General features: G+C 44.2%; 50 protein-coding genes and 1 pseudogene. 10 read left to right on the forward strand and 41 right to left on the reverse strand.

The window, feature by feature from the left end; genetic code table 11:
• Positions 1–718: 718 nt before the first annotated feature.
• Positions 719–1,903: an N-acetylmuramoyl-L-alanine amidase gene (locus DSOL_RS16240; RefSeq protein WP_075365879.1), complete on the forward strand. Its 1,185-nt coding sequence runs from the start codon at positions 719–721 to the stop codon at positions 1,901–1,903.
• A gap of 473 nt (positions 1,904–2,376) precedes the next feature.
• On the opposite strand, the gene DSOL_RS16245 is transcribed toward DSOL_RS16240, so the two are convergent.
• The 8 genes from DSOL_RS16245 to DSOL_RS16280 all read right to left on the reverse strand — a co-directional run bounded on the left by DSOL_RS16245 (position 2,377) and on the right by DSOL_RS16280 (position 12,685).
• The gene (locus DSOL_RS16245) at positions 2,377–3,969 is read right to left on the reverse strand and encodes a peptide chain release factor 3 (RefSeq protein WP_075365880.1); all 1,593 of its coding nucleotides are present in this window, start codon (positions 3,967–3,969) and stop codon (positions 2,377–2,379) included.
• Positions 3,970–4,329: 360 nt separating this feature from the next.
• Positions 4,330–5,082, reverse strand: a complete 753-nt coding sequence (locus tag DSOL_RS26780) for a glucosaminidase domain-containing protein (RefSeq protein WP_083642656.1) — start codon at positions 5,080–5,082, stop codon at positions 4,330–4,332.
• 317 nt (positions 5,083–5,399) lie between these two features.
• Positions 5,400–5,624 carry a hypothetical protein gene (locus DSOL_RS16255; RefSeq protein WP_075365881.1) on the reverse strand — a complete coding sequence of 75 codons (225 nt, stop codon included), beginning with the start codon at positions 5,622–5,624 and terminating at the stop codon, positions 5,400–5,402.
• A 176-nt stretch (positions 5,625–5,800) separates the two neighbouring features.
• Positions 5,801–6,580: a formate dehydrogenase accessory protein FdhE domain-containing protein gene (locus DSOL_RS16260; RefSeq protein ID WP_075365882.1), complete on the reverse strand. Its 780-nt coding sequence runs from the start codon at positions 6,578–6,580 to the stop codon at positions 5,801–5,803.
• 59 nt (positions 6,581–6,639) lie between these two features.
• Positions 6,640–7,341: a formate dehydrogenase subunit gamma gene (locus DSOL_RS16265; protein WP_075365883.1), complete on the reverse strand. Its 702-nt coding sequence runs from the start codon at positions 7,339–7,341 to the stop codon at positions 6,640–6,642.
• Positions 7,341–8,162: a 4Fe-4S dicluster domain-containing protein gene (locus DSOL_RS16270; RefSeq protein ID WP_075365884.1), complete on the reverse strand. Its 822-nt coding sequence runs from the start codon at positions 8,160–8,162 to the stop codon at positions 7,341–7,343. The genes DSOL_RS16265 and DSOL_RS16270 overlap by 1 nt, the downstream gene beginning before the upstream one ends.
• Positions 8,163–8,164: 2 nt before the next feature.
• Positions 8,165–11,212 (reverse strand): formate dehydrogenase-N subunit alpha, encoded by a 3,048-nt coding sequence (gene fdnG / locus DSOL_RS16275; protein WP_083642658.1) that lies wholly within the window; start codon positions 11,210–11,212, stop codon positions 8,165–8,167.
• A 288-nt stretch (positions 11,213–11,500) separates the two neighbouring features.
• Positions 11,501–12,685, reverse strand: a complete 1,185-nt coding sequence (locus DSOL_RS16280) for a cache domain-containing protein (RefSeq protein ID WP_075365885.1) — start codon at positions 12,683–12,685, stop codon at positions 11,501–11,503.
• A gap of 173 nt (positions 12,686–12,858) precedes the next feature.
• Here DSOL_RS16280 and DSOL_RS16285 point away from each other — a divergent pair, with 173 nt between their 5' ends.
• Complete coding sequence (locus DSOL_RS16285; protein ID WP_075365886.1) at positions 12,859–13,317, forward strand: YbjN domain-containing protein; 459 nt, start codon at positions 12,859–12,861, stop codon at positions 13,315–13,317.
• Between the two features lie 62 nt (positions 13,318–13,379).
• Here the strand turns inward: DSOL_RS16285 and trhA are convergent, their stop codons facing one another.
• Complete coding sequence (gene trhA, locus DSOL_RS16290; protein WP_170871539.1) at positions 13,380–14,018, reverse strand: PAQR family membrane homeostasis protein TrhA; 639 nt, start codon at positions 14,016–14,018, stop codon at positions 13,380–13,382.
• Between the two features lie 256 nt (positions 14,019–14,274).
• Between trhA and DSOL_RS16295 the strand changes: the two genes are divergently transcribed.
• Entirely contained in the window at positions 14,275–14,481 is a 207-nt protein-coding gene (locus DSOL_RS16295; RefSeq protein WP_075365888.1) for an alpha/beta-type small acid-soluble spore protein, read from the forward strand.
• An 86-nt stretch (positions 14,482–14,567) separates the two neighbouring features.
• Here DSOL_RS16295 and DSOL_RS16300 read toward each other — a convergent pair whose 3' ends face one another.
• The 16 genes and pseudogenes from DSOL_RS16300 to fadR all read right to left on the reverse strand — a co-directional run bounded on the left by DSOL_RS16300 (position 14,568) and on the right by fadR (position 30,598).
• Positions 14,568–15,074, reverse strand: a complete 507-nt coding sequence (locus DSOL_RS16300; protein ID WP_075365889.1) for an FUSC family protein — start codon at positions 15,072–15,074, stop codon at positions 14,568–14,570.
• 139 nt (positions 15,075–15,213) lie between these two features.
• Positions 15,214–15,411 carry a hypothetical protein gene (locus tag DSOL_RS16305; RefSeq protein WP_075365890.1) on the reverse strand — a complete coding sequence of 66 codons (198 nt, stop codon included), beginning with the start codon at positions 15,409–15,411 and terminating at the stop codon, positions 15,214–15,216.
• A 112-nt stretch (positions 15,412–15,523) separates the two neighbouring features.
• The gene (locus tag DSOL_RS16310; RefSeq protein WP_075365891.1) at positions 15,524–15,724 is read right to left on the reverse strand and encodes a CopZ family metallochaperone; all 201 of its coding nucleotides are present in this window, start codon (positions 15,722–15,724) and stop codon (positions 15,524–15,526) included.
• Between the two features lie 89 nt (positions 15,725–15,813).
• Positions 15,814–18,564, reverse strand: coding sequence for a heavy metal translocating P-type ATPase (locus DSOL_RS16315; protein WP_075365892.1), 2,751 nt, complete (start codon positions 18,562–18,564; stop codon positions 15,814–15,816).
• A 57-nt stretch (positions 18,565–18,621) separates the two neighbouring features.
• Positions 18,622–18,966: a metal-sensitive transcriptional regulator gene (locus DSOL_RS16320; RefSeq protein WP_075365893.1), complete on the reverse strand. Its 345-nt coding sequence runs from the start codon at positions 18,964–18,966 to the stop codon at positions 18,622–18,624.
• Positions 18,967–19,215: 249 nt separating this feature from the next.
• Positions 19,216–19,428 carry a cupin domain-containing protein gene (locus tag DSOL_RS16325; RefSeq protein WP_075365894.1) on the reverse strand — a complete coding sequence of 71 codons (213 nt, stop codon included), beginning with the start codon at positions 19,426–19,428 and terminating at the stop codon, positions 19,216–19,218.
• Between the two features lie 112 nt (positions 19,429–19,540).
• Positions 19,541–21,079, reverse strand: a complete 1,539-nt coding sequence (gene hutH, locus DSOL_RS16330; RefSeq protein ID WP_075365895.1) for a histidine ammonia-lyase — start codon at positions 21,077–21,079, stop codon at positions 19,541–19,543.
• Positions 21,080–21,219: 140 nt separating this feature from the next.
• On the reverse strand, positions 21,220–21,660 hold the full coding sequence (gene hutP / locus DSOL_RS16335) for a histidine utilization transcription antiterminator HutP (protein ID WP_075365896.1): 441 nt from the start codon (positions 21,658–21,660) through the stop codon (positions 21,220–21,222).
• Positions 21,661–21,904: 244 nt separating this feature from the next.
• Positions 21,905–22,180: an SHOCT domain-containing protein gene (locus tag DSOL_RS16340; protein ID WP_083642662.1), complete on the reverse strand. Its 276-nt coding sequence runs from the start codon at positions 22,178–22,180 to the stop codon at positions 21,905–21,907.
• A 12-nt stretch (positions 22,181–22,192) separates the two neighbouring features.
• Positions 22,193–22,375 (reverse strand): SHOCT domain-containing protein, encoded by a 183-nt coding sequence (locus DSOL_RS16345; protein WP_075365897.1) that lies wholly within the window; start codon positions 22,373–22,375, stop codon positions 22,193–22,195.
• A 212-nt stretch (positions 22,376–22,587) separates the two neighbouring features.
• The gene (locus DSOL_RS16350; RefSeq protein WP_075365898.1) at positions 22,588–23,883 is read right to left on the reverse strand and encodes a methyl-accepting chemotaxis protein; all 1,296 of its coding nucleotides are present in this window, start codon (positions 23,881–23,883) and stop codon (positions 22,588–22,590) included.
• A gap of 251 nt (positions 23,884–24,134) precedes the next feature.
• A pseudogene (locus tag DSOL_RS16355) lies at positions 24,135–24,284 on the reverse strand (acetyl-CoA hydrolase/transferase C-terminal domain-containing protein); the annotation flags it as partial.
• 190 nt (positions 24,285–24,474) lie between these two features.
• Positions 24,475–26,244 carry an acyl-CoA dehydrogenase family protein gene (locus DSOL_RS16360; RefSeq protein ID WP_075365899.1) on the reverse strand — a complete coding sequence of 590 codons (1,770 nt, stop codon included), beginning with the start codon at positions 26,242–26,244 and terminating at the stop codon, positions 24,475–24,477.
• 153 nt (positions 26,245–26,397) lie between these two features.
• Positions 26,398–27,555 carry an acetyl-CoA C-acyltransferase gene (locus DSOL_RS16365; protein WP_075365900.1) on the reverse strand — a complete coding sequence of 386 codons (1,158 nt, stop codon included), beginning with the start codon at positions 27,553–27,555 and terminating at the stop codon, positions 26,398–26,400.
• A gap of 12 nt (positions 27,556–27,567) precedes the next feature.
• Positions 27,568–29,955: a 3-hydroxyacyl-CoA dehydrogenase/enoyl-CoA hydratase family protein gene (locus DSOL_RS16370; protein ID WP_075365901.1), complete on the reverse strand. Its 2,388-nt coding sequence runs from the start codon at positions 29,953–29,955 to the stop codon at positions 27,568–27,570.
• A 55-nt stretch (positions 29,956–30,010) separates the two neighbouring features.
• Positions 30,011–30,598 carry a fatty acid metabolism transcriptional regulator FadR gene (gene fadR / locus DSOL_RS16375; RefSeq protein ID WP_075365902.1) on the reverse strand — a complete coding sequence of 196 codons (588 nt, stop codon included), beginning with the start codon at positions 30,596–30,598 and terminating at the stop codon, positions 30,011–30,013.
• A gap of 283 nt (positions 30,599–30,881) precedes the next feature.
• On the opposite strand from fadR, the gene DSOL_RS28050 reads away from it, so the two are divergent.
• The 4 genes from DSOL_RS28050 to DSOL_RS16395 all read left to right on the forward strand — a co-directional run bounded on the left by DSOL_RS28050 (position 30,882) and on the right by DSOL_RS16395 (position 34,090).
• Positions 30,882–31,052 (forward strand): hypothetical protein, encoded by a 171-nt coding sequence (locus DSOL_RS28050; RefSeq protein ID WP_170871538.1) that lies wholly within the window; start codon positions 30,882–30,884, stop codon positions 31,050–31,052.
• A gap of 189 nt (positions 31,053–31,241) precedes the next feature.
• Positions 31,242–31,970 (forward strand): (Fe-S)-binding protein, encoded by a 729-nt coding sequence (locus tag DSOL_RS16385; RefSeq protein WP_075365924.1) that lies wholly within the window; start codon positions 31,242–31,244, stop codon positions 31,968–31,970.
• Positions 31,967–33,382: a LutB/LldF family L-lactate oxidation iron-sulfur protein gene (locus DSOL_RS16390; protein ID WP_075365904.1), complete on the forward strand. Its 1,416-nt coding sequence runs from the start codon at positions 31,967–31,969 to the stop codon at positions 33,380–33,382. The genes DSOL_RS16385 and DSOL_RS16390 overlap by 4 nt, the downstream gene beginning before the upstream one ends.
• A 24-nt stretch (positions 33,383–33,406) precedes the next feature.
• Complete coding sequence (locus DSOL_RS16395) at positions 33,407–34,090, forward strand: LutC/YkgG family protein (protein WP_075365905.1); 684 nt, start codon at positions 33,407–33,409, stop codon at positions 34,088–34,090.
• Here DSOL_RS16395 and splB read toward each other — a convergent pair.
• The 3 genes from splB to DSOL_RS16410 form a co-directional block, all read right to left on the reverse strand.
• Complete coding sequence (gene splB, locus DSOL_RS16400) at positions 34,087–35,130, reverse strand: spore photoproduct lyase (RefSeq protein WP_075365906.1); 1,044 nt, start codon at positions 35,128–35,130, stop codon at positions 34,087–34,089. The genes DSOL_RS16395 and splB overlap by 4 nt on opposite strands.
• 43 nt (positions 35,131–35,173) lie before the next feature.
• Positions 35,174–36,850, reverse strand: coding sequence for an ABC1 kinase family protein (locus tag DSOL_RS16405; protein ID WP_075365907.1), 1,677 nt, complete (start codon positions 36,848–36,850; stop codon positions 35,174–35,176).
• Positions 36,851–36,978: 128 nt separating this feature from the next.
• The gene (locus tag DSOL_RS16410) at positions 36,979–37,269 is read right to left on the reverse strand and encodes a phasin family protein (RefSeq protein WP_075365908.1); all 291 of its coding nucleotides are present in this window, start codon (positions 37,267–37,269) and stop codon (positions 36,979–36,981) included.
• A 256-nt stretch (positions 37,270–37,525) separates the two neighbouring features.
• On the opposite strand from DSOL_RS16410, the gene DSOL_RS16415 reads away from it, so the two are divergent.
• Positions 37,526–38,257, forward strand: coding sequence for a C40 family peptidase (locus DSOL_RS16415; RefSeq protein WP_075365909.1), 732 nt, complete (start codon positions 37,526–37,528; stop codon positions 38,255–38,257).
• A 59-nt stretch (positions 38,258–38,316) separates the two neighbouring features.
• Here the strand turns inward: DSOL_RS16415 and hprK are convergent, their stop codons facing one another.
• The 9 genes from hprK to DSOL_RS16455 form a co-directional block, all read right to left on the reverse strand.
• Positions 38,317–39,216 carry an HPr(Ser) kinase/phosphatase gene (hprK, locus tag DSOL_RS16420; protein WP_075365910.1) on the reverse strand — a complete coding sequence of 300 codons (900 nt, stop codon included), beginning with the start codon at positions 39,214–39,216 and terminating at the stop codon, positions 38,317–38,319.
• A gap of 412 nt (positions 39,217–39,628) precedes the next feature.
• Positions 39,629–41,338, reverse strand: a complete 1,710-nt coding sequence (gene ptsP, locus DSOL_RS16425; RefSeq protein WP_075365911.1) for a phosphoenolpyruvate--protein phosphotransferase — start codon at positions 41,336–41,338, stop codon at positions 39,629–39,631.
• A 1-nt stretch (position 41,339) separates the two neighbouring features.
• Complete coding sequence (locus DSOL_RS16430; protein WP_075365912.1) at positions 41,340–41,609, reverse strand: HPr family phosphocarrier protein; 270 nt, start codon at positions 41,607–41,609, stop codon at positions 41,340–41,342.
• Between the two features lie 23 nt (positions 41,610–41,632).
• A complete protein-coding gene (locus tag DSOL_RS16435; protein ID WP_235838855.1) occupies positions 41,633–43,003 on the reverse strand; it encodes a PTS fructose transporter subunit IIC in 1,371 nt (456 codons plus the stop codon).
• 81 nt (positions 43,004–43,084) lie between these two features.
• The gene (locus DSOL_RS28935; protein WP_235838856.1) at positions 43,085–43,540 is read right to left on the reverse strand and encodes a PTS sugar transporter subunit IIA; all 456 of its coding nucleotides are present in this window, start codon (positions 43,538–43,540) and stop codon (positions 43,085–43,087) included.
• 3 nt (positions 43,541–43,543) lie between these two features.
• On the reverse strand, positions 43,544–44,500 hold the full coding sequence (gene pfkB / locus DSOL_RS16440) for a 1-phosphofructokinase (protein WP_075365913.1): 957 nt from the start codon (positions 44,498–44,500) through the stop codon (positions 43,544–43,546).
• A 59-nt stretch (positions 44,501–44,559) separates the two neighbouring features.
• A complete protein-coding gene (locus DSOL_RS16445) occupies positions 44,560–45,321 on the reverse strand; it encodes a DeoR/GlpR family DNA-binding transcription regulator (RefSeq protein WP_075365914.1) in 762 nt (253 codons plus the stop codon).
• A 285-nt stretch (positions 45,322–45,606) separates the two neighbouring features.
• Positions 45,607–46,512 (reverse strand): Rpn family recombination-promoting nuclease/putative transposase, encoded by a 906-nt coding sequence (locus tag DSOL_RS16450; protein ID WP_075365915.1) that lies wholly within the window; start codon positions 46,510–46,512, stop codon positions 45,607–45,609.
• Positions 46,513–46,781: 269 nt separating this feature from the next.
• A complete protein-coding gene (locus DSOL_RS16455) occupies positions 46,782–48,305 on the reverse strand; it encodes a Na+/H+ antiporter NhaC family protein (protein ID WP_075365916.1) in 1,524 nt (507 codons plus the stop codon).
• Between the two features lie 515 nt (positions 48,306–48,820).
• On the opposite strand from DSOL_RS16455, the gene DSOL_RS16460 reads away from it, so the two are divergent.
• Together DSOL_RS16460 and DSOL_RS16465 are read left to right on the forward strand one after the other, a co-directional pair.
• Positions 48,821–49,537 carry a 4Fe-4S binding protein gene (locus DSOL_RS16460; protein WP_075365917.1) on the forward strand — a complete coding sequence of 239 codons (717 nt, stop codon included), beginning with the start codon at positions 48,821–48,823 and terminating at the stop codon, positions 49,535–49,537.
• A gap of 70 nt (positions 49,538–49,607) precedes the next feature.
• Positions 49,608–50,729 carry a 4Fe-4S binding protein gene (locus DSOL_RS16465; RefSeq protein ID WP_075365918.1) on the forward strand — a complete coding sequence of 374 codons (1,122 nt, stop codon included), beginning with the start codon at positions 49,608–49,610 and terminating at the stop codon, positions 50,727–50,729.
• A 69-nt stretch (positions 50,730–50,798) separates the two neighbouring features.
• Here the strand turns inward: DSOL_RS16465 and DSOL_RS16470 are convergent, their stop codons facing one another.
• The 4 genes from DSOL_RS16470 to DSOL_RS16485 all read right to left on the reverse strand — a co-directional run bounded on the left by DSOL_RS16470 (position 50,799) and on the right by DSOL_RS16485 (position 55,887).
• Entirely contained in the window at positions 50,799–52,121 is a 1,323-nt protein-coding gene (locus DSOL_RS16470) for an efflux RND transporter periplasmic adaptor subunit (RefSeq protein ID WP_075365919.1), read from the reverse strand.
• A 98-nt stretch (positions 52,122–52,219) separates the two neighbouring features.
• Positions 52,220–54,598: an ABC transporter permease gene (locus tag DSOL_RS16475; RefSeq protein ID WP_075365920.1), complete on the reverse strand. Its 2,379-nt coding sequence runs from the start codon at positions 54,596–54,598 to the stop codon at positions 52,220–52,222.
• Positions 54,592–55,296, reverse strand: coding sequence for an ABC transporter ATP-binding protein (locus tag DSOL_RS16480; RefSeq protein ID WP_075365921.1), 705 nt, complete (start codon positions 55,294–55,296; stop codon positions 54,592–54,594). Before DSOL_RS16480 ends, DSOL_RS16475 begins: the two co-directional genes overlap by 7 nt.
• Before the next feature lie 12 nt (positions 55,297–55,308).
• Complete coding sequence (locus DSOL_RS16485) at positions 55,309–55,887, reverse strand: TetR/AcrR family transcriptional regulator (protein WP_235838857.1); 579 nt, start codon at positions 55,885–55,887, stop codon at positions 55,309–55,311.
• Positions 55,888–55,944: the final 57 nt, after the last annotated feature.

The raw sequence follows: 55,944 nt of genomic DNA on the forward strand, positions 1-55,944 counted from the left end.
ATCTACATTTTAGCATTTTCAACTCTCGTTGTCAATGACTAATTTGTTTTGTTTGGATTGACAAGTTCGAAGGTTTTACCCCTTACTCGTTCAATCAGTGTGCGTCTTTGTGGCGCTCAGTTATAGTACCATTTGACGACACGTTCTGTCAACTATTATTTCATAGGTTATATGTTTTATTCAAGTATTTTATAATATCAGTAAAACCGAGGTTTCCTTCGTCAACCATTATTTATTCATCCTCTTTCAAACATAAAGTATGCTCGAAGATAATATCCATTAACGAGAAATTATTATAATCCAGCGGCTCCGAGCTATATCCCAAAGCAGACAGCTGCTCACCCTCATAGACTTCTTCCAAACTTTATACCACTTTCCTCCGACCAATTGCCCACAAAAATAGGATCCCACAAGCATGGGATATGTTGTCCACTCCCATCCAAGGCCCAAGTTTAATCGAAGAAGTATGATAACGGGAACCGGACAATGAACGGATAAAAACCATTGCCAAGAGAACTTTTTAACATTCCCCCTCCAATAGCCGAAGGGAATATTTAATAGGAATACCATTATCGCTACGATAACTAACACCTTACCTCATCCTCCCATCATAATGACCGACTTAATAACAACCATTTTTCTCATCAATTATGTTTACTTTACACCTCCTCACAATATACATAAATGATAAACTCTAATGAGAGGAGCGTGCTGAAGAATGTTTCAGCGATCGGTCATTGTGCTAGTCCGAAAAAGTTGGGTTTTTGGGGCTCTGATAGCCTTGATCGTTTTATTGATTGGAGCCGGCTCATTAAAATTAACCACTGTATTTACTGCTGGTCTAAAAAACAAAGTGATCGTCATAGACCCTGGACATGGAGGCGCTGACCCTGGCGCACAAAATTCAGGGCTTAAAGAGAAAGACGTAAACTTAGATATTTCTCTACGTTTACGTAATGTCTTAGCATCGAGAGGGTGTAATGTTATTCTGACGCGAGAAGTGGATAAAGATTTCTTCCTCCCTGGATATGTCAAAGGACGCATGGCTAAACGAGCAGAATTGAACCAAAGAATTAATTTAGCTTCTGCAAATAATGCAGATTTGTTTGTTAGCATTCATGCCAACAGCTTCCCCCAACGGAATACCTACGGGATGGAAACTTATTACCATCAAAAATCTGCTCCTGGTAAAGAACTGGCAGAACTAATCCAAAAACAGCTCACTCAGCTTCAAAATGATAACAAACGTAATGCCAAAGCAGGCGACTATTACCTTATCAATCAAACCAAAATGCCGGCTGTGATTGTTGAAGTCGGGTTTATCTCAAACCCTAGGGAAAGAAAACTTTTGTTGTCGGACCATTACCGAGACTTGGTCGCCGCAGCTATAGGCACAGGCATTGAGGATTACTTCAATGTTTTTCCGCAGGGAGTGCGGGATACTGCACCTACAGTTGCACCGCAAGAAGGTCCTCCCTCTGTTAACGAGGATACCTATAATCTTTACTTTTCGAATGATAACTTAGAAAAGCTTGTTCCCGAAGATCGTCAAATTAATAGGGCAGTTTGGACCAAACTAAACCTCTCCCAAAAGGCAACCTATATCTTAGGTGAGCTCATTCAGGGACCACGGTCGAGCAAACTTACGGCAACCCTTGCCCCGACAACTAAGATTCTCTCCGTTAACATTATAAATGGCATAGCCACAATCGACTTTAATAAGAGTATTCAAGATGATTTCTCCGGTGGGGCCTTAGAGGAGGATTTGACTATAAAATCAATTGTATGGTCAATGACACAAATCCCAGGAATCAACGGCGTTAGTATTCTTATTAATGGTGAATTTGGAGACTCTATAGGCGGGCATATTCTCTTAGATCGAACGTTCACCGTTCAATCCTAAATGAGATTTCAGAAAGGACATTACATCGATTCACAGGTGGCCTCTCAATACTGAGCGGACGTTAATGATAAGATCACTGTTGTATAACTATGAAAATTATTAAAATATTTTCGATACAGATATACTTTTTTGTGCCAACTGTAGTATAATAATAGCAAGAATATTGAACTGTATAAGAGGAGGCTTCATCTTGCAATATTTCACCATAAATGAAAATACTTCTGCCAATGCATCTGTCTTGTATCCCCCAACATGTTCTCAGTGCCCTGATCGCGGTAATTGCGCCCAATGCATTGCCTTCTAGAGGCTAGCCACCTTCTGATTTCACTTATCCCCTCCATTCCCTTTTCTCTACGCCGGCACACCGTGAATTTGTGCTACGGCGTAGATTTTTTTTGTATGAGGATTAGATATGCCAAGAAGGCCCGGTTAATACCAGGCCTTCTTGTATTCGCCTAAACGACAATAGTTCGTCAGGTTACATGAGGCTGAACATGAAATTCGATCTCGTAACGATCACTCAACCATTTTGCCTTCCATTCATCCAACAATAAAACAGCATAATTTTCATCTTTATCTATAACGACCGTGCTCATGCTGGATTCTGTAAGAAGTTTAATAAGCTTTTCATCTTTTTCAACCCAGCGCACAATTTCATAGGGAAGGTGTTGGATATCGACCTGAACTCCGTATTCTTCACGCAAACGGTATTCTAGCACTTCAAATTGTAATTGCCCGACAACACCGATTATTGGAGCCTCAACTCCCACATGTAGATCTCGGAAAACATGAATTGCTCCCTCTTCCTGTAATTCTTGGATCCCTTTAATAAACTGTTTGCGCTTTAATGCATTCGCAATATTAATGCGGGCGAAGTTTTCAGGGCTAAAGAAAGGCATCGCTTCAAACTGAAGCCCATCTTTTTCGGCAAGGACATCTCCGATCCTTAAAAATCCACTATCATGTACCCCAATAATGTCGCCTGCAAAAGCCTGATCAAGAATTGTTCGTTCCTGAGCAAACAACTGCTGAGGCTGAGCGAGTCGAAGTCGGCGATGGGAACGCGTATGAATCACATTCATGCCCCGTTCATAGCGACCAGAACAAACCCGGATAAACGCAATGCGGTCGCGGTGCTGGGCATTCATGTTGGCTTGTATTTTAAAGATATACCCAGAAAAGCTAGGGGTTTCCGGATCTAATACACCTATATTCGTGCTGCGTGGTTGAGGAGCGGGTGCAAGGTCAAGAAAACTGTGCAAAAAGTTAGGGACACCGAAGTTATTGAGCGCACTTCCAAAGAAGACCGGTGTTACTTCTCCACGATCCACTCGTTCCTGAGAAAAGGTATTCCCGGCCGAATCTAAAAGATCAATTTCCTCCTTAAGCTGGTTCAGAAGGACTTCGCCAATGCCTTCCTGTACGTTTGGATCGCTGAGGGCTCCAGATACGGGTGGCTTAGCACTAGATTTACTGCTTCCTTCCATAAACCGTTCAACCTGCTCTGTCTGTCGATCGTAAATTCCTTTAAAATCTGGGCCCATACCGATCGGCCAATTCATTGCATACGATTCAATTCCCAACACCTTTTCTACTTCATCCATTAAATCAAGGGGATCCTTTGCATTACGGTCAAATTTATTAATGAAGGTAAAGATTGGGATCCCTCGTTGACGGCAGACATGAAACAGTTTTTTTGTCTGGGTTTCAACCCCTTTGGCGGCGTCAATCAGCATAACGGCACTATCGGCTGCGGTCAGGGTACGGTACGTGTCTTCACTAAAATCTTGGTGACCCGGTGTATCTAGGATGTTAATGACATATCCCTGATATTTAAATTGAAGAGCACTTGAAGTGATAGAAATACCCCGCTGCTGTTCTAGGTCCATCCAATCCGAAGTTGCATGGCGTTCCGATCTTCTGGCTTTAACAGAACCAGCTTCGCGGATTGCCCCTCCAAAAAGAAGCAACTTTTCAGTCAAAGTTGTTTTACCTGCGTCCGGATGGGAAATAATCGCAAAGGTCTTACGAGAATTAATTTCGAATTTTAAATCCGTTTGGTTCAATGTCTTTAACTCCTTAACTTTCGTTTATCATATTTACTATTCCCACTCAAGCATTAGATTTTAATATTATCAAAAAAATTACATAAGTGCTATGACGTAATTATCCATTAGAATAAAAATCTATTATAACACGCTCTGGGGCATATCCTCAAAGATTTCTTTTTAATACCTTGTGGTTCAAGTGCTTGAGGCATGTAACCTAAAGCATGTCTTCCACTGAAAGAATGTTTTCTGATGAACGGATCAGATATTTCCCTTCAAGGTGCTCCATTTCTTTAACTGCCGGTCTATTGACTTTCAAATTACCTTCGGAGTCTGTATTGAGATAATAACAAGTTGATCCTGCTTAGGCCTTCTTTCTTAACCAAGATATTTCGCAACCGCTGCTGCTGTATCGTACTTTGTTTTTCCAGATAGTAATACTTCATCGGGGTGCCCTGTAGTCGGTCCTCCGATAACGATTAATTTTTGGGTATTCATGGCATCCTTTGGCACTGAATGATTGTCAGGGCGGATGAATATTGCACAATTTCCGTTCTTAGTTGAAACATCCGTTCCTGCCCAATAATCTTCCTTGGTATATAACAGGACTGCTACATCTAACACGTCGTTTCCTCCTTGTGCTATTGCTACTTCTTTAGTAATCTGATTATAAATATCTCCAATGGCTTCCCCATATCCAACCCCAGGAACAGCCCAGCGTCCATTTAAATCTTCCCAATTGGGCGCAACTCCACGACTCACTAAATCAAATCGCGGGTCCAGCTTCAATAGATCCATTGGCAAAGGTTCTACTGAAGCGTACGCATATAGGTGTTCCAAGTGGGCTAATACTCCCTCTTCAGGGGTAGAAAAAACCGCGCTTTTTGCACCTCCACCAACATTTCCAATTCCCGCAAAATTATTCTGTTCAGGCAAAACATCCCCGCCGAATCTGAGATAACCTGTTTCCTTAATCATTTGAGCAACGGCGTAACCCCATTGAATATTTAGGATTTCACCATATTTTTTGTAAAAAGGAATAATGTCGGGAGCATCAGGGTTTACTTTAAGGATATACTGAAGACATTGTTCTGGGGTAATGGATTCTGTACCTTGAATGAAAGTAGGCATAAATCAACCTCCAATTTAACTAAATATTTACCAACAATTTCGGCCAAAAGCATTTTAACTTCATCCCCTAAGCCTTATATGGTGTGGCTGATCCACTCAGTGCCTTTTTCGAGAATTAGATCGAGGGTCTGGTGTTCATGTTTACTCTTCTGTAAATTCTGGAAGCACTTTATCTTGGTTTATTTTATGCTCTAGATTGGGTACAAGTTCTCTGGTTCTCCATTTATGGCTCACTATTTGGCATAAGAAAACACCCCTTATTTCAAGGCGTGTGCAAATAGTTTCTATATAAGATGTTGAAAAGGAGAGCTTACTAGTTAATCAATGACAGATATTAGTACCTTAACTACTTCACAATTTATGTCCTTACCTCTAATTTGATCTACATAACCACAAGCACTATCGAAGGGGAGATAAGCTGCCATACTCAAATTAAGTGTTGTTCGTAATTTAACTTTGTTATTGATCCCTCCACCTAACCAATATGAACCATCCTCTAATAAAATCGCATATACCAGTTCTCTGCCCTTTATTGGTTGCACATTTTCACTCCTTCAGTTTTATCGCAATGTGTTTTATCACTATATAGTGAAATTTCACAATATACAAGAACAATGCCTTATAACAGACCAAGATATGTCTGGAAAATATTAAGAAGCGCTCAGATAAATCATTTCTGAGCGCTTCTCCTCGTCCAGGACCTATAGAACTTTAGGCCTCACTGGACATTTCCAGATAGTTTTGCATGTTCGGCAAACCATTGTTCCGCCGCATAATTTAACGGTAGGGTTCTCACATCTTCCCAAACAAAGTCTTCCACAGATAGTACGCGCAAATCCACCTCTTTGAAATACTGCCCGCATACTTGGCAAACGACCATATCAACGCCTGGAAATTCCTCTGTATGAAGGTAGATCTGTTCAGATGCTTCTTCACTTCCGCAGCAAATGCAGCCGACACGCTTCGCTGGCCATTCATGGCCGCACAACATACAGTGCATGTAACGTTTACCGTTTGGTGGAGTGAGTACAGAAAGCGCGGCATCCTCACCACATATCAGGCATGCCCTGCTTTCGTGCGAAACTTCTTCCAGATGATCAGCTTGGTAATTAACCGCATCCTTTTTCGTTTCCACAGCCGTTTCGCGAGAAAGCCGTGCCACGCCGCTTAATGTGATGTATAAGCGACTTAACATTTCTGTGTCTGTTACGGGTTGAACTGCCTTAAATTCAATCCATTTTTCCCTTAAGTCCGATTCTGAAACGACTACTCCCTCGACCCGATTCAACCTTTGCCAAAGTTCTAAAACCGCATCTTCCGGTAAATCCACAAGGGGATAGTAAGGGGGAGTCTCCGCAGGAATCAATCTCTCCGTCCAGAAGTTACCCCTCTCATCTTGCCAGCATCTGACTTCTTGCTTAAGTAGGCTATAGGTCTGATAAGCGTGTTCCATTGTCATATCTTCCGTAATTTCCGTTTTAGGCGTTATTTTGTCCATCAAAGGGTCTCTCCTTACTACCTTCATGCTCGATCAATGTACAATATCTATGAATATAATTATACATTCTTTTGCTCATTCTTTACCCGTTCATACCATTTGGCGTGGTGTGCACGCGCAAACTTTGTGGACACATAACCATTCAGCATACCTGGCAATGCAGGGTTTGAATCCGGGTGTAAAAGGCCTAAATACATATGCCCGATGGCAGCTGCCGTCATCATAATCATGGACAGGTCGTGCACAGGATAAGCCCAACGGACCAAAACAACAGGAAACGATGGGGCGAACCACATCACGACTCCACTAAGCGTGATAAAAACAGAGCCAAAAATAGTGATCAGCGAATTAATTTTTTCTCCCCCATTATACTTGTCTTGAGGTGGATAGGTACCGTGTCCCCCGAAGAACTCCTTAGGAAATGCCGTGACGTGTTGCAAATCTGCTCTCGTGAAGTTAAAAACCGATTTTAACCATTCCCAGTGATAGCGTGGATTTCCAACAAAGAACATCAGACCCACCACAGCAACAAAAACGACCGCTACACCACGGTGAATCACCCGAGCAACTTGAATTCCCCCGAAGACAGTCATCACTGGTTGGAAAACAGTGCTGAGAACTCCAAGTCCGGTAAAGAGCAACACAAAGAAGGCAATGGCATGAACCCAGTGACTCAGGCGTTCTCCCTTAGTAAAACGTAAAACCTTATTTGGATCAATCGGCTTTTGGGTTTGATTCTTGGTTTGCATTTTGACTGCCATTACGATTTCCCCCCTTTCTTGCTATTTGCCTGATTGGTAGAGTCATCCTCGCTGGACCTGTAATTTCCTCTCAAGAGATTGGCGAAAACCCCAACAACCACGGCGGCAGCCGCTCCACCAACTGCTATTCCACCAACTGGACGAATAACATCTTTCCACAAGGTCAGAGAGAGCGGTATTGTTGGGCTAACAGGGAGTCCATAAACGTCTGGGCTGTCCAATAACAGATAGAAATAGGTCGTGCCACCCATTTCCTTTTCTCCATAGAGCTGTGCCTTGGGATGAGTCTTTTGTACTTCAGAGAGACGCTTTTTCGCTTGGGCTAACAAGGCGTCACGTTCTCCAAACTCTAAAGCCCCAGGCTGACAGGTTTGGACACACGCTGGCTTCAAGTTATTTTCGACACGATCGATGCACCCCGTACATTTGTAGGATTTCTTCTTGACTGGATCGAGCTTCGGCACCCCGAACGGGCAATTTTCGACACAATATCCACACCCAATGCATTTATCGTGATCGATCACGACGTACCCGGAGTCAGTCTTGGAAATTGCCTGCGAAGAACAAGCCTTTAGGCAAGCAGGTTCAGCACAGTGGAAGCATTGAGCCTTGCGCATTAGAAAATTCATTTTTTGATTTTCATACTTCTCAATGAATGTCATATACGTCCACGTCTTCGTGGTAAAGTCCTTTTGAGTTTGATAACTTGTAACCAGCTGGGTTTTTTCCGCGGGTAGCTCATTCCATTCCTTACAGGCCACAGAGCAAGCTTTACACCCAGTACATTTTGACGTGTCTACAAAAACCATTTTCCTTGTCATCGCTATGCCCTCCTTATGTTGACTAGGCAAACTTTGTACTCTGGAGTACCTGCTCCAGGATCCAGTGCAGCGATGGTCAAATCATTGGTACTCGGACCAGGACTTAAGCTGGCAAAGCCCCAGCTCCAGGGCATTCCGATGGTTTCAGTGTCCTTTCCGTTGACTTTATACGTCTGGAGGCGATCCGTTACTAAAGCTCGAACGGTGACCTTACCGCGAGCAGAAGAAACTTCGACCATATCTCCTTCTTTAACCCCAATTTTACTCGCCAGATTTTTACTGAATTCAGCAAAAGGTTCCGGCATGATCTCATTAAGCCACGGAATATTACGGGTTATCCCCCCTGCACAGAAATGCTCGACAACTCCATAAGTGGTCAGGACATGCGGGAAATCTTCTGCTTTACCGATTTTCTGAATCTCTGGAGAAGAGGAAAGAACCAAGGCCACTGGACTGATAGAGACCTTCGGATGCAAAATATTGGTCGTCGGACTTTCTGTCGGTTCGTAAAATTCCGGCATTGGTCCATCCACACATAACCCAGCAGGACGAACACCGATAGCAGGTAGACCGTCTGCGGGCGGCGTTACCGGCATACCACTCATATAATTGGCTGCAAATAAACGACCTACTCCCTCTGGATTCATACGGAAACTTTGCTTCCCTTCAGGCGTATCAGGTCCCTTGGTCTTATCCACAACGTCCGGTCCATCATTTCCTGCCCACACATTGGTTACAGAATCCCACCATATAAGTTTGCGTTTGGCATCAACCGGCTGCCCTTTATCATCACAGGAAGCGCGGTTATAGAGAATCCGAATATTCCCCGGCCAAGCAAAACTCCAGTCTTTATACAATCCAAGACCTGTAGCGTCAGCATTTTTACGACGAGCCGCCAGGTTTCCGTTCCCCGTTACCCCTGCATAGATCCAGCATCCAGTCGAAACCGTACCAACCGGTGCTTTTAAGTAATCGGCCAAAGTCGGAGTTAGCTTACCCGTTGTTTCATCATAGCCATTGAGTTCCTGAAGCACTTTTAAAGCACTTGGCACCTCACCATAATCCCAACGAGCATTTAAGATTGGGGCGTCTTTAGCATCCGTGCTCCCAGCATACAATTTACGAATTTTCTTAAAGAGATGATCCAAAAGATCTAGGTCCGGTTTCGATTCCCCAAGTGGCTTAAGCGCGGCATCTTTCCACTGGATCCAACGGGAAGAATTCGTCAAGGTACCATCTTTCTCATACACAAAGGCCGCTGGAAACATGATCACTTCCGTCTTAATATCTGCCGATTTTACCCCAGGTTCACGCCAAAACTGGGCAGTTTCGATTTCGTAGAGGTCGGATACGACCATCATATCGAGTTTAGTTAAGGCAGAACGGACGAGCTGTCGGTTCGGAATGGAAACCAACGAATTGGAGCCAACGTTAAAGAGAAGCTTAAATTGTCCTTTTTGCATCAGCTCAAAGAGTTTTACCATCGTCGCGTTCGTTGAGGGATTGTTTTTCGGCAAATATCCAAACCCGTAGTCATTCTCCTTAGTGGCATTTTCACCAAACCATGCTTTAAGAAGGGCTACTAACGGTTTTTCTTGAACTGACCCATTGCGAACAAGATAATCACGAATGCTCTTATCCGTACTGATGGGATGTGGCAAATAACCTGGCAAATTATTAAAAAGGTTGGCCATGTCGGTCGAACCCTGAACATTCGGCTCTCCACGCAGTGCATTGATGCCCCCACCAGCTTTTCCGATGTTACCTAAGAGCAATTGGATAACAGCATAGGCACGAATTCCTTGAACACCTGTAGTGTGTTGAGTCATTCCCAAGGCATAGAGAATGGTTCCTGGTTTTCCTTTGGAGAACGTCTCAGCAATTTCCTTAATTTTAGCCGCAGGAATACCGGTTATTTTCTCGGCTGTTTCGAACGTGTATCTTGAATAGTGAGCTTTGAGCTTCGCAAATACGCTGTCCTGGTCCTCAAGGTTTTCCGCTTTAATAGGCTTGTTATCTGGTCCAAGTTGATAACCCCAGCTCGCGACACCATACTTTCGTGTTTTGGTATCATAACCTGAGAAGAGCCCTTCTTCTAATTTATAATCTTTGCTTAGTTTAAGCAGGGCATTGGTGTAATTTAAGACATAATTTTGATCAAATAATTTATTTTCTATAATGTAATTAATAATAGCGCCCAAATAGGCAATATCCGTTCCCGGACGGATTTGAGCAAAGAGATCTGCTTTAGATGCAGTCCGCGTAAAGCGCGGATCTACAACAATTATTTTTGCGCCTTTTTCCTTTGCTCGATTAATCCAACGCATTGCAATCGGATGGTTTTCCGCACAGTTACTACCCGCAATTAAAAAGACCTCAGCATTTTGCAAATCAGACCAGGAATTTGTCATCGCGCCCCGACCAAATGAAGGTGACAAACTTGCCACCGTGGGAGCGTGTCATATACGGGCCTGGTGTTCATTGTACGGTGTGCCGATTAAGCGACAAAATTTCGAAATAAGGTAGGACTCTTCATTATCCACTTCAGCAGAACCCAAAAAAGCGATTCCTTCAGCGCGACTCGCTGCGAACGATTCCGTTTGTCCTGTTTTAGCATTGACAATTTCATCGGCAGCTTTCCAACTAGCCTCTCTAACTTCTTTTGTTTTCTTGGCAACGCGGTCAAGTGCGTCTTCCCAAGAAATTTCTTCCCAATGATCTGCTCCTGGCGCACGGCGTTTCGGCTTGGTCACACGGTCCGGTGAGTTGGCTACGCTAAGTAAACTTGCCGCCTTGGGACAGAGAGTCCCTTCATTGGTCGGGTGATCCGGATCACCCTCCAGGTGAATCAACTTACCCTCTCTCACATACAAGAGCATTCCACATCCTCCGGAACAGAAGTGGCAGATACTCGGTATCTTTTTGCTTCCTTCCAGTTTCAGCGCATACCCTTTTGCTTCTGCTACGGCAGGGTCAAATCCCAAGCCAGTGGCAAATGCAGCGATGGAAAGCCCTGAAAGTTTCAGGAAACCACGACGAGAAACATCCATCTCTTTTTCCTCCCCTAAAATGTTTTCTAAAACATACCTATGACATTTGGCAAGTGTTTACGACTTCTTGTTCGAGGTATGTTTTAAACCATTTCCCGGATTTCTTTGATTCCAATGATTGTCACATAATTCACAATCCCGGAATATTCCGAAAATTTCTTCCCATTTTAGCTTATCTATCTTTCATCATCTTGTCACCATTATGTTCATTAAGTAAATAAAGAAACTTTAATATACATAACTAAAACCTCCTGTTATGGAGGTTTTTAGTTATGTATATCTGCATATTTATCCCATTTTATTGATACTTAGATCGTTTACTGACTGAAATAGTTTTACTGGTCTCCCCACTGTTCCATATTTTAACTCCGTTGTCAAAACACCGGATTGTTCCAAAAAATCCAAATACCTACGAACCGTTACCCTAGTAAGATTTACCCCTTCAGCGACATTTTCAGCCGAAACAGGAATGTCTGTTTCGCGCAAAAAGGAGATGATTTGCCTTAGGGTAAGCTGATTCAGCCCTTTCGGCAAGACTTGCCCTCCAGTGCAGTAAAAATTACTCGAACCATCATATCCGGCATTCGAGGATTTCATCGGACTACTCTCGTTCAAAATATCGTTTTCCTCAACACTCTGTTCATCAACAAAAAATCCGTAGTTCTCTTTTTGCTCTCTTGGCGCTGTCGCTTTGCTCATTTCGTCTGCTATATTCCCTAGTCGCTCAACCATTTGGTTAAAAGCAACCGCCAAATCTCCAATTTCTTTAGGCCCGGTAACATTGACTTTTTCAGTCATATGCCCAGTTGCGACATCACGCGTTCCTAGCGTGATATCATGGAGTGGGCGGATGATGACTTTCTGGATAAAAAACCAAGTCATTAAAATAACGATCAGGGTCAGTCCCAAGCCAAGCAAAGCCATGCGGATTAACGAATTAACAATGAATAACTGTGCATAACTTTTTGAAATTCCAACGTAAAAGATCCCTATTATGTCCCCCTGTGCATCACGAATTGGCTCATAGGCCGTTTGGAAAAGTTGTCCTACTACATTCGCTTCTCCAAGGTAAATCTGACCATTTTTTAAGACGGTCAGGGCAACTAGATCCGACACCTTTGTGCCGATTGCCCGTTCTCCATCAGCACTGCGCACAGTGGTAGCAACGCGAGTATCATCTAGAAATAGAGTCACTGTATCGCCCGTTAATTCAGCTAAATGATCCACAAGTTCCGTGCGATGCGAAATTTGAGTTTGCCCTTTGTAAAGTGTTCCCCCTTCTACATGCCAAGGACCCGGGGCGCTGAGTTGAATGATTTCCATACAAGTTTCTAAATCCGTTTTTGCTTTAACGATGGCTGCATCCACGGCCCGTACGCGCATATACCATCCGAATACAAAAATAAAAATCGCTGCTAAAACCACCAGCGAACCTAGCATCAACAAAAGGATTTGGTGTTTAAGTGAACTCAACAAAAGCCCTCCTTTGAGTTACCTATCTCTATTTTAATTCGCGATAGATTAAGAATAACCTGCTTTTTTCAGAAAAGTATATTTTTAAAATACCATTCTTTACTAGAAGGAATTGACAGACTCCGCGTGGAATTCTGTTAAAAAGAGGCTAGATAAGGGAGGGTGGTAAATACATGTCTTTGTTTCGAGTGCTCTATGAAATTCTAAAACAAAACGGCTGGGAATTTGATTTTGACAACAAGAATGAAATCATCAAACTTGAGGTTCGCGGCGTTAACACAAATTTTCGTTCTTTCCTTTTGGTTGATGAAGAGCAAGAATCCTTACTTTGCAATACGCATATTAATCAAAAAATCCCCCACTCCAAACGCCTAGAAGTATGTGATTTCATGAGCCGAGTAAACTATGAACTTGCCAACGGAAACTTTGAAATGGATATGGATAATGGTGAAATTCGGTATCGCACGTTCCTTGATCTGGCAGATGCGGAACCCTCTAAAGATCAGGTTCTTAATATCGTTTGGAACGGTGTCCTAGGATTTGATACGTATTATCCTGGGTTAATGAGACTCGTATACGGGAATTGCAGCGCAGAAGAGGCCGCGGCTTTTTGCTCAGAAGAAAATCAATAAAGAGGAGTGGCAATATATGCCACTCCTCTAATTTCTCATATAAGTAATCGTAGTTTCACAGTCTATCCCTTCATGGGTACAATATAAATTAGTATCATAATAAAATGCACAATACTTCCAGCCGCAATAAACAAATGGAATATTTCATGAAATCCAAAGCGTTTCGGAAAGAAATCAAAGATTTTGGTAGCATAGATAATGGCGCCTATTGTATATACTACGCCACCTACGGCCATGAGAATAATCGCTCCCATTTCTAAATGTTTAATAAGTTGTAAGAACGGGACTAACGCAATCCAGCCAAGGGAGACATAAAAAGCGGACGATACATAACGTGGAGCATGAATAAACCACAGTTTTAACGCCATTCCTATGGTGGCTAAGGTCCAAACAGCAATAAGCATCGCCCAGCGCCATGCCCCTTCTAGTCCATAGTAAAAAACCGGGGTATAGGAACCCGCAATTAAAAAGTAGATTGCGATATGATCAACCTTTTTTAGGATAAGTTCTTTCTGAGGTGTGGTCCGAACCCAATGATAGACTGAGCTTGCCCCATAAAGAGCGATCATACTAAGCCCATAGATTGTCATGGTAATAAGTTTGGAAATATCGTTTTTACTCATAAGAATGAGAAATACCAGCCCCACAATTGCTGCCATAAACGGAATAAAATGAGTCCAAGTGTTAACCGGTTCCTTCATCTTCAAGATCCTGCAGCCTCCTATAATCTCTTAAACATAGCCTTACTAAACATAGTCTTATTTTATCCCTTGAGCCTGGTAAAATCAACCTTCATTCATGCCATGTTTAAGCACAATTTTAGTCCTTAACCTCCAGTCATCCAGAAAAGGAAAGCACTCTATATTGTAGCAATAATTACCTGAGTAAGAAAATCGCTAACACACATAATAAGAATGTTCCAGTACACAAACACAATTTTAAAGGAGGGCACCTATCATGGCAGGAGAAAGAAACACTAATACACCCGCAGCTCAAGGAGCTTCACAACAATTGGATCAATTTAAGTATGAAGTAGCAAATGAAATGGGCCTTCAACTTGGGGGCGACCGCACAAGTCGTGAAAATGGATCTGTTGGCGGTCAAATGACCAAACGCATGATTCAATTTGCAGAGGAACATCTCAAGGGTGGAACCCGCATCTAACGTTACCCCAAAGTGGTAACGGGATTTCAGGTAAGAGGGATACGCAAGTATCCCTCTTGTAATATTGTATCTTATATTTAAATTGTTCATTCATTACCCTTAACCTTGCCCTTTTCATTTTCCTCTTCTAGCCTTTCCTCAGAATCTAGAAGCACCCGAAATGGTGGAACAACCCAACGATTCACCAAATAGGCAACAACAATTCCTAAAGCCGTATCAATGATGCGATTAACCGCATAATCAAGGGGCTTTCCAGTTAGATTTACGGTAATAGCGATAAAAACAATGCTTGCTATACTCATTGCTTCAGGCCACTTCATATACTTCAGAACCATCATGGTTCCAATGAGACCCAGACCTGTCCACCAAGGATTATGTACTGCGACGAGCGCAAAGGCATAGCCCGTTATGGCACCAACGATCGTTCCCTGCATGCGATGAATTCCAGCTTTCAATGAACCCTCTATCGTGGCTTGCATGGCGATGACGCTGGCAATGGCACTGTAAAACGGATATTCAAAGTTTAGTAATTGAGCAATCCACAGACATAAGGTAACCGCAATCCCTGTCTTGATAATTCTCCAGCCGATCATGTGCTCTCCTCGCTTAGACATAAAATCAAGAGGCTATCCGAAAACTAGTACTGTTTTATCTGTCCGCAAGCCATTTTATCATATTTGCTTAAGTATACAAATAGCGGAAGAATATAAACAAAAAAGGAGCGTAACGCTCCTATTTAATAGTACCATCTGTTTCTTCAAGGTGTTTCTTTTTGGATGCCAGATGTGCTTTGACATCCTTAAGTTGATGTGGAGTAAGTTCCTCAGCATTTTCCGCTAAGAATTCTTCATTTTTGTGGATATTACGGATTGTTAACTCAAGTTTCTTTAAGTCTTCACTCTTATCTTTATTGCCATCATTTCTGGGCAAGATCATCACCTCAGGGATAGTTTATCCAAATGTTCAATCCCTGATTCACCCTGTGTACAGAGTTTGGCAAAACAAAAAGAACCGCTTGATAACGGTTCTTTTTGTTAAATACTTATCCCACCACTGTATACCCTGCATCTGTAACCGCTTTGACGAGATTAGCGCGCTCAGCATCTCCCGATACAACAGCTTCTTTGGCCGCAAGATCGACTTTAACGCTTTCAACACCACTTACCCCTTGCAATGCTTTTTCAGTCCTCATCTTGCAATGGTTACAAGTCATACCCTCAATTTTCAGTATAGTTTGGCTCATGTTCTCACCCCCATTCGAAATTTCACCGTTTATATTTATCCTCCTAAGATCGCACTATGAAGTGCCTACAGAGGAAAACTAACCCAAGTCTAGGCCACCAGCTTTTTGTCATACCTTCTCAACAGGAGCGAACTGGTCACCACGGATACAGACGAGAAGGCCATGGCTAGTCCAGCCCACTCAGGAGGTAAAAGTTGCCCGGTTAGAGGATACAGGATTCCGGCAGCAATTGGGATACCGATCGTATTATAAATCAAAGCCCAGAAAAGATTTTGTTTTATTTTAGCAAGCGTCCTTCTCCCTAAGCGTATTGCTCGCTCGACATCAAGGAGGTCATTGCGGACTAAAACGACATCTCCGGTTTCCTTGGCCACATCGGTTCCTGAGCCAATAGCAATTCCAACATCGGATTGGGCTAAGGCTGGTGCGTCATTAATCCCATCCCCCACCATTGCTACTCTAAAGCCTTGGTCTTGATACTTTTTAATAATATTTATCTTATCTTGTGGTAAGACTTCAGCCATCACTTCATCAATCCCGACCTGTTCTCCCACCATCTGAGCGACTTTTTTATTGTCCCCTGTGATCATGAAGGTTTTCAACCCTAGCTCATGCAGCCGATCAATGGCCTCTTTTGTGCTCTCTTTAACCACATCTGCTAGGGCGATAAGTCCAATCACTCGACCCCCTAAGGCTATAAAGCTGGTAGTTTTGCCCGCTTCAGCTAGGCGATGAAAGTCCTTTTCTGCTTCTTGGACATCCACATGGTTCAAGTGCATCAACTTAATGTTACCTATGAGTAACTGCTGACTTTCATAAGCACAGGTGACGCCATAGCCGCCCACTTCTGAATAATTCTCCACCTCTTGGATGATCAGATGTTCTTTCTTGGCCTCGGCGACAACCGCCTGTGCCAGCGGGTGAATCGAGGGATTTTCACCTGCTCCCGCAATTGTTAGGACATCTTTTTTTGTATAAGAATCATACAATATTATGTCCGTCACTTCAGGAGTCCCTTTGGTCAACGTCCCCGTTTTATCAAACCCAATCACTTGTAAGTGAGCAATCCCCTCGAGTACAGCAGCTGATTTGAATAAGATACCACGATTTAGCCCTACCCCACTGCCAACCATAATCGCCGTCGGAGTGGCCAGTCCCAAAGCACAAGGACAAGCAACCACCAAAACAGCAATCGCAGCCGTGAAGGCAAATACAAACGTACTATGCAGCCCCAAGTACCAAATTAAAAAGGTTATGACTGAAATAGAAACGACTGTGGGAACAAAATAATTAGAAATCGTATCCGCTAGCCGTTGAATCGGGGGCTTAACCCCTTGGGCATCTTCCACCATTTTGATGATTCCAGAAAGGACGGTATCTTGACCAGTTTTGGTCGTTTTTACTTTAATACTCCCCGATCGATTAATCGTGGCTCCAATCACAGGGTCGCCCACTTTTTTGTCAACAGGGATGGATTCCCCTGTCAGCATCGCCTCATCAATACTAGCTTGTCCTTCCATGATTTCCCCGTCAACTGGTATTCGTTCCCCCGATTTTACGAGGACAAGATCGCCGATTTTTAAATCCGATGCAGCTACTTCCTTTTCTTGACCGTCGACAAGTAACCGCGCCTTATCAGCCTGTAACTCCAGCAGTCGTTTTAAGGCCTGACCAGCCCGCCCTTTCGCTTTAGCCTCCAGATATTTTCCGAAGCGCACAAAGGTGATCAGCAAAGCGGACGTATCAAAAAAATTGGGTCCCTCGAAAAATAACGCCGGGAAGAACATGTGCAACGTCGTCATTAGACTATACCCATAAGCAGCTGTAATCCCCAAGGCCACCAAGACATCCATATTGGCTGAGCGGTTTTTCAAGGCGTGATAAGCTCCGCGATAAAAGGTCCAACCAGCCGTAAACTGGACAATCGTGGCCAAAGCAAGAATCGTATACATTATAGGTCTTGACATTGGGAGAAACATCAGCGGCATAACAGGCAACGAAAGAACCGCACTGAAAATCAGCCAGTTGCGCTGTTTGATCGCGCTCCGATCGTCTTGATTTTCGCCCTTATTTTCGAGGGGAGTATAGCCCGCGTCCCGCACTTGTTCAAAGATTTCTCGCATAGTAACGACACCTGGATCAAACTCCACCGTAACCGTTTCATTCGCGAAGTTAACCGCGGCATTTTGTACTCCCTGAGTTCCTTTGAGCTTTTTCTCAATCGCTAAGGCACAATTGGCGCACGTCATTCCGGCTACTTTAAATTGTTGTTTTCCATCGTTTTGGCTTTGAGCAGCATACCCGAGGTCCTTGATCTTTGCAAGGAGAGTTTCCTCCTTAACTACATTGGGATCCATTTCCACTGTAAGTTTTTCCGAAGCAAAATTAACGGCAGCTGTTTTAACCCCAGGCATCGATTTAAGACCCTTTTCAATCGTCAAAGCGCAATTAGCACAAGTCATGCCACTAATTTTAAACTGCTGTTTTTGTTCTCCTGCGACCAGAGTGGCGGGGGGGGAATCCGACCTTTCTGAGGTCCCTTTGTTCCCAGTATTCCCTTGTTTATCCGGCCTATCAGGCTCTGCCTTTTCCTGATCTTCCTGTCCATCGGCAGGCTTTTCCATAGAATATCCGGCTTCCTCAATTTCCTGTTGTATATCCACCAAGTTGACTTGAGTGGGATCCCAATCAAAAGTAGCCTTGGAATCATCTAAGGACACCTGCACATGCTCCACACTAGGGTATTTCTCTAAAATCTTAGTGACATGGTTGACGCAATTCTGGCAGGACATGCCATAGACTTGAATTTCTTTTTTCTCTCGGACTGCTTGTTCTGTCATGTGTTTTATCCCTCCTTAAAGAGACCTCCACCAAATATAAGTGAATTCATAGAGCGCTTAGCGAATCATGCGAAAGATGGTTTTTAGAACCTCATCGATAACCTGTTCATCTCCGTCTTGGAGTTGTTCTCTGACACACGATTTCATATGTTTTTCTAGGAGCAATCGTGATGCACCATCTAAGGCGGATTGAGCAGAGGATATCTGATTTAAAATATCATCACAATAGACGTGACGCTCAATCATCCCTTTAATTCCCCGAATTTGTCCTTCAATGCGGTTCATCCGAGTTACGAGTTCTTTAATTGTTTTATCATCATGGTGGCTCGTTCGTTCTCCTGTATCTTCCCCGCTACTCTGACAAACTGGACAAGAATGGACTTGCTTTTCTTCTGGCTTCATGAAATCACCTCACATGAATATAGTATACCCCCCTATGCTATATGTCAAGGTAAATACTCTATACATTCTTTTTTCTTCAGTATGCAGCTAGATTTGGTTTTCAGCCTTCGCGCGGGCGCTTCATTTAGTTGCAACATGGTTACAAACTATAAAAGTATAGAAGAAGATTCATGTCTAAACATCTAAACATGAATCTTTACCTTTTGTTTTATTATACCCAATCCGAAAATCTTCACACTGCACACTACACTACTTATGCCCTACTGATCTATTCCATCTAAATGAAGGATCCCGTTTCCCATTAAGATGTAAATAATGTGGGGCCACATCTAGATCAAAAACCCGCATAACATGTCCTTCCCAGCCTTCCTGGGGAGAAATAAGGACTTTTTTATGGACATTTTTCAGTGAGTCCCCTTCAAGTTTTAACCTTTTGACATCTCTTTCATGTGCAACAATCATACTTCATCCTCCTCTTGCTTGATGATTGAATACATCCTACTTCTTTTCTAGAACTCCTCTTATAATCTAGTAAACCAAATGATAATTCCGTTTCTACCCTTTTCTTTCATAATTAATGCTGTACCGTTGCAACGAGCTTCCCTGAAGAAACCAACTCTTTAGCAACCTGAATATCCGTATACATGACGCGATCCTCTTTTAGCATGCCTACCTTTGACCGAACAAGCTGGTAAACACCCTCGCTTCCCTTCCCCAGTTGAAGGTGCTCTGTTCCCTTTCTTAAATCAACACCCTGGCAGGCGGCTAGAAGTTCCATAGCCACAACATGAACTGCGTTTTCCAAGATACTTCGGGCCTTACGGGCGGCAATCGTTCCCATGCTCACATGGTCTTCTTGGTTTGCCGAAGAAGGAATCGAATCCACACTAGCTGGATGAGCCAATATTTTGTTCTCGGAAACCAGTGAGGCTGCAGAATACTGCACAATCATAAATCCAGAATTTAATCCTCCATCAGGGGTTAAAAACGCAGGCAGTCCACTTAAGTTGGGATTAACTAAACGTTCCAAGCGTCGCTCTGAGATATTAGCGAGTTCAGCCACCGCAATTCCCAGAAAGTCCATCGCTAAGGCCACAGGTTGACCGTGAAAATTCCCGCCGGAGAGAACTTCCCCCTCTTCAGGGAAAATCAAGGGATTATCAGTTGCAGAGTTCATCTCAATTTCTACAACCTTTTTTACATAAGTTATCGCATCCCCTGAAGGACCGTGAACTTGGGCAATACAACGTAGGGCGTAAGCGTCCTGAACCCTAAGGCGTTGTTTGCCTGCCACAAACGTACTCCCTGCGGTAAGGAGTCGAATTTGTTGGGCCACTTCCATCTGACCCGAATGCGGACGCGTTGCATGAATTTTTGGATCAAACGCATCGAGAATCCCTTCGAGGGCTTCTAAGGTCAAAGCAGCTGTAATATTTGCAGATTCCCATAAAATTTCCGCATCCCAAACTGCGAGAGCTGCAACCGCCGTCATAACTTGGGTTCCGTTAATCAGGGCCAGACCCTCTTTTCCTTCCAAAACAACGGGCTCTATTCCTGCTATAGCTAATGCCTCCCGTCCACTCATCCGACGCCCCTTATAAAACGCTTCTCCCTCACCGATCAAGACCAAAACCATATGGGACAAAGGCGCTAAATCCCCGCTCGCTCCGAGCGACCCCTTCTCAGGTACAACAGGGACTATTCCCTCATTCAACACCGCAAGCAACGTTTCCAAGGTGGAGAGCCGTATGCCGGAAAATCCCTTCGCTAAGGCATTGGCTCGCAGCAGCAAAATTCCTCTGACCACTTCATTGGGCAGGGGCTCACCCACCCCTGTCGCATGACTCATTATGAGATTACGCTGCAGTTTTTTAGCATCTTCTTTAGAAATCAAGACATCGCTAAACATCCCAAAGCCGGTCGTAATTCCGTAGACAGTTTTATTTCCCTCAATCAGATGATCGACGTACTCTCTGGATTTTAGGATTTTTTCTTTCGCCTCAGGGTTTAAGCGAGCTTTGGCACCGTACCGCGCCACCGCAACCATCTGTTCAAACGTAAGTGATTCTCCATCTAAGATAATCTCCAGTTTTTCTGCTAATACTACGCTCATATTTTCCCTCCTCAAGGCAATGAAAAAGAGGATTAAGCCATAAACATTCGTTTACAGCTTAGCCCTCTAACATCTAATAACTATGAGCATTCCCTATTTCATTGCAATTTACTTAAATGTTCTTTAAAGAATTAACCCTATTATAAATGGTTAATTCCTAATCCACACACTTCATGTTCATGCCCTTTAATCGGAGCCCCGATCATTCCATACATACCAACGGCAATCCAGAGGTCATCTGTATCCTCAACAATGCGCGGCCCGCGGACGATTGCAAAACGGAGTCCGACCGTGCGCAAAACATTCCCTAACTGGAGTGGTCCTCGCCCTAACCCTTGTAAGGCATCAAGAATGGCGTGATATAGAGCATGTTGGGAGCGATAGCGATCATCTACGAGATTCTCGCGTTTGGCCGCAGTCTCAACCGCTGCAATAACCTTTTGAACATCCATAGACCCAACTTTACCCACCGCAACTTGGAAACCCTTTTCCCTTGCATTTGACACATACTCTTCAGTTCTATTTCCTTCGGCCATGGCAATGAGTAAGGCCGTTTTCCCTAAAGATGAACAGTGTTCCATCATAACCCCCGGTTCTCAAAATGTTACCTCGTATTTCTTCCTATGCCAGCCTATCAGTTTAAAGTTTCAACATGCAACGTTAAACTCTACGACTGACCCTACTCTTATCATAGACGAGAACTGCTTAGCCTTCAATATTAATATTTGAGAAATTCTCGGAATGGGTGAAAAAACAAAAAAGCGACCTTCTTGGCAAGAAGATCGCAGTAGCATTAATTATAGAAGCCCATTTAACTCATTAACATTAATTCGAGAGGTCTTGCTTTCTTTGATTAAACTCCTCTGTGTCAATCTCCCCTTGAGCATATCGTTCACGCAGTATCTTTAAAGCAGGGTCATTTTGAGTTTGGTTCGTTCGAATTTTTGCACCATGTCGACGCATGAAAATAACAGCAAGCACAACTACCACAATAAAGAAAATTAGGTGGCTAACTAAAGGAAGAAATCCCATCCATCCGTGTCCATAAGTCATGTAACCTTGACCAAACCCGCGCATCACATTTCCACCACCATGCATCATTTGTATTCCCCCTTATCCTAAAGTTTTCTTGCGTTCGTTAAATTCCTCAGAATTAATCTCGCCGCGGGCATAACGCGCACGAAGAATGTCAAGTGCGTCTGGGTGAGAATTTGCCAAGTTATGAGAATGACAGCCATTTTGCTTATAATAATAATAGGCTCCAATACAGAGCAAAACTAAGAGAAAACCAAACATTACAATCCCCTTCTTCCATGACCTATTTTTCCTCTTTAAATGAGGACAGATTTAGTATACCTAAATTTTAAGATTAAGAAGTCATGAAATTGTGAATTCCACGTTAAGATTAAATAAAGAACCGTTTCCCCGGCAAAGGGAACAGTTCTTTTCTAGATTTCTATTGTACCGGATACATACCTTTGCCATGTAGTTGTTTGTTATTGTTCCCACTATACCTTAAATTGTTCAACTTCTTTCTGAAGCTGACTAGCGTTTTGCGCAAGGGCTTGGGCCGCTGCGGCAACGACTTGCATGGTGGCCGTCACTTCCGTGGTTGCCTCCTCAATATCTTCAGCAGTAGCAGCAGCTTCTTCCGAAACGTTTATGACGGTATTGACATAGTGGATCATCTCCTCCATATTTCCGAGCGTTTGCTCGCTGGAGGCCGCGATCTCTGAAATATTGTCAGCCACTGCTTTCGTCGCATGAGCAATAACAGTCAAGCCTGCCTGTGCTTCGTGAATCGATGCCACACTTTCTTTAACCTTAGTATTCGTTTGCATCATTCCTTGAACAGCGTGCTGGACACTCTGTTGAATCATAGCCGTAATTTCCGTTACTTCGCGAGTTGAAGAGGCAACATTCTCGGCGAGTTTACGGATTTCATCAGCGACAACAGCAAACCCCTTTCCGTGTTCCCCTGCCCGGGCAGCCTCTATTGCGGCATTGAGTGCTAAAAGATTGGTTTGCCGTGCTACTTGGGCAATCGTTTCAGTTATCGATCCGATGCGATACGATTGATCGGCTAAATCCTCAACCGTCCGAACAGAGTTGTTCACGGACTCATTGGTTTCCTCCATGGTAGTCACAATGACCGAAAGCATAGTCAACCCTTCTTCGGAATGTTGTTCAGATTTTACAGCCTCACATGAAACAGACTTGGCACGTTCAGCGATTGTTTGAGCAGCATTCGCGAGTTCTGCTACCATCGTTTTCATCTGTTGCATGGTCTGAGCTTGATTTCGGGCCTCTAAAGCCATTTGGCTTGTATGACTGGTAACATCACTGTTCGTCGCAGTTACTTCTTCAGAACTGGCCGATAATTCTTCGGACGAAACGACCCAAGAATTTGCCATCTCACGAATATCCAGGATAATACCGTTAAAGTTCTCCATCATATGATTAAAAGCATATCCTAATTCTGCAACATCGCTATTCTTTATAACTTTAATTCTTTGCGTCAAATCCCCTTGAGCGACCTGAATAATTCCTTGTTCCATCACATAGATGGGTTTTAAAAACTTTTTGTAATTTTTCAAGGAGGCAACAACCCCAATGATTAAGCCGGATAATAGAAAACATAGAAATAAAAGTACGGATTTAGACCAATCTAACCGCAATATTAAAACAATCATCAGTCCCATAAAAGATACCATAGGTACAACTGTTACTAATGTTTTGCCAATATATTTCCCTAAGCTAATATTTTGCTTATTTGTTCTAGCTTCTCCTCTACTAGCTTTCATCCTAATCTTATCCCCCTTTGTTATTACTTCTCTTGATTCAACTCCATTCACTTCATACTCTGTTTTAACTACATTTTACTACAGTTAGTTCATAAAAACACGATATATCCGAATAGTTTGATAACTTAATCAGCATATATTTCAATCTTTACCGTCCTCTGTGATAAATGCGCATTCGATAACAGATAGCATTGTAGCTAAAAAGGCCATGTCTTAACCGACTATGGCCTATATTATTGATTTCCTACATTTTAAATTTTATTGCTTCTCCGCCAGATACCTAACTTTTGCGCTTTTTGAATTAATTCTTCTCGGAAATCGGGGTGGGCTACGCTAATCAATTTTTCCGTCCGTTGCCACATTGTTTGCCCTTTAAGATTAACCTTCCCATATTCCGTCATTCTTAAATAAAGCGCACTTCCATTTTGTAAGCGCTCATGTTCGCTGAAATTCTTCGCAAACATAAGCGCTTACTCCTATTTCTCACAAGAATAAACCCGGTTCAGATCCAAAAACACACCACGGTTCACATTGCGCACTGCGTGAAACGGAACTCGTGTAAGCGTGCAAAGACCCATTACTTTCACTCTCTTAGCGAGTCGGATATTCCTCTTTCTCAATGACATATTGAGCGATTTCCTGGCGCAACCCGATCATATCAACCGTTGGGCGACGAACGAGCTTACGCATACCTGCTAAAACAGTACTGAGGGAATCTCCTTTTTCGACAGCGCACAGAACTTCTTTAGCTTGTTGTTCGAGAATATTAAATGCCTCATAGGTTCCCAGTGTTGCCGCTTTCTCGACAAACGCTTTATGCTGATCGGAAACATCAAGAGTTTGAACTTTGCGAGCCCGTAAAACGGCACTTTCCATCGCATAAACTTGGAGTACCATCTCAGCCAGTCCCATCAAAACAAATTGATTGTCTTTCAATCCAGCGCCCAAGTTTTGAGCAGCAAGCCCTGCAGCCATCAAAACCAACTTCTTAGCCTTCTGAGTGATTTGAGTCAGACCTTCTAAGCCCTCTGCATCACTACTCATCCCACCGGAAACTAGTTCTTTGCTAACAGCCTTAGCAGCTTGGAGCAACGGAAGTTCACCAGTCATAGCGCGTTTTAGGAGTGTCCCTGGCACGAGCAGACGGTTGATTTCGTTGGTTCCTTCAAAGAGGCGATTGATGCGGGAATCCCGATACATTCGCTCAATCGGGTATTCCTGAATGAAACCGTAACCGCCATGAATCTGAACTCCTTCATCGACTGCAAAATCCAAAACTTCAGACGCTAACACTTTGTTAAGAGAACACTCAATAGCGTACTCTTCCAAGGCTTTGCCCGCCTCTTTACGGCAATCACCGGTCAGATCAAGTCCGTGGAACCCATTCTCCATGAGACCAGCTGTACGATAAACGACACTTTCAGCCATATAAGTCCTAGTAGCGATTTCTCCCAGTTTACTTTGAATCGCTCCAAACGTGTTGAGTGCAACTCCAAATTGTTTGCGCTCAGAAGCATATTTAAGGGCTGTCTCCAACACAACTGAAGCACTTCCAATAGCGCCCGCAGCCAGTTTAAAACGTCCAACATTCAAGATGTTAAAGGCAACCACGTGCCCGCGACCTACTTCACCTACCACATTTTCTACAGGAACCATGACATCTTCTAAGATGACTTGACGAGTAGAAGACCCTTTGATACCCATTTTTTTCTCTTCTGGTCCAAAGGAGAGACCCGGTGTTTCACGCTCGATGACAAAATTGGTCAGCTTTCCGTCAACTTTGGCATAGACGAGGAAGACATCAGCAAAACCAGCATTAGTTATAAATTGTTTTGTTCCATTCAAGCAATAATGAGTTCCCTCTGCATTAAGAACAGCAGTCGTTTTTGCACCCAAAGCATCCGATCCTGAACCGGGTTCGGTCAAACAATAAGCGGCAATCTTTTCACCACTAGCGAGACCGGGCAAATATTTGGCCTTTTGCTCTGGTGTTCCAAAATAGACAATCGGCAAAGTACCAATTCCAGTATGAGCTGCATAAGCCACTGCAAACGAACCACCGCGAGGAACCTCTTCACCCACGACAACAGTGGAGGCCTTATCCATGCTCAAACCACCGAATTCTTCAGGCACTTCAAGTCCTAATAATCCCAATTCTCCAGCTTGGCGCATTGCCTCGCGGACAACACCTTCTTGTTGTTCCTCCATTTCCTCAATCTTCGGAGCAACCTCTTTGACCATAAAGTTATGTGCCATCCGTTTAAGCTGCAGATGATCTTCATTTATTTCCTCACGAACAAAAACCTGATCCGGGGAAACTTCAGCAAGTAAAAATCCACCACCACGTAATTCTAAATCCATGATTTTTTCCTCCTCTTAATCGAAGTCCGAAGTTCGATGCAGCACCTCGTGCTTTTTCTATACATTTAGAACGAAAACAATTAAGCAAGTCCGTTTTGGTTAGTAAAGCTCTAGGGGAAGCACCAGAACCGTCCCTGCGCTTCCCCTTTCACATTACAGTAATTCGTACACGCCAGCGGCACCCATGCCGCCACCAATACACATGGTCACCATGCCGTATTTCAGTTTCCGTTTTCCCATTTCGTGTAATAAGGTTGCTGTGAGCTTTGCCCCAGTACAGCCTAGAGGATGTCCGAAAGCAATAGCTCCACCGTTAACATTGACTTTAGTTGGATCTATGTCTAGCGTCTTAATGATCGCCAGCGATTGCGAGGCAAAGGCTTCATTTAATTCGAATAAATCAATTTGGTCCAAGGTCAGTCCAACTTGCTTTAAAACTTTGGGGATGGCCTTAATCGGGCCGATACCCATAAGTTCGGGCTCCACGCCTGCGACCGCAAATCCACGCCAAACAGCTACTGGTTGGAGACCCAATGACAGAGCTTTTCGTTCGGACATCAATAGAGAGATAGCTGCCCCGTCACTGGTCTGGGACGAGTTCCCTGCCGTGACTGAGCCACCATTCAGGAAGGCAGGCTTGAGTTTGGCCAACGATTCTGAAGTGGTCTCTGGCCGAATCCCCTCATCCTTGTTAAACCACTTCTCACCTGGTTTTCCCCAAGTGGGTAGCGAAACCGGAACGATCTCATCATCAAAACGTCCGCTACTTTGGGCAGCAAAGGCTTTTCGATGGCTTTGTACTGCGAAAGCATCTTGTTGGTCACGTGTTACTTCATATTTCTTAGCTACGTTTTCTGCGGTTATACCCATTGAGAGATAGACTTCTGGGGCATTAGCGATCATGAAGGGATTCGGTGCTGGTTTGCCCCCACCCATCGGGACCATCGACATGCTCTCCGCTCCACCTGCGAGCATCACCTCTGCTTCACCCAAGCGAATTCGGTCTGCTGCCATGGAAATCGCTTGAAGCCCTGACGAGCAGAAGCGATTGACTGTCACGCCAGGAACGTCAAAGGGAAGACCGGCCCGCAGAGCCATAACTTTAGCCATATTCATCCCTTGCTCTCCCTCTGGGAACGAACAACCAATGATGCAGTCCTCAATCTCTTCTGTTTTAAGAGAAGGAACTCTTTTAAGGATATCTTGTATAACATAAGCCCCTAAATCATCCGGGCGAACCTGTGCCAAGGAACCTTTGACTGATTTTCCGATAGCCGTACGCTTGGCCTGTATAATGTAGGCGTCTTGCATGCTTTTCCCCCCCTAATTCCGTAATGGCTTGCCTTTGGCGAGCATATGGCGAATACGATCCTGAGTCTTTGCTTCACCCACTAAACTCATAAAGGCTTCTCGTTCAAGATCTAAGAGATATTGCTCATCCACGAGCATTCCTGCTGGACGATCTCCACCTGTCATAGCATAAGCCAGTTTCTTGCCAAGATGCATATCGTACTCTGAGATATAATGTCCTTCGCGCATTCCATAAAGAGCCATTTCTAAGGTGGCTCGAACACCAGCCCCACCCATTTTGACCTTTGTTGGTAAGTTAGGTCTGAAGTTACGAGCTAAATCGATCACTCGTGCCTTGGCATCCAGAATGATATGTTCTGGATTCATGCTATAGCGGTCATGGTCACGCAAGAAACCGAGTTGACGAGCTTTTTCCGCACTCATTGAGACTTGGGCCATGGCAATCGCTTCGAACCGCTTGGCAAAGAAATAATCAGGAGCTACCTGTATGCCAGGAAGAACCCCTTCCATTGCCCTTACGGCCAGTTCTTTGGTTCCGCCGCCGCCAGGGATCAAGCCAACCCCCATTTCAACAAGTCCCATGTAGAGTTCAGACGAGGCTTGAATAGCATGGGAATGGATGCATATTTCTGCACCGCCGCCAAGGGTCATGCCGAAAGGAGCTGCAACGACAGGCTTTTTCGCATATTTCAGAGCCATAGTCCCGTTTTGGAAGGCTCGAACCATAAAATCAAGGTCATCCCAATTTTCTTCTTCAGCTTCGAGAAGAATCTGCATCAAGTTTGCACCCACGCAGAAATTCTTGCCTTGATTGCCGATCACCATACCGAGATAGTTTTTCTCTACTTCTTCCAATGACTTATGGATCATGCTGAGAATGTCTGCACCGACGGAGTTATTCGGAGAGTGGAATTCCAAGCAGGCGACGCCGTCTCCGAGGTCAACCAGACTTGCTCCAGCATTGCTCGTGATGACCTTTCCAGCCTTATGAGCTTGCTTTAAGGAAACTGTGTACGGGCTGACGGCTTTTTGATGATAGTCTCCCTCTTTAAAGAAGGACAGTTGCCCTGCCTCATCCTTCTGATAGAAACGTTCATACCCTTTGGCAAGCAATTCTTCCACGATCGGAGGTAAGGTGCCACCTTCGGCGACAATACGGTCGGCTGTTGCTTTAACGCCCAAAGCATCCCACAGTTCAAAGGGACCCATAGACCAGTTAAAGCCCCAACGCATTCCTTCGTCAATTCCCGTAATATCGTCCGCGATATCTCCAATTCGATTAGCCGCATAAACAAGCACTGGTTTCAAGACATTCCAAGCAAATTCTGCTCCAGCATCTTTGCCACTGATTAAAGTGCGAATTTTCTCTGTCAGGCTTCCTGCCGCTTTGGCCTTTTCCAAAGAAGCAAATTTCACACTCTTCTTCGCGACATAGGTCATGGTTTGAGGATCGAGCACTTCCACGACTTTGCCTTGGGGTCCTTTGGACTTCTTATAAAAGCCTTGCTTAGCTTTATCGCCTAACCAACCATTTTTTAACATAGTTTGCATAAATTCAGGTAACGTAAAGTTTTCTTTTTCTGAAGGCACCCCTTCAGCAACGGTATTGGCTGTATGCATAAACGTATCCAACCCAACAAGGTCAACCGTTCGGAACGAAGCACTCTTCGGACGTCCCATCACAGGTCCCGTTAAGGCATCCACTTCATCAACGGACAAGCCGGAACGAAGCATTTCCTGAAGCGTCACAGCTAGGCCAAAAACCCCAATCCGATTGGCAATGAAATTAGGTGTATCCTTGGCTATGACAACTCCTTTACCCAAAACCCGCTCGCCAAATTCAGAGAGGAATGTCATTATTTTCGGGTCTGTATTCGGTCCAGGAATAATTTCCAAGAGTTTCATATAGCGTGGAGGATTAAAGAAGTGCGTCCCTAGGAAATACTGAGTAAAGCTCTCTGGGAGCCCTTCCACCATAGATTTTAGGGAGATCCCCGAAGTATTGGAGCTGACAATCGTCCCTGGACGGACATTCGAAGCGATCTTTTTGAAGAGGTCTACTTTAATATCGAGACGTTCGACAACGACCTCAATCACCCAATCCACTTCACTTAAACGTCCTAAATCATCGCTTAAGTTCCCCACCTCAATTCGCTCCGCAAACTCTGGGACTAAAAATGGGGCAGGATTCATTTTAATCAGTTTGGTCTTATTCGTTTCTGCAATGCTATTTCGAACCTTACGGTCCTCAAGGGTCAATCCGGCGGCCTCTTCTTTTGCTGACAGCTTAGAAGGGACAATATCCAACAACAGGCTCGGAATCCCGGCATTAGCCAAATGCGCTGCGATGGTACTCCCCATCACACCTGACCCTATTACCGCTACTTTATGAATCTGCATTTATATCCTCCTCTCGTTTCTTCTGGGCGACACCTTGTCTTCTTATCTCGTTCGGTTATTTTTTTAACCGAAGTGCGCCTTCAAATAACGCTAACATTGGCTCTACTTCACTTTCGAGGGTTCGTGGGCTGCGAGCCATGACCCAATCCGTTGTGGCTTCATCTAGGGACCCGAATATCATTTGTCGAGCTACTCGTATATCCGTTTTGGGAATTTCTCCACAATCTATACCTTGCTGGATCACCTCCTCAATAAGACTAAAATAGTCCAATATGGGAGCATTAATGGCGATCCGCACTCGCGGATTAGGCTGTCTAAGCTCCAATTGAGTCACAATGGCCAAGGAGCGATTTTGTTCCATATAGGAAAAATGGGTTCGGACAATCGTTCGCAAGCGTGCTCCTGTCGTCTTTCCTAGCGAGAGTTCACGACGGATGTTAGCAATAAAATCGCCCATGCGTTCCTGAAAAACCCGAATAAGGACTTCCTCTTTGTTTTTAAAGTACAAATAGATCGTGCCATCCGCTACTCCTGCTAAACGTGCTATTTTGGAGACCTGGCATTGATGGAATCCAGATTCTGCAATGGCTTCAATTGCAGCATCAAGGATCTGTTGAAATTTACCCTCGCGCTGCGTGTCCATGAAACACCCCTTTGCAAAAAATTTAAATTAAAGGTTGAATGAATGACCATTCAATTAAAAACATCATATCATAGGTTTTTGAAAAGATAAATAGATTTTTCAGAACTTAGTACAAACTTTGTTAATTTATAACTGAACAATATTAGACTAGAATAATCTTGACATGCATCGCGTCTCACGTATGATAGATATAGTAATCTCATCCATATTGAATATGATTCATCGGATTTCAACGCTGCCATACGATGGACGATGCACGTTGGCCTATGAAAGGACGAAGGCGATGAAAGTTAAAATTTTCAGTTCCCCAGATTATCGAATCTTAGACAAAGAAGTCAATCAATGGTTAGAGGACAATAACTGGCTTAAAGTCGTCAACATCACCCAAAGCACAGGAACAGCTACCGTTATCTCCATTTGGTACACTGAACCCACTGTACCGATCCTTGGGTAATCTTTTAGGATTAGATAAAACAAAACGAGAAGCGTTAGGGCAATCGGATGCCTTAACGCTTCTCGTTTTGTTATGCCTCTTAGGGGGTTGCCCATTTTTACCTCCCAACCGCATCAAAACCAGCTTTATATGGAAATACTATTCTTAACTGATCCGAAACATAGAGCTATTACGAAAGGACGGTATTTTATGAAGGTCTCACTCTTTGCTACTTGCTTGACGAATGCCTTTTATCCGGAAGTGGATATGACAATGGCCAAAATACTAAAACACCTAGGGCATACTATAGACGTTCCTGAAGGACAAGCCTGTTGTGGTCAAATTGCATTTAATTCTGGTTATATTGCTGACGCTCGGGAAGTCGCCCGCACGCTCATCGATTCTTTTGAGCGTAGCGAAGTGGTAGTGGGTCCAAGTGGCTCCTGTATAGGGATGATTCATCACTACTACCCCTTCCTGTTTGAGGACGAACCAGCTTACCTTACTAAAGCCAATGATCTCATCCGTAAAAGCTATGAATTCACACAATTTATTGTCGATATCTTAAAGCAGCCTGATCTGGGTGCAAGATACTCTGCCAAAGCAACCTATCATCCATCCTGTCACGCAACTCGGCTATTAGGAATTGGAGAAGCTCCTCTAAGGCTCTTAGAGCATGTCAAGGGTTTAGAGCTTATTCCCTTGCCAGAGGCCCAACTCTGTTGTGGCTTTGGGGGAACGTTCTCCGTTAAGATGCCCAAAATCTCCGAAGCAATGGTTGCAGAGAAGGCAGAGCATGTCTTAGAATCCGGTGCAGATTTACTCCTTGGTCTTGACATGGGCTGCCTTATGAATATCTCCGGCTATCTCGAGAAAATCAATAAACCTGTTAAGACGATGCATATCATTCAGTTGCTCGGGGAGGGAATGAAGCCATGAGTACCTATAAACCCATTGTTGAAAAACGAGTCGATAAAGCCCTGGCCGATGAATTTTTACGAAAAGCCACACGCAGAGCCACAGATCGTTTGCGTCTTAGTAAGTATAAAGCTGCCGAGGAACTAGGAGATTGGGAGCAGTGGCGTCAAGCTGGGCAAACCATCCGTACTCATGTCGTCGCGAATTTAGACTATTATCTCAAGCAACTCATTGGGCAAGTCGAAAAAAACGGAGGACATGTCCATCTGTCCAAGACACCAGCGGAAGCCGTAGAGACCGTACGTAACATTGTGCGCAAGCACGAGGCCAAAACAGTTATTAAATCCAAATCTATGGTTTCTGAAGAAATCCATCTTAACCCTGCTTTAGAAAGTGACGGCATTAGCGTAGTAGAAACAGACCTCGGCGAGTATATCATCCAAGTTGCTGGCGAACCCCCTTCTCACATTATTGTACCAGCCATGCACAAAACAAGGCAGCAAGTTGCTGATTTATTTGAACCCATTGCCGGACAAACTCTGAGTTCAGATACCCCGACCCTAACTTGTTTCGTACGTACGCAAATGCGAGAAAAGTTCCTACATGGAGACATCGGCATCACGGGCTGTAACTTTGCTGTGGCCAAGACTGGAAGTATTGTGATGGTCACCAACGAAGGCAACGGGCGAATGGTAAGTACTCTACCACGCGTTCAAATTACTCTCATGGGCATGGAACGCATTGTTCCCTCCTTTCGGGAACTCAACGTTTTGCTCAATCTTCTGGCTCGAAGCGCGACCGGACAGCGGCTCTCCAGTTATACAACGATCCTCACTCCCCCCAAGCAAACAGCGGAGTCGGATGGTCCCGAGGAATTCCACCTCGTCATCCTAGACCATAACCGCTCAGAAATTTTAGGGGATGCAACCTTTCGTACCTCCTTAAACTGTATCCGTTGCGGAGCCTGCTTTAACGTTTGTCCCGTCTACCGTCAAATTGGAGGACACGCCTATGGCTCTGTTTATGCGGGTCCGATCGGCTCAGTGATCACGCCCCTCCTTGAAAAAAGCTGGGAAAAGTGGGGGCACCTTCCTTTCTTCTCCTCGCTTTGTGGTGCTTGCTCTGAAGCCTGCCCGGTTCACATCCCTCTCCATGATCTTCTCGTGAAACTAAGAGTGCGAAAAACTCTTAGTGGACACACTCCGCCAGTCGAGCAAAAAATCTTCCGAGCGTATCGATACCTCTTCACCCACGAGAAAACCCTGCGAAGGATGATTCGTCTGGGTGCGCGATTACAACACCCATTCGTTCAGAATGGGCGAATTGTAGGCGGCCCACCCCCTCTTTCCAACTGGACGAAAAGTCGTACCCTTCCCATGGTTTCTTCAGAACCCTTTATGAAAATGTGGACGGATTCAAAATCAAAAAAGTAATTACGGAATAACGAGGTGAGAGCAATGACACATGCCAATGATTTCATCAGTCAAGTGGCCCAGAAGCTGGGGCGTTCCACCCCCACCGCAACCCCAGAGCCCGTGCCCATTCAAATTCCCCAATATCGCTTATCCGATCTTGGGGAACGAACTGCAGTCTTCTTACATAATTGGCAAGCCTTAGGGGGCAAAGGAGCTATCGTTAAAACTGAAGACGAGACAATACACTGCCTCAAAGAATGGTTTGGAGACCTCGAGTTAAATTGGCTTAACCAGAAATCCATTGTAGCGTGGGACATGCTCCCCTCGCTTGCCGAATCCGCTTTTTCCACCCTAAACTGGCCTCTTGTCCGTTATACCCACGCTGCCCTAGATCCACGTGAGCGTCACGCCATCGCTGCCCAAGCTGAACTGGGCATAACGGGCGCTGATTGGGGAATTGCTCTTTCCGGCACGGTCGTGATCAACAGTAATCCTCAAAGAGGACGAGCCGTGAGCCTTCTCCCCCCTCGCCATCTCACCTTCATCGAAGCTTCCAAGCTCAGAGATAACCTCGGGGAAGTTCTCGAAGAGGTTTCTGCTTCTGAAAGCCAGCCCTCCGCGATCGAGCTGATCACTGGCCCGAGCCGGACATCCGACATTGAAATGGATCTATCGATTGGAGTCCATGGACCAGTTGATGTTTATGTTGTAGTCGTGGAAGATTAAATAAAATACTCCACGTGTGCTAACGGAAAGTAACACTTAGCTTGCTCCTGGAAAAACTCTCTCAGCTCCTCCATCTCTTCCTGCTTGTAAATATATTTCCCATAGCCAAACTGCCCGTATTTAAACTTTCGCTCATCCTCTGCCATTGGGAGAGAGGAATTTGGGAAGACCGTCAAAATATTGGCTTTAGCTTTCAAAGTAAAACGATGCGAGATGAATTCAAGCGTTAGTTGATCCGAAGACCAACCGGACGGAGCCCTTTTTGCTAATTCATCCGCAGAACGCTCTAATAACCTCCGATAGGCTTCTTTCCACCCGTGAAACCGAAAAATCGGAGCAATAATAAACCCTAAGGGATACTCAGCGTTTAACACTTTACCTGCCGCTATGATTCTATCTTCCGGAGAAGGGGTCAAATGTTCAAATTTATGCACAACCTCGTCACAATTTAAACTAAATCGAAAACGTGTATGTCCTTCATGTTGAGCATCAAGCAGACTGTCTACTTCAGTATACTTCGTGACAAAACGGAAACGACCGTTCGGCTCTTGCCCAAAGAATTCGATGGTCTGCTTCAAGGCTCCAGTATAATGCTCAACCGGAAGTGGATCTGAGGTTGCTGCTCCTTCGAACTGAGTAATCTCCGGGAGCCTTTCCTGAATCAACTTTGAGGCTATGTCTAAAATTTCTTCAAGATTGACATAAACCCGGACATAGGGTTTTTTTCCCAAGGTTGTCGCCAGATAACAATATTCGCACATGCCCGGGCAACTGGTGACAAGTGGCAACTGATAATGAGCAGACGGTTTACAGGATTGAAACGTCTTACTACGACGAACTCCGATGACTAAGGTCCGCTTGGCCTCTCGAAAGGCTTCAGTTGCGTTTTTACTTGGAATTCCAATCACCCGATTATGAGATGTAGTGGGAGTAATGGGTATTTCCAGTTGACGGAAATGCTGGACTAGAGTTTTCCCTAACGGATAATCCAGTACACCGGGCTCATAAAACACGCGAGTGGGTATGAATTCTTTTGCCATCTCTAATTCACCTCAGGAATAGGTTACCCCAAGGGTACAGTAACTAAAACTTTCCGGATTTAAAAATTGAAATAAACAGCCACAGTAACATTAGAGCTGCCATCCCAAAACCAAGGTCGATAGCCGGGATCTGCCATAGTAAAATGGGCTGGCGTCCCAAAGACGAAGCAATTATCAGGCCTGCCATAACAATGCTAAAAGAAAGCAAAACGATGCTAAAAGAAAGTTGATTCGTGATGCGGTCTAATTTTCTCAGGAAAATATCCAGTTCAGGAACGCTCACTTCTAAGCGAATACGTCCTCGCAACATGTCGCGCATTAAGTCTTTCAGTTGCTTGGGGAGGTCCACGAGAAGATCACTATAATCTGAGATGTTATGCCAGATCCTCCCTGCAATCGTGCTTGGCCGATACCGTTCCTTCAGGAGTCGGATGCCAAACGGTTCTGCCATATCCATAATACTAAGTTTGGGATCGAGCTTTTCCACGATCCCTTCCAAAGTCAATAAGCATTTGGCCAACAAAGTAAAGTCTGAGGGTATGCGAATTCGATGCCGAAAAGCAACCTCAAAAAGATCACTAATTGCCTCCCCCAGGCTGATTCGACTCATGGGAACATCCACATATTTTTCCCGCAATTCATCCACATCGTTGGTCAGAATGGGTAAATTTACATCATCAGGCACAATTCCTATTCTTAATACCGTTTTAATCATGCTCTCTGTATTCTGGCGCATCATAGCAATGACTAAGGAAGCAAAATTATGCTTCATGTCTAAGGTAAGCCTTCCTACCATGCCAAAATCGATAAAAGCGATCACACCGCCGTCCAACAAAAGGATATTTCCGGGATGGGGGTCAGCATGGAAAAACCCTTCAATTAAAACCTGATGAAAAAGTGCCTTAACCAGGTGTTCTGACAAGGCAGTGCGATCATACCCCTTCTCTTCTGAGCCCTCAAACTGATTGAGCTTTTGCCCTTCGATAAACTCCATCGTAAGTACGGTTTGGGTCGAATAGTCCCAATGGATGGTAGGGATATAAATCGTAGGATCATTCTTGAATTGCTTAGCAATTTTCTCCGCATTTCTGGCTTCAATAGTGTAATCCAGCTCATTGCGCAACGATTTGGCAAACTCCTCGACGACATCCCGTAATTGCAAGCGTTCCATTCTCTCCATACGATGTTCCGCCAATGTAGCTAAATCCATTAGGATTTCCAAGTCAGTTTCAATCATGGCCTTAATTTGGGGACGCTGTACCTTTACTGCAACCTTCTCACCTGTACGCAACTGGGCACAATGAACCTGACCAATGGAAGCAGCTGCTAGCGCCTTTTCGTCAAATGTAGAAAAAATCTCCCCCAGAGGGGAGCCGAGTTCCTCTTCGATGATTCGGCTTACATCTACAAAGGAAAAAGGGGGAACATTATCTTGTAATTTCTCCAATTCGTGCAGAATATCCGCTGGAATGACATCTGCTCGCGTACTGGCAATCTGGCCGATCTTAACATAAGTTGGACCTAACTCCTCAATCACTTGACGAATCCGTTCCCCAACAGACTTAGGATCAATCTCTTCCATATCCGTGAACAGCCGTTTGGGTAGGGAAAGCATATGTAAAAGCCCAATCTCCTCTACAAAGAAACCAAAACCATGACGCGCTAGGACTTTAGCGACATCTCGATATCGTTTCAGATGTCGTATTCTTTTCCCAATCATATGAAAAAGTCCCCTTTATACTACCTCAATGTTCGAGATTCGAAAGTCTCATATCGCACAGACATTTAGATTATGTTGATAGAGGGCCTGATCGTCATTCAGGCCCATGTTTTCTACCCCTTGTGTTCTTACTCCTTGTTTTCCAACTCTTGAATACGTTGTTCCAAGCGCTCCAGATCGGCTTTGGTAGGGATGTTTAGGTCTTTGAGAAGCTTTTCTACTTGTTCATGAATTCGGGAATTCATTTCTTTTTTCTCTGCTTCCCCCTTTTCAAACAACTCGCGCACCAATTCCTTCGATTCAGAAGTAGAAACTTCCCCTTTTTTCACCAACTCGTCTACCAGCTTCTCAATTTGTTCCTTACTAACCACCGCTAATCCCAAACCTAGAGCCAGCCCTTTGCTGATAAGATCTTTCATACCATTTCTCCCCCTTTTTCTTATTATACCCTTTATTGAAATGATGTTCACTAAATTATAATGATAAACCTTGTCTAATCTATTCTGGGCTTCATCAATTATTGTTTACAAAAACGATTAAACTTATTAACATGAATTTCGCAACAACGTCATTAACAAAAAATACCAAGGACAAGCCGATTATTATACGGTATACTAAGAGACAACCTCTTGTAAACAGTGCAGTTGCCTGTAAATCAATGAAAGGATGAAGAATATGAAGAGCATGAAGAGTATAAAATGGTCCTTTCTCCTAGTTCCCGTCATTTCTGCATTCTTGCTTGTTACAATTGTCACAGCAGCCCCTACAACAATCACGGAAGATCTGTACACCAAGCAACAACCCACGACAATCCAAAAAAGTGCCGCAGAAACTCTACCTACTGCAGTTGCAGTTAACTCCACCCCCCCTTCCAATACTAATGAAGCCTCCCCAGCCAAAGCCAACAACCTCTCACTATCAGCTCTAGCCGAACAGAGACAAGCGAGACAAACTCAAATATCTCGTTCCATAAGTACGCCAAAACCATCACGTTCCATTAGTACGCCCTCGAATTCGTCCTCTAACTCGCCCTCACAGACATCAAAGGCGAGTGCAATTATTGCTACAGGCCAACGATATATCGGTGTACCCTATCTCTATGGTGGGACCACACCCGCGGGATTCGACTGTTCAGGTTTTGTTCAATACGTTTTTGCTAAAAACGGCATAAGTCTTCCCAGAGTTTCGCGTGATCAGTTTCAGGTCGGTACTTCTGTCTCGTTTAGCAATCTACAACCCGGAGATTTAGTCTTCTTTTCCTTAGCAAAAAACGGAGTCGTCGATCATGAGGGCATCTATGTTGGTAATAACCAGTTCATCAACGCGGCCAGCTCCAAAGGAGTAACTATCTATACGCTGGGATCCTATTGGCAATCCGCCTACGTCGGAGCAAAACGAGTATTATAGCATAAAGAGAAAAACTACCCTGCTCAGGGTAGTTTTCCTTTATCCACTTATGTAAACCTTTAGAGCACCAATTCTTGCCCATGCCTAGACTGACTACCCTCTAGAGACCTAAGTCTATTTTGCATAACGGCTACTTCAATGATGGTGGCAAGATTACGCCCAGGACGAACTGGAACCGTGATCTCCGGAATCGATATCCCTAGGATCTGCCGTGTTTGAGGTGGATCAATCCCTAAACGATCGTAAACTTTTTCTTGCTGCCATTCTTCCAAGTGAACAATAAACTGGATATCTTTTTCATCCCGCACGGCACCTGCTCCAAACAACGTCGTCACATCAAGAATTCCTAAACCACGCACCTCCAGTAAATGCCGGATCCGAATTGGAGCAGTGCCCCGTAAACTTTCTTCATCAACCCGCCGAACTTCAACGGCATCATCGGCAACCAACAAATGCCCGCTTTTGATTAATTCTAAAGCTGCCTCACTTTTCCCGATTCCACTCTCACCCGTAATCAATACCCCCACTCCGTATACATCCACTAAGACACCGTGCACATGTGTACTGGGAGCCAACTGATTCGTGAGATAACGGATTAACAGATAAAAGAGTTGGGTCGTCGATCGATGGGTTGTCAAGAGAGGAATCTTCCGCCCAGCAGCCAATTCGATAAACTCCGAGGGGATCGTTAAACCCCGTGTAACAATCACACAGGGGACTTCTGCAACCATGACTTGGGCAAGATGCTCGCGCCGCACGGACTCTTCGAATTGCTCGATGAGTCCCAATTCCGTCCGACCATACACTTGAATTCGCTTGGGAGTCAAATGCGTTAAGAATCCCACCAATTCAGCACTCGGACGTTTCAAGCTATAGTCCGAAATTTCTTTACTTAATCCCTCCTGCCCTGCTATAACCTCCAATTTGAATTCCTCAACCAACTGGCTTACAGTCAGCATTTTTTCACCTTCTTTCCTGAAACGCGGGTGGGGGGAAACGCGGGGACAGGTACATCGTTTTAACCCCACGTAAATCGAAAAACCTATCTCTCTATGGTTTATCCACTTTCGAGACACGATTCTTTAAGTGGGAGTACCACATTTACTCCGGAGGGAGTTGACTCCCCGCCCGATCCTGATGTTCAGCTTTAGCCGAAAGAGTTTACTTCGCTAACAAGAAACCCATCAGGCCACGTACGAGGGACCTGTCTCCTCGTTTCAATACCCCCCTATAATCCAACACTGGCTCAAAGGGGGGTATCAGTATTAATTCCTTATTCGTTCGATATCTCTAAAGTAATAAGGCGTGTGTGCGAAAAACCCCTTGTTGTTGAAACGAGGGACCTGTCCCCCCGTTTCACCCACCCTCGTTTTACCCCAATTTCTCTATAACCTCAGCTGCAGTGCCACACTCTAGAATACGTTCGACAAACTTCTGTTTGTCCACACCCTCAAACGTTAACTTGCTCAGTACTTGGCGGACTTTGGGTAACGAGCCTGGCGACATACTGAGTTCCTTGATTCCTAAAGCCGCAAAGAAAGGTGCCAATAAGCTGTCCCCTCCAGCCTCACCGCAAATGCCTACCCAAATGCCGGCCTTCTCTGCCGCTTGGCTCACCCGGGCAATCATTCCTAAGACCGCGGGGTGATGAGGTTGATATAAATCAGCCAGTTCATTATTTTCTCGATCCACCGCCAACATATACTGAGTCAAATCGTTCGTCCCGATACTAAAGAAATCCACTTCCGAGGACAATCTCTTAGCATTCCAGGCCGCTGCCGGAATTTCGATCATCATGCCTACTTGAAGTTCTCCCACGGGGTATCCTTCCCGAACCACTTCATCTCGGGCGGAAAAGAGCAGTTCCTTGGCCTGTACCAATTCCTCGAGCGTGGCAATCATCGGAAACATCACGGCAGTCGGTCCCGCTGCGGAAGCACGCCAGATAGCCCGGAGCTGGACCTGAAAAATCTCTGGTCTGCGCAAACACAGGCGCAAGGCCCTTACACCTAAGAATGGATTTTGTTCTTCCGGTAGCTTCAAAGCAGGCGCTTTTTTATCTCCTCCAATATCCAACGTTCTAATAACGGTGAGATGAGGGACACAGGCTGCAATCACTTTGCTGTAAGCCTCTACTTGGTCTTCCTCAGAAGGAAGTTGATCTCCCATAAATAAAAATTCAGTTCGGTAAAGCCCTACGCCGTGTGCTTTAAACTTCTGCACCAGTGGTATATCCGCTGGACTTCCAACATTGGCGGCCAGGACCATGTTCCCGAATATAGCCCCAGTCGAACCATCCTGTTCCTCTTCGCCCAAATCATTACTTTTAGTAGTAGTAATCCCCTCCGGAGATCGCTTGACCCACCCTTCATCTCCATCCAGTTGGGCCCACTTTAAGTTTTTTAATTCCTCCCATGCTCCATCAACGCCCGTCACCGCCGGAATCCCGTAAGTCCGAGCCAGAATTGCAGCATGCGAAGTTTTCCCGCCTTTGCGCACGATAAATCCCAGTACTCGATCCTTAGGTAAAGAAATAGTTTGAGCCGGAGTCAGTTCCTCAGCCAAGACGATCCAATTTCCCACTTCCGGAAAGGAGGCAGCACCAGACCCTTGGGAACCGAGCAGATTTTGCAAGAGCTGTTCCAGTACGTCTTGGACATCCACAGCGCGTTCCTGAAAGTACGGATCAGGGATACTTTTCAGCATCTGGATCGCTTCCGCTGCTACGCCTTTCAATGCTTGCTCCGCTCGCAAATCTTGAGAGTTAATACGTTTTTGGGCCTCACCCACAAAGGCAGGATCCGTGAGCAATAGTTGATGAGCGATAAAAATCTGAGCAAATTCTTCCCCTTTTTCCGCTCGAACTTGTTGCTCATATTGGTTTAATCTCTGGTTTGTGAGTTCAATGGCCTTTTGTAAACGTTCCAATTCTTGTTCCGCATCAACCGCATCAACCGAATCGACCTCACCCACCTGCTCAGGGAGCAAATCCGGCGCAAAGCCCTGCAGAAGCCAAATCTCACCCGCAGCTCGACCCGAAGATACCCCTAGACCATGCCATTCGTTTTCATTACTATCCATTTTACTCACCTTGGTTTTCTAAATTATTAACGAGAGCTTCTAAATTCTCAGCCGCTTCCTGTTCATCTGCGCCATCTACAATCAATTGAAATTGACTGCCAGAAGATAACCCCAACGAAAGGATCCCTAAAATACTTTTACCATCGACTTCGGAATCGTTCGTCTTGATTTTAATACTACTTTTATAACGGCTTGCCATCTGTACCCACAAAGAAGCCGGCCTGGCATGAAGCCCTGAACTATTCGTAATCGTAATATCTTTTAAAATCATTGCCAATTCCCCCCATTAGATGTCTATTTTTCGACTGGCTTTTTAATGGCTGAAAGGATTAAAGCTGAGACAAGGGTTCCGGCTACCAAAGCTACAATATAGGGAACCAAATTAATCACGACATGAGGAATTGCTAAGACCCATATTCCACCATGAGGAACGATAATGGTACTCCCAAAGGCCATCGATATACCCCCTGCTAGTGCTGAACCAACCATGATGGACGGTATAACTCTCAAGGGATCTGCCGCAGCAAAGGGGATTGCGCCTTCTGTGATAAAGGATAAACCCAGTGCCCAGTTAGCCTTGCCCGCTTCTCTCTCTTCTAGAGTATATTTCTTTTTAGCAATGACGGTGGAAAGAGCTATACCTAAAGGAGGTACCATTCCAGCTATCATAACAGCAGCCATGATAGCGGATGGTTTACCACTAGCTACTGTGGCGGCACCGAACGTGTAAGCGGCTTTATTGACCGGACCACCCATATCAAAGGCCATCATAGCACCCAAAATAATTCCCAGCAAAGCAGCGTTTGTACCGCTTAAAGACGTTAACCAGGCTGCTAAGGTCGTGTTAAATAATGTCATAGGTTTACCAATCACATAAACCATCAGCAGTCCCATGATGGCCGTTGAAAGCACTGGGATAATGAGGACTGGCATTAACCCTTGCAAGGATTTGGGCAGCTTGACGTACTTTTTAATTCCTAAAACGATATAACCAGCCGCAAAACCGGCAACCATAGCGCCTAAAAATCCTGATCCATTATTCGCTGCAATATATCCGCCAATCATACCAGGTACAATACCGGGCCTGTCTGCAATCGAAAATGAAATATAGGCACCTAATATTGGGATCATCAACGCAAAGGCGGCTTTACCAGCAGAGAATAACGTTTCTCCCAAGCTTCCTGGTACTTTAAATACATAAATACCACCAATAGCAAACCCTAAAGCTATTAGCAGGCCCCCTGCCACCACGAAAGGTATCATAAAGGACACGCCTGTCATCAGATGTTTATAAACCCCTGTTTTGGACTCCTTCCCTTGGGGTTTAACCTGAGACACTTCATTCGACGGACTAATGGAACTTGCTTGAGCATTAGCAGCCCTAGTGAGCAAACCTTTAGCGTCTTTGATCGCATCCTTGGTTGAAACTTCAATCATCGCCATCCCAGCAAACCTGCTCTTGTCAATTGACGTGTCTGCAGCAATAATGACTGCCTTCGCTTGTGCTAAATCGTCTTGAGTAAGCACGTTTTCAGCACCGACGGACCCTTGGGTCTCGACTTTTATCTCATGGCCCATTTCCTTAGCAGCCACTTGAAGGGCCTCAGCGGCCATATAGGTATGTGCGATACCTGTAGGGCAAGATGTGATAGCTACAAATTTCATACCAATTCCCTCTCCTCTTTTTAAATCTTAACTTTTAAATCTTAACTTCAGAATGTCAATGAAATCCGTCATTTTTAAAATCTAACTCTCGTGTGCTTCAATCGCCCTCTTGACTTCCTCTGGGGTTTTAGCGCTTCTAAGCGACTCTAGAAATGAACCATGGATGAGCAACCGGGCCAATTTCGACAGAGCACGCAGATGAATGTCCTCTCCTTGGATGGGGGCCGCAATGAGGAAGAAGAGATCCGCTCGAGAACCATCCAGAGACTGAACATCGATTCCCTTTTCCAGACGAGCCATGGCCAAGGCGGGCCTTGTGACCCCTTCCGATTTCGCATGAGGAATAGCTACGCCAAACCCGACTCCGGTCGTTCCCTTTGTTTCCCTTATGGCCACGTCTTCCAAATACAGCTCTACATTATGAACTGCGCCGATTTCCTGAAAGGTGTGAGCCAGAGTTCCCCAAACTTCTTCCTTAGTCTCCGCCTTAAGCCCTAATAAAATAGAGTCATCCGCCAATAGTTCTGTAATTTTCATCCGTTACACCCTCATTTCTTCAATTATTACGTTGGGCAAAAGTTGTTCCACATCGTTCAGTTTGCCAGCTTGGGTTCCTTGTTGAGCAACCGAAGCAGCTGCAACGGCTGTGGCCCACCGGGCCTGTTCGGTCAGTGACATTCCTTGAGCTTCTCCATAGACTAACCCTGCTACCAGAGCATCCCCGGCCCCTACCGTACTACTGACCTTGACGTTGGGTGGACGAACTAACAAACGTTGGGTTCCGTCAGCGACCAACGCCCCTTTTTCACCTAGGGAAATCACAACCTTAGTAATCCCTCCGGAAATTAACGTCTCAACCGCGTTCAACACATCGATCTCCTGGTCTAGGGAATGTCCCACTAACTGCTTCAATTCATCCAGATTGGGTTTGATGGCATAGGGTTTCGCTTTGATGCCCTCGGTCAGAGCGCCTCCACTGGTATCTAGAAAGACCTTGCAGTCATAACTCTTTAGGATTTCCGTAAACTCCCGGAAGATATCTAGCGGTGCTCCTCCTGGCAAGCTCCCCGAGAGAACAAAAAGCTTCGATTCTTCAGCTAACTGCTTAATGATGTTTTTAAGTTCTTGTAAATCTGAAGGACCATAGTGAATACCCGGAAAATTAATCTCACTGACCTGTCCACTAGCCTCATCGACGATTTTAGTGTTCACCCTAGTAGCGCCATTGACTTTAATAAAATGATTAGCAATGGCTTGAGCTTGAAAAAACTGTTCAAAAATATTAGCATTTTCCCGACCTAAGAAACCGCTCACCGCCACATCCTGGCCTAAACTATTAATAACCTTAGCAACATTAATTCCCTTGCCCGCAGGATCTATGCGTTCTCTGCCTACCCTATTAACCTGCCCGACATGGAATTGGGTGAAATACAGGGTTTGATCAACAGCAGGATTGAGAGTTATAGTGACAATCCTCGCCCGTTTTTGCTTGTTCATGAGTACATCCCTTCAGCCCGAAAATAAAATTCTTCTAAATTCTTTAACACACTTATCGCTTATATATTATCTGCAATTTGCACTTGAACATACTCACTTAACCTTTTTATATCCGCTTCATCGACCCCATCATCGCTCAGGAGTAAATTGATCTCACTCAGACTACAAATTTTACACATCGCTTTTTCCCATAGTTTCGAGTGATCCACCACTAAAATGACTTCTTTGCCCGCCTTCACCATGTGTCGTTTGGTTTCCGCTTCCATAAGATTGGGGGTTGTCACCCCGAGTTCGAGGTCAACAGCATTGGCTGCCAGAAATACTTTGTCAAAATGAAGCTTAGCCAACATTTCATTCGTCAAGAAGCCGACCAAGGAACGAATATTTTTCCTTAAACTCCCTCCTAAGACAATCACCTCAACTTGGGGATCCTCTGCAAACACTTGAGCGATATCCATACTATTAGTAGCAACCGTAATAGTTTTTCCCCGCAGGGCGAAAGCTATTTGGAGCGTGGTGGTTCCAGTATCCAAAAAAACCGTTTCTCCATCCTTCACCAGGTCAACCGCTGCTTTGGCAATCTTTTGTTTCTCGTCATAAAAGCGGATTTCTTTTTCCTGATAACTCAACTCAAAACTTGACTGGACAGATATAGCCCCTCCATGCGTCCTTTGGATCAGCCCGACATTCTCCAGTTCCTGCAAATCACGACGTATCGTTGATTCAGAAACGTCAAACCTTTGGCTTAAATCTCCCACTTTGACAGGTTGTCCAGATTCCATCAGTTGCAAAATCTCTGCTTTGCGTTCTTCAGCAAACATAGTCATCACCTTCTACTCATAATGTTTCTCATTACATTATTCACTCTTTAAGATTCGTTTATGCTCATTCAGATATTTGTTTATGCTCATTCGTCATCGTTTGTGCTCATTATAATCTATCTTTAGTTTTTTTACAAGCAAAATTGTCGGAAAATTCTTCCTCTGGAAAACAGGGGGACAGGTACGTTGTTCCACAGGAAAACGTAGGGATAACGTAAAGGATAACAAAAGAACCCCTACAATGCCTTATATCTCAGGCATCCGGGGTTCTTAGTAATTGTACACTTAATCTTTCAACATCTTAACTTCTTCTTCGGACAAACCTGTTGCTTTCGCCACTTTGGGAATCTCAATTCCCATGTCCAGGAGATTCCTCGCAACTTCAGCTTTTCCTTCAGCTTTTCCTTCAGCTTTTCCTTCGGCTATCCCCTTCTCGATCCCTTCCTTTAACCGGAGTTCCGCTTCCCTGACTGCGGCCTTCTCATCTAGTAATGCTTTGCGCCGCGCAAAATACTCTTCTCTAACTCTAGGATCATCACTCGATTTCTCCCAAGCTACAATGGCCTCGTGCAACACTTGATCCTGCACAGCAATCTCCTCCAGTATTTGTAATATTTCTTGATTTTCCGAACCTTCTAGGAGTAACAACCATCTCACTAAACTATTCTCCCAGGGACTGACTTCCCTTCTTAGGTACTTCGAAATCAATTTCGGCAACTCCATGAAGTGCATCTCTATGGCATCTGTGAGTTGAAATTTCTCTTCATCTTCGTAAAGATGGAATACGTTATGATAATTCTGCGTCTGCTTCAAGTAGTCAAAGTCTAGGATGTTAATCGTAACCGCTTTCGCAAGCTCCTTGTAAGCCATCCCTTCCCGCATCTGCCGAGTGTACATTTGTGCCCAATAATACAATGAGCGTTTCTCCATGTCGTATTGATTGTTCAATTGTATCTCAATGTTGATCTGCATTCCTTTACTTGTTTCAGCACGAACATCTAGAATGGACTTCTTATCCTCTTTATATTCCTTGTTTAACTCCGAGTTCAAGATCGTAATGTTTTCGATCTTGCTTTCCTGCGGTAAGCTCAATGCCGCATTAAGAAATGCTATAAGTATCGCTTCATTTCCTTCCTTAGCGAATATAAGCTTGAATGCGTAATCGACCTTAAGATTGATTAGCTCCTTCACATCTCACTCTCCGTCCTATTACTCATTGAAGTGGATATCTTTGAATTGATAATAATAACTCCCGATCACTGTTTATAACTAGCGGACTTCTTTCGTATCCATATTATACCACGAGCAAAGGGGCAGTTAAACTGTATGCCTAGAATTTTGTAGGCCCAGCTATCAAAGATTGTTACAATACCTTGAGTTATCGTTCAGTTAAAAGTGAAATCACTTCAAAGGAGCCAATGCGTTCAAGCCGTGAGGTCTACCCCCTCGGCAACCTCTCATCACCGGTAAAACCAGCCGACGATACCATATAAAACCGTGCAGACGGCAGCAACCAGAAGCCCATAGCGCAACTTCAGCTTAGCATAGTCCATCACCGGAATTTTCATCACGGTGGCCATGGCCACGGTATTATCGCTTAGAGGGGAAACAAATCCACCAAAAGTGCCACTGGCAAATACTGCCCCTGCGATTAAGGGCAAGGCAGCATGCTCAGTGGTCGCCAGAGAAAATCCTAAGGGCAATAAGATACCCCAAGTTCCAAACGTTGATCCGATGACATAAGAAAGCAGACAACCAAAGACAAAAAAAGCGGGTGCAATAAATGCCGCCGGTACCAACCGTCCCACGGTCTGTTCTGTATAGCTTACAAAACCTAGATCCGTGGAAATGGCGGAAACCGCCCAGACAAACACCAAGAGAACGTTAACCGCCATCATCTCATTGCCCCCTTGCAGGAAGCCAAAAAGGGTTCGCTGGATTGGTTGCTTTTGAAAAGCATACCAGATAAAGGAGATCATTAAAGTGGATAGCAAAGCTTCCAACATCGCTTTTGCAGCATTAGCCTGAATTAAAGCCCCTAAAAAATTAGTAGAATGAAAGTGCCCGTCCCACCACGTATAAAACAAAGTAAAACTCAACAAAAGCGTCAGCGGAACGATGAGGTTGAGCGAGTTAGGCTCAACCTTCTGGGCGACCAGTTCCACGGGGTCTGGATAGTCGTCAGACTCACCCTTAATGTTCCGTTGCCGTTTGTTCAATGGCAGATGTATTGCCAGCTCCATGGATGTTTCCACATAAGCCAATTTGGCCGCGCACAAGGCCCTTATTTTAGCGGTCGATTCGATGGGTTGAGAAGTTGGCTCTTTTACTTGATCTTTATCGGTCTTACGGAAAGAATAGAACAAGGCAAAAGCCAGCATGGCTAAGGAGAAAAAGTTAAAGGGAATGCTAAGCAAGAACAAGTTATAGGGAGGCGTGATAATCCCTTGATGCCGACTCACCGTGCCCAATAGGCTAATGGTATAGCCAATAAACACTGTTCCAAGGGGCATAATCGCGCACAGGGGCGTCGCGGTTGCATCGATAACAAAAGCAACTTTATTGACTGGCACTTCAAGCCTGGAAAATACCTGTTTCATCACCGGACCCACCGTAATTATCCGAAAGTCAGGTGCCATAAAGGTGAGCAAAGCAGACAGCCAAGTTACAATAAAAGCGCCCCGCCCGGAATGGATTCTCTCTTCCATAAGATGGGCAAAGCCGCTGACTCCCCCTGTGATGCGCACCAATCCAACAAAGGCGCCAAAACCGTACATAAACACTATGAGCCGCAGGTTATCGGGAACTGCCAGTTCTTTCAAGATATATTGTAAGGCAGTATCCACGCCGCCAAATGGCGTAGGATTGAGCATATACGCACCAACCAACAAACCCACAACTAAACCCGGTAGTACCTGCCTAGTAAGTAAGGCAAGTGGAATTACAACAAGAAAAGGTAATAACGACCAGATGGTACCCTGCATCAAAGCGCCCCCTTTCAGCGTAGGCTATTTTTTAATATCCCGCCTTGAAGGGCAATCTATACTTATGGCTAACTTTCCAAATGACATTGTTGGTTCAAACTTATGTCATACTTTTGCCATACTTTTTCGACATAATGAAGCCGTAAACTAAAACAAACTTAATTAAGGAGTGAGTTGGTATGAGATATGGGAAAAAGAACCGCTCTCAAGGAGAGATATGCCAGTGGGAACTTAAGTACGAATGAGTATTTAAAAATGCGTGACAATATCATCTAATATACATCTTAAGCATAAATAAAATTAGTATGGAGTGGAAAAGGTTTTGATAAATTCAAAATCAGGCGTAATTTTGTCGTTTCTTGGAACGATTACCCTAGTTATTGTATTATCGCTTTTTGTTACACAAATTTTTGGAGGACATTCTGAAAAAGCGTCAGTTCCAAAGTCTGTTTCGGTGGGCTTAGATATGACTATCATTAAGGCGCAGAAAAGTTACCCCTACGTTCAGGAAGTACATGCTTCTCACATCGTTTATTCTGACTGGGGTCATTTTAGGATCTGAACCTAATGCCATGTCAACAGTAAAGGATATCGTTTCAGCTTATGCTATTAAAGGAATTATATTTCCACCTAGACTAGTTGCCCTTTTTGTCTTACTCCTTGTGGTTTTTGTGGCAAATAAATTCACGTGTGGCTGGGCCTGTCAATTTGGGTCATTGCAGGATTTCATTTTTCTTATCAATCGCAATTCCAATAATAAGAAAGGGATCTTTGAACAATATAAAGTTCCTTTCTCAATATCAAATACCATACGAATTCTATTTTTCTTACTATTTGTCTCAATAGCGTTCCTATGGTCTACGGATATCATTGAGATAATTAATCCGTTTACTATCTATAATCCTGCCGTACTAACCGGAGTCGGAATCCTGTTCATTTTATTCATTCTAGTAGCCAGCCTGATCATATATAGACCTTGGTGCCATTTCTTCTGTCCTTTCGGGCTCGTTGGATGGGTAGTTGAGAAATTTAGCCTTTATAAGATTAAGGTTAACTATGACACGTGCACAGACTGCGGAGAATGTTCTAAAGCTTGCCCTTCAATGGCTATGGAAGCAATATTGAAGCGTAACAGCGTTACTCCAGACTGTTTTTCCTGTGGAAGTTGTATTAATGCTTGTCCTACAAAATCCGTTGAATTTAACAAGGGCAAAAGAACTTCTATTACTTAAAGAAAATCCTATTTTCATTCGCAAATTGTGTTTTACTCTTGAAAGAGTTATTAAAGAGGAGTGAGGTTCAATGAAGAAGAAAACGATGCTACTGTATTTACGCTGGGGGCTCTTGGCATTATTCTTTGTCCTAGTGAGCATTGCAGCCTATCTCCATCAAGTATTCGGTGGAGGGCAGTCTCCTTCCATCCACGCACTGTGTCCCTTCGGTGGACTTGAGAGTCTTTACCAGCTATTCACCACAGGAAGCTATATCAGCAAAATATTTTTAGGAACCATGATTCTGTTTGCAATCACTATAGTCCTTGCTCTTCTCTTCAGACGTTCATTTTGCGGTTTAATTTGCCCCTTTGGAGCCATCCAAGGATTCTTTGGAAAACTTGGTCATAAGCTTTTCAAGCGGAAGAGTGTTATGCCGGTTAAGCTTGATAAGCCTTTACGATATTTAAAATACGTAGTGTTGGTCATTACTATAGCTTATGCTTGGAAAACTGCGGGACTATGGATGGCTCCCTACGATCCATGGTCAGCATATGCACATCTTCCAGAAGGATTGGCGAATGTGTGGGCGGAATCGGCCATCGGTTTAATAATTCTGGTGATTACTGTTCTTGGTTCGCTGGTCTATGATCGATTTTTTTGCAAGTATCTTTGTCCTATGGGGGCACTTTATGGAATCATAGGTAAACTAAGTCCCTTTAAAGTGGTTAGAAACGAAAATGCGTGTATTGATTGCGGAATATGCAGTAAAAGCTGTCCTGTGACTATTGATGTTCAACACAGTTTTAAGGTTACTTCTGCAGAGTGTCTTAATTGTCAAATTTGTGTCTTAAAGTGCCCTAAAGAAGGTGCTCTTGAAAATAAGGAAGGCCATAAAATGATTAAACCCCTTACCGTGCTTGTCCTAGTCATGGCAGTCTTCTTTGGCTCAATATTTGCTGCTCAGGCGGCAGGAGTCTATAACTTAACACCTAACCCACTAAAAGCAGGGGAATCCATAACCTATCAGGAAGTCAAAGGGTATATGAGTATCAAAGAAGCAGCAGAATCAACCAAGACAGAACTTAAGGTGTTTTACGAAAAATTCAAGATCCCTGAAAACGTTCCTGCTACAACAAAGATGAAAGAAATATCAAACGTCTCTCCAGGCTATGATTTCGACTCGGTTAAGACATCCCTGGAAAGCAAATAGACCTAGATTTAATGTGGTAGGCACAGATTTTTTTCAAATTTAGGGGACTTCAAAAGGAAGGTAAACGAGTTAAAGCGACGCTTTAACTCGTTTACCTTCCTTAAGGTTTGTTAAATTAGTGTCCAGAAGAATAACATCTCCCTCTGACAAGCCTTGCTCAATGATCACGTCACTGTCATTTTCCAAACCTTTTTTCACAGGCTTAATTTTAGCGATACCTTGCTGAACTAGCCAGACAGCCTCTCCTTGTTGATAGGGAAAAAGAGCTGTTTTTGGGATCAGAAGCTTACTCGGAACCTCCAGCGTGGTAAATTTAACGTCTACGTTGCTGCCAAGAATCACGGCAGGAGAGGATGAATTTCCGACGAAAACAATCGTGACTTTCACACGGTTTTCCTTAAGACCAAGAGAAGACACTCTCTCAACCGCTGAAGAATCAACCGCTTCAACCTTCCCGGAAAATTGTTTGTTTCCTGCGCTGGTCGCCTGAACAATTTGAACCGGACTTCCCATTTTGATGTCCAAGGCATCACTCGCGAGGACAAAACTCTCTAATTTGTAGCCCTTATTGCCATAGACGGTCATCACTTGCTGACCTATCGGGATAACATTTCCTTCTTTAAGAGTAAGATCTTTGACAATGCCGTCTTGGGGGGCAACCCCAGCGGCTTTGCTCTTCTTATCTTCTAACTGACTGATCTGCGCTTGAACGACCTTTTCCTGATTGTCATAATACTGCTCCGTCCCTGGTGAAACCTGATTTTGTTCATAAATCAGGTTTAATCCTTCTTTTTGCTGTGCCAAGTAATTGGTAGCTTTGTCCAAGGAAGCCTGAGCCTCTTCCAATTGAAGCTTAGATATGGAACCAACATCAACCAAGGCCTTCATCCTAGTCAGGTTAAGTTCCGCAGTCTGAGCATCCTTTTCTGCCTGTTCTATCATCAGCTTTTGTTGCGCAATCTGAGCAGAATTAGGGGTTTTGTAATTCTGCAAGCGTTGCCCTTCCAAGCTTTGGATTTGTGCTTTCAGACCTTCCAACTGATAGTTTAGATCACTCGTACTCATTTCAAAAAGCACTTGTCCCTTTTTGACAGAATCTCCATCCTTAACCTTAAGCGACTGAAGTTTCCCATCGACTTGGTTGAAAATGGGCCATTCCTCGGAGGGTATAATTTGCCCTTGCTCTGTGAAACCTTTAGTAAAGTCCTGAGGATGAAGCGTTAACACTTTAGCGGAAAGAGGCGTGGCATTCGATACTGCAACAGCAATTAAAACTAGGACGACAAGCCCTCCCGCAATTAAGAACTTGCGCTGTTTGCGATTCGGCAATTTAAGGTTACGAAGTTTAAATGTTTTTGGCGTTGAATTAAGCATCGTCTTTTCAATAGCCATTTTTAGCCCCCCTTACTCTTAGTTCTTAATTCTCAACATCTAAATCTCAACTTTAACTATACAAGTTACCACTCTCTAACTCTTAAAACTTTCAGCTCTTAGTCTCTCGTCGCCAGAATCTCAACATATGGAAGTGACTTTATCTTGTAATAAGCCCTACTTTGAGCAACCAAAACAGAAAACGCTGTCCCAGCCGCCGCACCCAGTAACGCTACAGGCGGAAGAACTGCAGGAAGAGAGAACAGATCAGTGCTCATGGCCTGGGCCATGCTAATCCCCAACCCATATGCCAACGGTATGCCTAGAAGGATGCCGAAAGCAAACAAAGTCCATTGCTCGGAGGTGATGACCCGCAATACTTCTCTCGGCGTCATTCCTAAAACACGGAGAGAAGCCAACTCTCGTTTCCGCTCAGACAAGGAAATAATACTGGAATTATAGATCAGGGCAAATCCCGTTATTCCACCTAGAATGGCCAAAAGCCAAGTTGTGAAACCATACGAATCCATCATTTTACGAATTTTGTCGCCCTCATCTTTTAAGGAAGTGATCGAAGCAACATTACTTGCATTGAGATACTTACTTTTAATCAGCCCAACCTCGGATGGATTCATTTTAACCAGCATCGAGGTACTAATATCTCCCTGCCGGAGATAACGCTGGAGTTCTTTTTCCTCCATAAAGGCATTGAGACCAACATATTGAGGAACCACCCCTTTGACCACCAAGCGTTCCCCTTTCTCACCCACGGGTTCCCTCCGCAAGGGACTTTCGACATAGATCTCATCTCCTGCCTTGACATTTAAGGCCATGCCTAAACGTTCGGAAAGCAAAATCCCGTGATCAGGAATCTCGACACGTCTACCGCTTTTATCCAGAATGTTATAGAGAATGGCCCCCTTTTCAAGGCCCATAAGGGCAACTTCTTTAGATAACCCACTATTTTTCAAGGTGCCAGGCACTTCTAAAACGGGCTCCACTTTGCTAACTCCGGCCTCATGAGCTAGGGCTAACTCAACGTCACTTGTCGAGGAAGGTTGGGCTAATTGTAGTTTTACGTCATAAGTCTGGACCTGTTCCAACTGAACCACGGTCAGCAAGTTAATCATGTTCTGCAGGGACCAAGAGACGGTCATCAAACTAAAAACCACTGCAATTCCTAGGACGTTAAATAGGCTTCTCATAGGAGTGCGAAACACATCCCGAATCCCCATTTGGGCTTGTGAAGAAAGAGATCTCCAAAGCCAAGTGATTCTCTCAATTCGAGTCTTGCGCGCAGTCATTGGCGCTGGGGGCCTCATGGCTTGAGCGGGTTCCAAACGCAAAATATCCAGACTTCCTCGGAGACCGCTTAGAACGCTAAAGAAAAGAGCCAGTGCAAGGCTTATGAAAATGTATTTAACGGAAAATGTGCTTTTAAGCCCAGGCAGAGCGAAGAATTGTTTGTATAAGGTGGTGAGAGGAAAGGAAAGGGCGATTCCGGATAAACTCCCTAGTAATCCTCCCGCCGTTCCTATGACTAAGGGATACGTGAGATAGTGCCAGACAATCTCTCGATCCGTGAAGCCAAACGCCTTCAGTGTCCCTATGGCCACCCGTTGCTGTTCGATCAGTCGCCGTAACATGGTGTACAAGATAAAGGAGGCAACTCCCAAAAATACCACCGGCAGGGTTGTGGCCATCGTTTTCATACCTTCTATTTTACTGGTCAAAATAGCATGGCTGGTTTGGTCCTTACGAGGGATAATACTTTGCACCCCATAAGGTTTTAACTCGGCTTGGAGACTGTCTTTCACCGCATCAAAACCAGCACCCTTCTTAAGGGTAAACACAAGATCATTGAACTGTCCCTTTTCCTTCACTAAAACTTTAAGGGAACTCAAAGGAACATAGGCAATCCCAAAATCGGTAGGGGATGGGTAAAGGTCTTGAGAATTCCTCATGATATAAACAAATTCTGGACTTTGAGCGGTTCCTGTAATATAGAAGGTGGCTTGTTGCCCTTCAATAACGACTTTGAGAGCATCCCCTAAAGACAAATGATTCGCCGCCAGAAACTGGGGATCCACCAGGATTTCGGATTGGTTATTTTCAGGCAAATGCCCAGTTATGAGACGAAGTTGATTCATTTTTGAAGGATTAGTCATATTCATGGAAACCATTCTCAAATAGCGATTGGAGTCTTTCTGCTGATCAATAAGGCGCACGTCTTTAACAATTCGCCCTTCTGCTTGATCCACTCCAGGCAGAGATGTGAGCGAGTTTACTTTGTTTTCTGGATACCCCGTGACCTTGATGAATCCGTCGGCAAAATGTGTTTCACTATAAAAAGCTTGTTGGGCCTTATTCATGTTTTCGAACACCATCGACATCGTGGTGTAAATCAGCAAACCAATGGCAATCACCACGATACAAGCAAGATATACCCCTTTATTCTCTATAATATCTCTCCATGCTTTTTTTCTGAGCATTACCATGATATTTCCTCCGGAGAAAGTGGGTGTTCATTGACTTTGACATCATCTAATAAACCGTCTTTTAAATAAAAAACCCGATCCGCCATTTTCGCAATTTCAACATTATGAGTGATAATCATGACCGTCTTATGGTATACACAGTTTAACTTCTGTAGGGCCTTAAGAACCTGTATTCCTGTTTGAATATCTAAGGCCCCAGTCGGCTCATCACAGAGCAGAAGCTCAGGGTTTTTAACAATCGCTCGAGCAATAGCAACCCGCTGTTGTTGTCCACCTGAGAGTTGGGAAGGAAAATGATCCGACCAAGATTCAAGTCCCACTTCACGTAAGATGTCCGTGACTGAGAGCGGATTTTGGGCGATTTCCACGGCCAACTTAACATTTTCATAGGTCGTAAGATTCGGCATTAAATTATAGTTTTGAAAGACAAATCCAACCTCATTCCGACGATATAGGGTGAGAAGATGCTCGTCACTCTCATGCAGAGGTTGGCCCTTGTAATAAAGCTCACCTGCTGAAGCCTTTGTCATTCCTCCAATAATATTTAGAAACGTCGTCTTGCCCGAACCACTTTGACCCAAAACTACAATAAAATCTCCTTGGAATATCTGAAAGTCAATTCCCTTTAGAACTTCAACTTCCACTTCGCCCGTTCGATAAACCTTGTGGAGACCTTTCCCTTCCATCAGAATGTCCATCCCATACCCCTCCTATGAATACATTCCATACTTTAGGATCTCCATATACTCGTTATACTCTTCCATCAACTTATTGTAGTTCTGTAACAACTCTTGCTCCTTTCCCAGATAGTTCTTCATGTATTTATCTCCTAGAGCCTCAAGAAAGAGCATCAAGATTTCAATCGCCTTAGAAGGGTTAACTCCGCTTCGAAACTTGGAATAATCAATCTCCTCAAAGAACGCAGGCATGTACTCACTTGAAAGCTGGCTGTATCTCCTCTCAATTTCAGATCGTATGTCTGCAGGAGTATTTCCCAGAGCTTCCATCATTATCTTGCTAATTTCTGGGTTAGCATGAGTCAATTTAAGCTTGATAACACTCAGTTCGCTCAACCTCTGAAAGATATCCCCGGTTCCTGTCAAAGGGTATTTATTATACTCTTCCACGATAGTTAGGATGCAATAATCCACAACATAAAGAAATAACCCTCGCTTGTTCTGAAAATAATGAAACAGGATTCCCTTGGAAATACCCGCCTCCTTTACAATCGTGTTCGTTGAGGCCTTCTCATATCCCTTTTCGGCAAACTCATGGATACAGGCATCCAAAATGGTCTTCTTTTTTTCTTCACTCAGATTTTCAAAATTAGAATACACATTTTATCT

Source organism: Desulfosporosinus metallidurans (assembly GCF_001936615.1).
GTDB lineage: Bacteria > Bacillota > Desulfitobacteriia > Desulfitobacteriales > Desulfitobacteriaceae > Desulfosporosinus > Desulfosporosinus metallidurans.

Coding starts and splice junctions, on each gene's coding strand:
- DSOL_RS28935 (WP_235838856.1), bottom strand. CDS start 43,540: ATGAAAATTACAGAACTATTGGCGGATGACTCTATTTTATTAGGGCTT.
- fadR (WP_075365902.1), bottom strand. CDS start 30,598: ATGGACACGCAGCGCGAGGGTAAATTTCAACAGATCCTTGATGCTGCA.
- DSOL_RS16240 (WP_075365879.1), top strand. CDS start 719: ATGTTTCAGCGATCGGTCATTGTGCTAGTCCGAAAAAGTTGGGTTTTT.
- DSOL_RS16260 (WP_075365882.1), bottom strand. CDS start 6,580: ATGGACAAAATAACGCCTAAAACGGAAATTACGGAAGATATGACAATG.
- DSOL_RS16475 (WP_075365920.1), bottom strand. CDS start 54,598: ATGGTAATGCTCAGAAAAAAAGCATGGAGAGATATTATAGAGAATAAA.
- DSOL_RS16365 (WP_075365900.1), bottom strand. CDS start 27,555: ATGCAAGACGCCTACATTATACAGGCCAAGCGTACGGCTATCGGAAAA.
- DSOL_RS16390 (WP_075365904.1), top strand. CDS start 31,967: ATGAGTACCTATAAACCCATTGTTGAAAAACGAGTCGATAAAGCCCTG.
- DSOL_RS16325 (WP_075365894.1), bottom strand. CDS start 19,428: ATGATTGTTGCACATGAAAGAGATGTCAAAAGGTTAAAACTTGAAGGG.
- DSOL_RS16310 (WP_075365891.1), bottom strand. CDS start 15,724: ATGAGCCAAACTATACTGAAAATTGAGGGTATGACTTGTAACCATTGC.
- trhA (WP_170871539.1), bottom strand. CDS start 14,018: ATGAAGGAACCGGTTAACACTTGGACTCATTTTATTCCGTTTATGGCA.
- pfkB (WP_075365913.1), bottom strand. CDS start 44,500: ATGAACAAGCAAAAACGGGCGAGGATTGTCACTATAACTCTCAATCCT.
- DSOL_RS16395 (WP_075365905.1), top strand. CDS start 33,407: ATGACACATGCCAATGATTTCATCAGTCAAGTGGCCCAGAAGCTGGGG.
- DSOL_RS16405 (WP_075365907.1), bottom strand. CDS start 36,850: ATGATTGGGAAAAGAATACGACATCTGAAACGATATCGAGATGTCGCT.
- DSOL_RS16445 (WP_075365914.1), bottom strand. CDS start 45,321: ATGTTTGCTGAAGAACGCAAAGCAGAGATTTTGCAACTGATGGAATCT.
- DSOL_RS16300 (WP_075365889.1), bottom strand. CDS start 15,074: ATGATCGGCTGGAGAATTATCAAGACAGGGATTGCGGTTACCTTATGT.
- DSOL_RS16455 (WP_075365916.1), bottom strand. CDS start 48,305: ATGCAGGGTACCATCTGGTCGTTATTACCTTTTCTTGTTGTAATTCCA.
- DSOL_RS16460 (WP_075365917.1), top strand. CDS start 48,821: ATGCTTCTCACATCGTTTATTCTGACTGGGGTCATTTTAGGATCTGAA.
- DSOL_RS16480 (WP_075365921.1), bottom strand. CDS start 55,296: ATGGACATTCTGATGGAAGGGAAAGGTCTCCACAAGGTTTATCGAACG.
- DSOL_RS16350 (WP_075365898.1), bottom strand. CDS start 23,883: ATGAAAGCTAGTAGAGGAGAAGCTAGAACAAATAAGCAAAATATTAGC.
- ptsP (WP_075365911.1), bottom strand. CDS start 41,338: ATGGATAGTAATGAAAACGAATGGCATGGTCTAGGGGTATCTTCGGGT.
- splB (WP_075365906.1), bottom strand. CDS start 35,130: ATGGCAAAAGAATTCATACCCACTCGCGTGTTTTATGAGCCCGGTGTA.
- DSOL_RS16295 (WP_075365888.1), top strand. CDS start 14,275: ATGGCAGGAGAAAGAAACACTAATACACCCGCAGCTCAAGGAGCTTCA.
- DSOL_RS16465 (WP_075365918.1), top strand. CDS start 49,608: ATGAAGAAGAAAACGATGCTACTGTATTTACGCTGGGGGCTCTTGGCA.
- DSOL_RS16320 (WP_075365893.1), bottom strand. CDS start 18,966: ATGAAGCCAGAAGAAAAGCAAGTCCATTCTTGTCCAGTTTGTCAGAGT.
- DSOL_RS16470 (WP_075365919.1), bottom strand. CDS start 52,121: ATGGCTATTGAAAAGACGATGCTTAATTCAACGCCAAAAACATTTAAA.
- DSOL_RS16270 (WP_075365884.1), bottom strand. CDS start 8,162: ATGACAAGGAAAATGGTTTTTGTAGACACGTCAAAATGTACTGGGTGT.
- DSOL_RS16430 (WP_075365912.1), bottom strand. CDS start 41,609: ATGATTTTAAAAGATATTACGATTACGAATAGTTCAGGGCTTCATGCC.
- hprK (WP_075365910.1), bottom strand. CDS start 39,216: ATGCTGACTGTAAGCCAGTTGGTTGAGGAATTCAAATTGGAGGTTATA.
- DSOL_RS16360 (WP_075365899.1), bottom strand. CDS start 26,244: ATGGATTTAGAATTACGTGGTGGTGGATTTTTACTTGCTGAAGTTTCC.
- DSOL_RS16385 (WP_075365924.1), top strand. CDS start 31,242: ATGAAGGTCTCACTCTTTGCTACTTGCTTGACGAATGCCTTTTATCCG.
- DSOL_RS16370 (WP_075365901.1), bottom strand. CDS start 29,955: ATGCAGATTCATAAAGTAGCGGTAATAGGGTCAGGTGTGATGGGGAGT.
- DSOL_RS16265 (WP_075365883.1), bottom strand. CDS start 7,341: ATGGCAGTCAAAATGCAAACCAAGAATCAAACCCAAAAGCCGATTGAT.
- DSOL_RS16410 (WP_075365908.1), bottom strand. CDS start 37,269: ATGAAAGATCTTATCAGCAAAGGGCTGGCTCTAGGTTTGGGATTAGCG.
- DSOL_RS28050 (WP_170871538.1), top strand. CDS start 30,882: ATGAAAGTTAAAATTTTCAGTTCCCCAGATTATCGAATCTTAGACAAA.
- DSOL_RS16415 (WP_075365909.1), top strand. CDS start 37,526: ATGAAGAGCATGAAGAGTATAAAATGGTCCTTTCTCCTAGTTCCCGTC.
- DSOL_RS26780 (WP_083642656.1), bottom strand. CDS start 5,082: ATGCCTACTTTCATTCAAGGTACAGAATCCATTACCCCAGAACAATGT.
- DSOL_RS16285 (WP_075365886.1), top strand. CDS start 12,859: ATGTCTTTGTTTCGAGTGCTCTATGAAATTCTAAAACAAAACGGCTGG.
- hutH (WP_075365895.1), bottom strand. CDS start 21,079: ATGAGCGTAGTATTAGCAGAAAAACTGGAGATTATCTTAGATGGAGAA.
- DSOL_RS16315 (WP_075365892.1), bottom strand. CDS start 18,564: ATGACAGAACAAGCAGTCCGAGAGAAAAAAGAAATTCAAGTCTATGGC.
- DSOL_RS16435 (WP_235838855.1), bottom strand. CDS start 43,003: ATGAAATTTGTAGCTATCACATCTTGCCCTACAGGTATCGCACATACC.
- hutP (WP_075365896.1), bottom strand. CDS start 21,660: ATGGAACACTGTTCATCTTTAGGGAAAACGGCCTTACTCATTGCCATG.
- DSOL_RS16345 (WP_075365897.1), bottom strand. CDS start 22,375: ATGTTTGGTTTTCTCTTAGTTTTGCTCTGTATTGGAGCCTATTATTAT.
- DSOL_RS16340 (WP_083642662.1), bottom strand. CDS start 22,180: ATGATGCATGGTGGTGGAAATGTGATGCGCGGGTTTGGTCAAGGTTAC.